The organism is Luteibacter sp. NPDC104163 (assembly GCF_055584245.1).
In genome coordinates, this window is the sequence record NZ_JBVJMK010000005.1 from 230,687 (window position 1) to 279,839 (window position 49,153).

Here is a 49,153-nt window from a genome sequence, read left to right on the forward strand (position 1 = left end):
CGGCTTGCCGGGCTCTGGAATTCAACGCGCGCCAGGCATCCGGATGACCGATCCGAGGGACCAGGGCATCGGCGCGGTGATGCGCAACACCCAACGCCTCTTCGGCATCACCAACAAACATTGTATCGATGTCGAAGCCTGGCAGCGGCTTAGCCCGCAGGAGCTTGTTGAGCGTCACGTCACCCCCGCCGACGTGCGCGCGGCTAATGAGAAGTACGCATGCAACCGACCGCTTGGGCTGTCGTTTTAACCACCGCCCTTACACCCTCCGAAGGATGAGATTCCGCCACGTTTTCTGCGAATGACGAAAATCTACGGCTTCGCCATCGACTGTGAAAAACAGGCCCGTCTCGTGTTCGATCCAAAGCCGGGTGCCGTTGATATAAAGGTGGCCGTTACGACGATCGACGGTCACGTCCATGGCCTCCTTGCCCCATTGGTCGATAACGTACGTGCCTTCGTAAGCGGACCAGTGCGCCGCATCGGGTCCCATGACTTCGCCTGCGCCGTCGTTGTAATCCACGCCGGCTTCCCCCTCGCTGCATTCCAGGTGCGCAGGCATCCCATCGGCCGCCGCGGTGTAGCGCCATTCGACCAATTCGCCCGTTGCGTCCGCCGTGTAGTAGGTGTCCGGCGAGGTGCTGATCAGTGGCCCCTTGATCTCGAGTGCTTCGGATTCAAACCGAAGCCCGTCGGGCTGCGACTCGATGGCGACCTGCAGGTTGCGACCCACATAGGTGCCGGCCAGCGACTTCCTGGCTGCCCCCGTCGGCTGGATGGCGCCGATATTCGCCGCCGTGAGCCTCGGCCGCGAGGGACCGAAGCGCTCAGCGAGCAGGCCATCCACGAGCTTCTTGCCGAAGCGGTAAGGCGCCGACACCGGCCGATTGAACATCGCTGCCCATGCGAGCTTTGCCTCGGGACAGTAGCTGAACACGCAGCCAAAGCCGAAGCCGCCGCCCTTGTGGCTGAGCACGCGCACCGGTGTGTCACCGTAGCGCAGCTCGTTCCGGATCACCCCCAGGCCGTAATCGCCACCCAGGCCGAAACCATGCATCTCATTCCACAAGGTCTCGTCGAGCAGGCCACCGCTTGCGCCGCGCCCGGCATCAAGGTGGAACGCGGCGTAGCTCGCCATGTCGCGCGCACTGATGTACACGCCGCCCGATGCGACGAGAGGCGTCACGAGCGGCACCGTCTCGTAACCCTTTTCGTGACCGACCGCCCGGTTGGCCCGTTGCGTGTAGACGCCGGCATCGGCGGTGGCATCCCGCATGCCCAGCGGCTCAAACAGTTTCTTGCGCAGCCATTCGGCGTAGCTCATGCCGGTGCGTTCCTGCAGGACGAATCCGGCCAGGTCATAGCCCAGGTTCGAATAGCGGTAACGGTTGCCGACGGGTGACCGAAGCCATGTGTCCGCGATGCTGTGGACGTGCTTCGTGAAACCCGCATCACCGGGTTCGTAGTTGTTGCCGACCGGCGCCTCATGGGTGAAGCCGGCACGGTGGCTGAGAAGGTAGCGTAGCGTGATCCGGTCTTCCGGCCGGGCTTCGAAGCGACTGTTCACCCGAAACCACGGCAGGTACCGGGTTATCGGAGTATCCAGGTCGAGCAAACCCGCCTGCACGGCCAGGAGCACGCCGACCGCCGTGAAGTTCTTCGATGTCGACTGGATACTGAAGATCGTTTCCTCGTCCACGGCGCGCGGCTGGTGCCCTCCCGTGGTGCCGAACCCCTCGACCCAGACGGTCTTGCCGTTCTCGATCAGGCATACCGAGGTGCCTTCGATCCCGTTGCTCGCCATCGCCTCGCGAATAGCCGTACGTTCGGCGGTGGCAAGCTTATCCAGGCCGGGTGTGGGACGGTCCGGCGCGGCAGATGCCGGGCCGAGCCTTCCCAGGCCAACCACGCCGACGGCGGCACCTGTAGCGGCGCGGGCGAGGAACGTGCGTCGGGTCGCGTCATGTGTCATCGGCGGTTCTCCTGGGTCTTTGCATGTTGTGTGCTGGCGGGGATGTCCCGCGAGTCAAGCACGAGGCTGAGCAGATCAACGGTGCCGGCCGTGCGCTGCAGATGTGGGATCCGCAAGCCACCGTGCCAGTCGATGGCGACGGTTCGCTGTACGTCTTGATAGGTGACCGTCAGGCTCAGTGGCGCACGAGTGATCGACGACGCGCGCAGCGCGTCATCCAGCGCCTCGAGTGACCATGCGCTGTCATTGACGCGGGTGATACGCCACGCGCTTGCCACCGACTGCGCTGCCATGGGTGAGCCTGAAGCGACGTCCTGGATCGTTCCGTCGGCGGAGATCCATGCGCCGAGCGTCGTCGAGTAGTTGAACACGCCGGATTCCTTCTGAACGCTGTCCGCGAAGGGATTTGTAGCGTTGTCGTAGACGACGGACCACCCCGCGTCAGTCAGCCCGGAAAGCGGCGCTGGCGCATCAACGCGATCAAGCCGTGCTTCAAGGAAGCCACGCCAGTCGATGTCGGCCACGTCATGCAATATGCGGATCACATCGTCTCGGGTGTAGGGCTTTACATTGCCGTCGACTTTGCGCCCGGCGAAGAACCGCCGGCAAAAATCGTCCAGCGATCGCGCTCCGTGCGTGGCGCGGCGAATCATGATGTCCGCCTCGAGCCACACGAGCATGCCTTCGTTGTAGTAGTCCGCGCCGCGTCGATCGGCCGTGCCCTCGTAGGGCGCATCGGCGAACGCAGGGATCGCTGCCGCCGTGTCAACCACGCTTCGCCAGCGCCGGCCTGGGCGCCCGTATTCAACCTGCCCCGCGATGTAGGCGAGGTAATCGAGCGTCTGTTCCTTCGAGACCAGGCCGCTGCGTACCGGCAGCACGATGTCGCCGTAGTACCGCGTCAAACCTTCGTAGACCCAGAGCAGGCTGTCGTCCATGGGCTTCTGCAAATTAGCCGTGGCCAACCCCGCCGGTCGGCGAAACTTTCCATTCCAGGCATGGAAGAACTCATGTGAGAGCACGGTCCATCGATACGAGCGCGATGCGTCCTGGAAGAAATCGGTCGATTCACGCACATCGGAGCTGTCCAGATGCTCCGTGCCATCGTGGCCCAGGACATCGCTCAGGCCAATGAGCCAGACATAATCATCGAGCTTTCGCGAGCCGAGGATCGCTGCCATTTCATCCATGACATGTCCGAGCGACGCCACGACGTCGGTCGGAACCGTCAGTGCCCCAGGGTCGTCGGAGGCGATCCACAGTGCCGCCTGACCGGCATGCGACGGCACCATGACGCGCCGGGTGTGCTCACCGGCAAGCACGGGCGCATCAACCAGGCGCGCGAGGGGTACGGTCGGCAACGTCAGCATGCCCTCGCTGGGGGCCGACGCCTTGAGCGCACCGTCGTAAGCCCAACCCTTTGGAAACTGGACACTCGCCTCGACTGAATACGACGCGGCCGCCGCGCTGGCCGGATACAGGAGCAACTGGCCGAACAGGATTGCAGCCAGATGCGGGGTGACGTTAGGCGACTTGCCGAAGCCCGTACCGAAGGACGACGAAGGCGACAGGTAGTCGACGTCAATCGTGACCTCGTGCGCCCCTTGCGGGACATCCACATGAAACACGAATGCGTCCATGGCATCGCGCCGCCATGGGAGCTCCTGGTCGCCCTGCCAGACGTGCAGGTCCAGCAGCTGCGTGATGGGACCGTTGGGCCGGTGCTCGCCAGGCACCCACTTCGGATAGGCCAAAGCGAGCGGTCCTGGCGACGCAGGCATGGCGATGTGTACGTGCTGCCGGCGCGTCAGGACATCACGCGCATCGATATGCAACTGCATGGGAGCCGTCGCCGCCATTAGCGGGGTGGCAGTAGCGGCCAGCGCACTGGCAAGCGGAAACGCGAGAGCTTGCAAGCCTTTGAAGCGCGGTGTGATTCGGGACCAGACAGACAAGATCGAGGCTCGGGACGTAGGCGGCACAGACGATACGCCCCCATCAGCTCGAAGCCTTGAATTTACTTGACCGCCCACCGGGCCGAAGCCAGAATTCCGTATGGCTTGCGACTGCATCGCACCGACGCTCCCGGGGAGGCTGCGTCACCCATCCCAAGAGAAATTGACCCGCCATCGACACGATTGCGGCTTCGCGGCCGTGGTGCTGCGCGGCAGCTATACGGAAGCCGGTGATCGCGGGCGGATTTGCGTGGCGCCCGGCGACGTCGTGTTTCACGGTGCGTACGAGTCCCACCTCAACGATGTCGCGTGTTCCGGTGCCGACGTACTTGTCGTGCCATGGCGAGGCGAGATCGTGTCCACCCTGGGACGGATCGACGATGTGGACGCGGTGGTCCGCGTCGCCGAGGCGGACATGGACGCCGCATCAGACCTCGTGGCCAAAACCGTCTCCCTGCTGGCGGTCGCACCCATCGACTGGCCGGACCGGCTGGCCGAGGCCATTCGAACGGATCTGGCCCTTAATCTCGAAGCATGGGCCGAAGCACACGGCCTGCGCCCCGAGACCTTGAGCCGTGGCTTCCGCCGCGCGTACGGTACGACAGCTGTTGCCTATCGCGCGCGCCTGCGGACGTTGCGCGCCATGGCTGCCTTGGGATCCGGCAAATCGCTCGCACGGATCGCCGCGGACTGTGGTTTCGCCGACCAGGCACACCTAACGCGCAGCTTCAGCGCGTTGACCGGAACGACCCCGGCGGCGTGGCGACGCCGTCCTTCAAGGGAAACCGCGTGACCTGAGGGGCAATACGATATTACGGTGCGTACCGCCCGGTCCCTGACAGCACCATCGCCGGCGTACTCCGAAGTTGCCGGATGAATCCTTCTACCGCAGGGTAACGTTCGTTCTTCCGGAACACGGCGACGATTCCCGTTGAAATGGCCTTCCCTGCCAGCCGTTTGAAGCGAACCCCGGGAATTGCGAACACACGGCTCAACACATTGGGAATTACGGCAACGCCGGTGCCCAGTGCCACTTCTGAGAGCACCGACGCCAGGCCGCCGGGGGAAGAATGCACCTGCGGCGAGAATCGCCCGCGGCGCGCCACTTCGTAGGTTCCCACCGGCTGCTCCGGCAGGATGAACCGTTCGTGCGCCAGGTCCCTCGCGGCTACCGGCCCCGGCGTCGCCACCAATGGGTGGATGGAAGGCAATGCAACGCAGAAAGCGTCCTCGAGCACGGTGTGCGTGGCGAGCTGCGAGCCGACCTGGACGGGACCGCGGATAAACCCCACGTCCAGATCGCCAGCCACGATCAGTGGCTCTATCTGCTCCATGGGGAATTCGCTCGCGACGAGCCGAACATCCGGGTATTTCTTGCGGAAGCGATCGAGCTGCGGCTGGAGCACCCCGGCGAATACGGCGGAACCCACATAGCCGATCGCCAGTTGCCCGATCTCGCCATGGCTGGCCTTCTGCCCAACGACAAGGGCCCGGTCAAACGCCTCGACGGCGGCCCGGGCGGCGGGCAGGAACGCCTCGCCCGCCGGCGTCAACGCGATGCCGCGGCGACTGCGGAGGAAAAGGGGCGTGCCCACCAGTCGTTCCATGTCCTGGATCTGCACGGTCAACGAGGGCGGTGAAATGCCCAATGCCTCGGCAGCGTGCGCGAACTGGCGATGCTCGGCGGCGGCCAGGAAATAGCGGAAGTGGCGCAATTCCATGGGACACCCATAGATTAGTCAGGAACTAACACAGATTACTCCACGGACCATCGTACCTAACGATCAAAGTGGCTGAAATAGTTTTAGCTGCAATCGAGGAAATGTCCGTGGCCCATGCTGGTACCCCTACCCAGGCGCGCATCGTCCTGCTGCTCGCATCGACGGGCTGCGCACTTACCGTCCTCGACACCAACGTGGTCGGCACGATCCTCCCCATGATCGGCGAACAGCTTCAGGCCGGCTTCTCAGGGATGGAATGGGTTATCACGTCGTATGTCCTCGCCTTCGCCTCATTGCTGCTACCGGCAGGCACCCTGGCGGATAAGTTCGGGCGCAAGCGCACCTTCCTGTTCGGCATCACGGTGTTCGGCATCGCCTCCATCGCGTGCGGTGCGGCGCCTACCATCAGCGCACTCATCGCGGCACGAGCCGTCCAGGGGATCGGCGCGGCCTGCCTTATCGCGCCCGCGCTGGCGATCATCGCCAACCGCTTCACCGACTACGAGGAACGCACCCATGCCTGGGCCTTCTGGGGCACGGCGATGGGGCTCACCATGACGCTCTCACCCCTGATCGGAGGGTGGATCGGCGTGACCTTCGGCTGGCGCATGGCGTTCTACCTCAACGCGCCGATCTGCCTGGCGCTGGTCGTGCTCGTACCTGCCAACGTCAATGAATCGCGGGATCCCACGCCCAGGCGCCTCGATCTCGCCGGCATCGCCCTCTTCGTCCTCGGCATGCTCGGCATCACCGCGGCGTTGATACAGGGTGCGAATACGGGCTGGGACGAACGTGGCGTGTTGGCCTGCGCCATCATGGGAGCCGTCTTCCTCGCCGCCTTCGTCGCGGTCGAGGCCATCCAGCAGCAGCCCATGCTCGATATCCGCCTGTTGAAAGTGCCGGCGTTGATGGGGGCGGTCGTCGTCATGCTTGCCTATGCCGCCTCCGCACAGGTGATGGCATCCCTGTTGCCGCTCTACCTCCAGGGCAGCACGGGTGCGTCACCGCTAGCCGCCGGCGCGATGATGCTGCCGTTTGCTCTCGCCATGCTGGTATTTCCCGTCGTCGGGAGGCGCCTTGCGCGTCGGTACGCCAGCTATCAGCTCCTGGCCGCGGGGCTGCTTCTTTCGGCACTCGGCAACGGATGGCTGGCCATGGTGGCGAGGAACACCTCTGGGACGGGCTGGCCGCTGTTCGCCGCGATGGCCGTCCTCGGCGCCGGGGGCGGGTTGCTGAACGGCGAGACCCAGAAAGCCGTAATGGTCCACGTGCCACCCGAACGCTCCGGTATGGCCTCCGGCATCAGTACGACCGCGCGGTTCAGTGGCATCCTCGTGGGCTTCTCGGTGCTCGGTGCCGCCATTGCGCAATCGGTCCGCGGGACGATCGATGCACAGCCACACCCGGGCCTCATGGTCACGGAATCAATGAAGGCAAGTGTCGTCGCAGGCGATTTCAAGGCACTCGCGGGGCTGCCACGCGAGTCCCTTACTACCCTTCGACTCGATTTTGCGCACGGCTTCTCCGCTGCGTTCATCACTGCCGCACTGGCAGCGGGTATGGCTACCGTCGTGGTCTGGCGCACCCGCCATCGATAGCGTCGGAATCTTGCAAGTCAGCGACGCACCGGCTGGGTAAGTTGATGCTGGCAAAACTGCAGCCCCTGACTACCGAGGATCATCCCTTGCGTAAACTCATCTATGCCCTGGCTGGCCTCGCCCTGGCCACGCCCATGGCTTACGCCGCTGAAGACTTCTCGGTCGGCCCGCAATACGACACGACGCACGTCTATGTCGCGCCTGCGGACGTCGATGCATTCGTCCGCAGCTTCGCTGCCACCTTCGGCGGCCAGTCGACGAAGCAGGCCATCGCGACCGTGACGCCCACGGCCTCGAGTACGTCGACACAGCTGGTCCGCACGCCATCGGGCGCCGTATCCGTCTTCGGGTTCCGAACACCGGTGCCCTACCCGTTTGGCGCCGAGCGCACTGGTTATCTCGTCACCAACGTGGACGAAGCCGTCGTCGCGGCCAATGCACATGGCGCAGCCACGCTGGTTGCTCCGTTCGATGATCCCATCGGCCGCGATGCTGTCATCACCTGGCCTGGCGGCGTGAACATGCAGTTCTATTCACACACCACGAAGCCCGATTACCCCGCGCTCGAACACGTTCCCGAGAATCGCATCTACCTGCCCGCGCAAAGCGCCGAGAAGTTCATCGAGGCATTCGTAGCTTTCGCGCATGGGAAAGTGGACTCGGACGTGAAAGCTCCCGGCACCGAAGTGGGCCAGAAGGAAGGTGACTATCGCAGGGTGCGCATTTCATCGCGGTTCGGAAAGGCCACCGTCATCGTGACGCAGGGCCACCTCAACTGGCCCTACGGCACGGAGCTGACCGGCTACGAGGTAAGCGACCTGGTGGCCACTCTCCAGCGCGCGCGTGACTCGGGCGCGAAAGTCGTGGTCGACGCGCACGCCGAGGGCGAGCGCAAAGCGGCCATGGTGCAGTTCCCCGGTGGACACGTGGTCGAGATCCATAGTCTGGCCCGCTGACGCTCAGGCCCCTCCCCATGGCTAACTGAGCTGCATCGGCCATGGGGCGCGCCTAGACGATTCTGGCTTCCGGAAAAACCCACTTTCCGGACAGAATCTCCTCGCGCGGACGATACAGCCGCACCATATAGTTCCACCCTGGAACGATGGGAATGCAGTTTCCCCGTGCCCCATCACACCCGCCGAAGCGGATGGTTACGCCGCCGTCGGGATCTTTTGCGGCCGTTAGATTGTTGTAGGCATAGATGCCCCGGTCATTCGGGGGAATGTACCCCTTCTCGTCATACACAATGACCGACCAGAAGGCATCGACCGGGACGTCCTTTACCCGGAGTTCGTACACCGTCTTCCCGTCATTCTGCCCGGGTGTGATATTGAGGTAGGTGGCATCCTGTGGAGGATTGGCGCCCCAGGCTGCCGCACCTCCGACGAGCCGCTGAACAGGGTCTACCTCACCACGCTTGCCAAAGCCCTTGCTCGTGTTGGGCATTGTCTTGGCAAGCATGAGCAACGCAGCGCGCACCGCGTCCTGGCTTTCATGGTCCCACTCAGGCACCTCGAAGCGTCCGGGGCCACCGGGCTGCCTGACCGACACGGCATCCTGGAGCGCATGCACCTTGCCAAGGTCGTCAGCGTCGCCGGGATCAAGCAGCGTACGCAACGCGACGAGAACGTAGCGCGTGCCTATCGCCTCCCGCGTGAATTCGTGGGGCAAGGTGTCGTAGAAGACGAAGGGGACGTATTGATCTTCGTCGAGAACCTCCATGGACATGAAGCGCCCCTTTGTATCAGGGAGCGTTACGGTCACCGGGCCTGCGTCGAGATCGAAAACCGCTGCCGAATAGACGGTATCCCGGTTCTCACGAATGATGTTCTGGTTCTCGATCGGGATCAGCTGGCGCCGGTGGCAAAACCTGCCGAATCCGCCGTCCTTGACGGCGATAGCGGAGAAATAGAGATCCGTCTCAGCGCGCATGAAGTTGTCAGGCGTAACGGTGATCGACATGGGGCATCCTCGCGTCAGCTTGGCGCAAGAATGCATACGACTCCATGCGGCGTCGTCAGAAAGGCCGCGGAGACCACCCACGCAAATCTACTTAGACAGACGCACTCAGCGAGAACGAAGCATGGCAAGAAGCACGGTAGCACCCGGCCCCGACGACGCCGGGTTCTGCCCAGTCACGAGCAGGCCATCGACCAGCACGTAGATCTTCCAGTCCTCCGTCTTCGAGAAGATGCCGCCGTTCTGCTTCAGCGAATCCTCGACCAGGAATGGCACTACGTGGGTGAGCTGCACGGCTTCTTCCTCGGTATTGGTGAAGCCCGTGACCTTCTTGCCCTTTACCAACCAATTGCCGTCTGGCCCTTTGACATGCCGCAAGACACCGGGCGCATGGCAGACGAACGCGATGTACTTGCCCGCGGCATAGAACGACTCAATCAGCTTGATCGAGTCCGCGTCCTCCGCCAGATCCCACATCGGGCCGTGGCCACCGGGATAGAACACCGCATCAAAGCCATCGTGCGACACCTCGGACAGCTTCACCGTCTTCGAAAGCCGGTCCTGGGCTTCCTTGTCCTTTTTGTAACGTGCGGTGAGTTCAGTCTGGAATTCCGGATCGTCGCTCTTGGGATCGAACGGCGGCAGGCCACCCTTGGGCGATGACAGCACCATCTCGACGCCGGCCTCCTGGAACACGTAATAAGGCGCCGCGAATTCCTCGAGCCAGAAGCCGGTCTTCTTGCCCGTGTTACCGAGTTGGTCGTGGGACGTGATCACCATCAGGATCTTCATGACTGCACCTCGTGGGTTAGCGGGAGGTGGCATGGATCGCGTCGCCACGGTGTCCGCAAATCAATGCGGCAAGCGTGGCGCCAGGTCGGTGTTATTTCTTGCCCCAACCCCGCAGGGATTGGGATTTCTTACCCAGCCACTAACTGCACTGCCGGGCAGAATTAATGAGACTGCGGCCCGAAGCCGCCTGGGGCGACTCCATCCGGATCAGGACAAGGGAACTCAGGCGGCCATCGTTGCGAACTTCGATCTGGGCAAGGATGCCCGGCGTGGATGCATCCACCACGTGCATCTCCCGGTCATCGCCCTTTGCCGCGGCGCTACTCTGCGGGTAAGTCTTCTGGATGACCGGCAGCAGGCATGCGACGAATGCATCGGGGCTGCGCGTCGTGCTGAAGCTTGTAAACGGCGAGGTGCGGGTCACGGGTTCCCCGGCGGAGGCGAGTGCGGGGCAACCCAGGCAAAGCAGTACGGCAACGATCAATGTGCGCACAGTGACTCTCCCTTGCGAATGAGCGGACGACCGCCACGCGTTCGGCGGCAGACCATTCTGCGCGCAAATGCCCGCGGCCACCAGCCGGGATGCGGAGCCACGTGACGGGGGACATAGGCCCTTAGGCCAATCGCGCCTCGTCCGGCCGGGCGCCAGAATAAGCCGCCTTCCGCCTGAGTGCGATCCATGCGCACCGTATTGATGTGTCACGCCGACGATGCCTTCGACCGCCAGGGCCTGGCGGCCTGGCTGGCGTCGTTCTCCGACCTTGCCGGCCTCGTCCTTATCGAGGAAACCGGCGAGCAGAAATGCGCCCGCATCCGTCGGGAATTCCAGCGCGTGGGGCCATGGCGCTTCCTGGACGTGCTGGCCATGCGCTTCTACTACCGCTTCCGGCTCGCGGCAGCCGACCAGGCATGGACCGAGGCCAGCCTGGCAGGCCTCCGGGCCCGCTTCGGCGACGTGTCCGGCGTACCCGAGCTCCGTGTCGCCAGCGCGAACGCCCCGGAAGTAGCCGCGTTCCTGAAAACCTGCGCCCCCGACGTGATGATCGCCCGCAGCAAGCAGCTCCTGGCGCGGAAGATCTATCGCATCCCCCGCCAGGGTTGCCTGGTCATGCACCCCGGCATCTGCCCGGAATACCGGAACGCCCACGGCTGCTTCTGGGCCATGGCCGAGCGCGATCTCGACCGCGTCGGTCTCACCCTGCTCCGCATCGATGCCGGCGTCGACACGGGGCCGGTCTATGGCTATTTCACCTATGCCTTCGACGAGGCGAACGAATCGCATGTGCGGGTGCAATACCGCATGGTCCTCGAAAACCTCGACGCGCTGGCCCAACGCATCCGCGACATCGCGGCCGGTACGGCTCGTCCCCTGGACGTGGCAGGCCGCCAAAGCGGCGTATGGGGCCAGCCATGGCTGAGCCGTTATCTGCGCTGGAAACGAGCCGCCCTCTCCAAACTACCCATTACAGCGGCCGCCGAATGAGCCTGGTTACCCTCATGTACCACGATGTCGTGTCGCCCGGCCGCTGGGACGATAGCGGCTTCACGGGTAGCGCAGCGGCTCATTACAAGCTCGAAACCGCGAACTATCTCGCCCACCTCGACGCCCTGCGCGCCACCGGAGCCCTGTTCGCCGAACCCGACGCTGTCGCATGCGGCAACTATCAAGGTTGCCTCCTGACCTATGACGATGGCGGCGCTAGCGCATCTGCTGCTGGAGAGGCCATGCGACAACGCGGCATTCGCGGCTGTTTTTTTATCACCACGGCTCGCATCGGCACACCCGGGTTCGTCAGCGCGGAAGACCTGCGCGCCCTGCACCGGGATGACCACCTGATCGGCAGCCACTCGCACACTCATCCGGCGAACATTTCCCAACTCAATGCATACGCGCTGCGCGAAGAATGGCGACGAAGCGTGGACACGCTCGAACAAATCCTCGGCGCGCCGGTGAGCACCGCTTCAGTGCCTGGCGGCTTCATGTCCACGCCCGTGCTGCGCGCCGCCGAAGCCGCGGGAATACGAACCTTGTTCACCTCGGAGCCCACCACGCGTGAGTGGCATAGCGGCATCTGTGTGGTACTGGGGCGCTATGCGCTGCTGCGTGACTCCGCCCCTGCCGTGGCCGTCGCGCTCGCCAGTGGAGAAGGTGCCGCTCGAATGAAGCAATGGGCAGCCTGGAACGTCAAGAAGCCGCTCAAGCGCTTCGCCGGCCCGATCTACCGTCTCGCCCGCGCACGTCTCCTGCACAAGCAAGTGTCGTCACAACGCGACACCCCCGGCACCTCCTGAGCTTTCGTCGGAGCCCGGCCTGTGGGCTATACAAATCGCGCCTAACTGCCGAAATTGCGCATCACCCTTCATCCCGCCCCGTGCGAATACTCGTGCGATGTTCTGAACTGCGAGCGGCAAATTCGCTCCCATCCTCATTTTTGTGTATAAGCCGAAACAGAAGATGGCGTTCACGGCAACGGAACCCGAGGGGTCGGGCCGCCGCTTGCGCTTTACGGAACCGCGTCCTGTCCTGGATAGGCGACATGGAGCCTTCGAACATAGCCAGCAGCAAAAAGCGCGAGCGGTCGGCTTTCCTTTTGCTCACCGTCGCGCTCTTCCCGATCCTGGCGGTCGCGCTGGTCGTCGTTTTCGGTTTCGTCGTCTGGTTCTGGCAGATGTTCGTCAGTGGGCCTCCCGGACCACCCGGAGGCTAACGTGAGCCGCCCTGACCTGGCACGCCGAGCACTGCTTCGAGGGCGCCCCCGCCCGGAGCCTGCCATTCGCCCGCCCTGGGCGCTGGCCGAAGCGGCATTCCTCGACGCCTGCACGCAATGTCGTGCCTGTGTCGACCAATGCCCCGAGGGCGTGCTTGCGCTCGCCGATGGCGGCTTTCCTGTCTTCGATCCGATGCTCGGGGCGTGCACCTTTTGCAGCGCATGTGCAGACGCCTGCGCGCCACGCGCGCTGGACAGCAACGCCGTGACACCGGCATGGCACTCGTACGCCCGAGTGAACGAAGACGAATGCCTGGCCACGCTCGGCGTCGTCTGTCGAAGCTGCGAGGACGCCTGTGGCGATCGCGCCATCCATGTTCGTCCGCACGGCGGAAGCGTTCCCACGCCAGGTGTCGACAACGACCGGTGTTCCGGGTGCGGTGCCTGCGTATCCATCTGTCCCAACCTGGCGATTAGGTTGCACCTGTCAACCGTATAGGTTCCAAGGAGCCGGCATGCCTAGTGAACTCCACATCTCCAGCCTGTTCATCCAGCATCGGATTGAGGCACTGTCGGGCCTTCGCAAATTCATCGAGGCACGTCCCGAACTCGAGCTCGCTCTCAACGAAGGTATCCGCAGCATAGTGCTCTGCGAGACCGACGACCAGCGCGCCCTGATGGACCACATCGACGCCATGCGAGGCATGGCGGGCGTGTTGAATGTATCGCTGATCTACCACCATGCTGAACCCCGCGACGCCCTGGAACAGCCGATCGCGGTGGTCCGAACAGAAGGCATGTCCGCATGAACACGCTGACGCGACGCGATTTCATCAAGCAGACCGCGCTGGCGACAGCGGCCACCGCGGCAGGACTTTCGCTTCCGGGTGCGGCCAGCAACGTCATCCTCGAGGGCGATCAGACCCAGTTGAAATGGGACAAGGCGCCGTGCCGTTTCTGCGGCACCGGATGTGGTGTGAATGTCGCCGTGAAGGATGGCCGCGTCGTCGCTACGCACGGCGATGTTCACGCCGAGGTCAACCGCGGCATCAATTGCATCAAAGGATACTTCCTGTCGAAGATCATGTACGGCAGCGATCGACTGACCCAACCGTTACTGCGCAAGCGAAATGGCGTCTATGCCAAGGACGGAGAGTTCGAGGCCGTATCGTGGGATGAAGCGTTCGACGTCATGGCGGCGCAGTTCAAGCAGGTGCTGAAAGACAAGGGACCGCAGGCGGTCGGCATGTTCGGCTCGGGGCAATGGACCGTCTTCGAAGGCTATGCGGCAAACAAGCTGATGAAGGCGGGCTTCCGCAGTAATCATCTCGATCCGAATGCGCGCCATTGCATGGCTTCGGCCGTCCAGGGATTCATGCGCACGTTTGGCATGGATGAGCCCATGGGCTGCTACAACGACATCGAGGCCGCCGACGCCTTCGTGCTTTGGGGCTCGAACATGGCGGAGATGCATCCCATCCTGTGGACGCGTGTCACCGACCGGCGGCTTTCCCATCCACACGTAAGGGTTGCGGTGCTATCGACCTTCGAGCACCGCAGTTTTGAGCTGGCAGATATTCCTATCGTCTTCCATCCGCAGACCGACTTGGTCATTCTCAACTACATCGCCAACCACATCATCCAGACCGGCAAGGTCAACAGGGATTTCGTCGACAAACACACTACGTTTAGGCAAGGCGTGGCCGACATCGGTTATGGCCTTCGCCCTGACAATCCATTGGAGGAAAACGCGAAACATGCGGCCGACCCCAATGCTTCCAAGCCCATCGACTTCCAACAATTCGCCGACTTCGTCAAGCCGTACACACTCGAGAAAGCGGTCGATATGACCGGCGTGGATGCGGGCTGGCTGGCAAAGCTAGCCGAACTCTATGCCGACCCATCGATCAAGGTGACCTCGTTCTGGACCATGGGTTTCAATCAGCACACCCGCGGCGTGTGGGCCAACAACATGGTCTACAACATCCATCTGTTGACCGGCAAGATTTCCACCCCCGGCAACAGCCCGTTCTCGTTGACCGGCCAACCTTCCGCTTGCGGCACGGCGCGTGAAGTAGGCACGTTCAGCAATCGGCTGCCGGCTGACATGGTCGTGACCAACCCCGGCCATCGCAAGCACGCCGAGGAAATCTGGAAAGTGCCCCCGGGCACGATCGTCGCCAAGCCCGGCTATCACGCCGTGGAGCAGAATCGCGCGTTACGCGACGGCAAGCTTAATGCGTACTGGGTCATGGCCAATAACAACATGCAGGCCGGCGCCAACATGTTACAGGAGACATACCCCGGGTACCGGCGTCCCGGAAACTTCATCGTGGTATCCGACGTCTATCCCACGGTGACTGCACAGGCCGCAGACCTCATTCTGCCTGCGGCGATGTGGGTCGAGAAGGAGGGAGCCTACGGCAACGCCGAACGGCGCACCCAATTCTGGCACCAGCTGGTCAAGGCGCCGGGCGAGGCCCGGTCAGACCTCTGGCAATTGATGGAATTTTCCAAGCGCTTCACCACGGATGAACTCTGGCCGGCAGACATCCTCGCGGCTAATCCGCAGTTCAAGGGAAAGACCTTGTTTGACGTGCTGTATCGCAACGGCAAGGTCGACCGGTTTCCCGTTTCTGATATCGAACAAGGATACCTGAACGACGAGGCCGCGGCGTTCGGCTTCTATCCCCAGAAGGGATTGTTCGAGGAATACGCCGAGTTCGGCCGCGGCCATGGGCATGACCTGGCTGATTTCGACGCGTATCACAAGGCGAGGGGCATTCGCTGGCCAGTGGTCAACGGCAAGGAAACCCTATGGCGCTACCGGGAAGGCACCGACCCATACGTCAAGGCGGGGACCGGATTCCAGTTTTATGGCAATCCCGACAATCGCGCGGTGATCTGGGCACTGCCGTACGAACCACCCCCGGAATCACCCGACGACGAGTTCGACATGTGGCTGGTGACCGGCCGCGTGCTTGAGCACTGGCACTCGGGCTCGATGACGATGCGCGTACCGGAACTCTACCGTGCGGTACCCGCCGCCATGGTCTTCATGCATCCTGACGACGCCGTGGCGCGTGGCCTCAAGCGCGGCGACGAGGTACGCGTAGTGTCGAGGCGCGGCGAGATGCTGTCGCGCGTGGAAACACGGGGGCGCAATCGCATGCCGCGCGGCGTGATCTTCGTCCCGTGGTTCGACGCGGGGCAGCTCATCAACAAAGTGACGCTCGACGCCACCGACCCGATCTCGAAGCAGACCGACTACAAAAAATGCGCCGTCAAGATCCTGGCCGCCCCGGAGGCGAGCCATGCATAGCAAGTTTCCGGTCTTCGTGGGGGCACTCGTGCTGGTCGTGATCGCGGCGACGACCTTCGTGGTGGGATTTAGCATCGGCAAGAAATCCGACCTGCAATCGGGTACGCCGGCACCGACGTTGGCCAATGCCAGGCCACTGCCACCGGTAACGATCGTGCCGGGCCCTGGCGGTCAACAGATCGATGCGATTCGTCGTGGCGCACCCATCGACCAGGAAATTGAGCCGCCAGCGATGGCAAAGGTGGAGAACACCGACGTCAAGCGCAATCGCGCATACCCGATGCAGCCGCCAACCATTCCGCACAGCATCGACAACTACCAGGTCGACCTGAATTCAAACCGCTGCCTGCTCTGCCATGCGCGTGCCAACGCAGATAAGTTCCAGGCGCCGCCGGTGAGTGTCACGCACTACATGGACCGCGACGACCAGTTCCTGGCGACGATCTCTCCGCGGCGCTATTTCTGCAACCAGTGCCATGTAGTGCAGACCGATGCCAGGCCGCTCGTGGCCAATAATTTCAAGGACATCGATACCGTACTGTCCAGTGAGCGCGAGAAGGCGAACTGACATGTGGCAACGTATCGCTGACTTGCCACTTGTTCGCTGGCTCCTCGCGATGTGGGGTGTGATGCGTCGGCCGAGCGTGCATTACAGCTTGGGTTTCCTCACCCTTGGCGGATTCATCGCCGGCATCATCTTCTGGGGAGCGTTCAACACGGGCCTGGAGGCGACCAACACCGAGGCCTTCTGTACAAGTTGCCATGAGATGCGTGACAACGTATTTGAAGAGCTAAAGACGACCATCCACTACACGAATCGCTCCGGCGTGCGCGCCACGTGCCCGGACTGCCATGTTCCCCACGCGTGGCCGGACAAAATCGCACGCAAGATGCAAGCCTCGAAGGAAGTGTGGGCGAAGGTCTTCGGCACGGTGGATACCCGCGAGAAATTCGTCGATCACCGGCTTGTCCTCGCTGAGCACGAATGGGCGCGCCTTAAGGCCAACGACTCGCTCGAATGCAGGAATTGCCACAGCTTCAACTCGATGGACCTGACTCGCCAGTCACCCCGCGCGGCTCAGATCCACAAGCGATGGCTCGGGACGGGGGAGAAGACCTGCATCGACTGCCATAAAGGCATCGCGCACCATCTGCCCAATATGAAGGACATACCTCAGGGATAGACGGCAGGTGCCCAGGACTCCGGTCGCGCCCGCGCAAGGCAGGTCGCGACCACGTGCGTCACCGGGCGCCGATGCGGTTCGCCATGCGCGCCACCCAGCGATACATGAAGAACACGATCAGCGCGAAAACGATGCCGCCGATCCACTGTGCCTTCTCACCGAAATCCGCACCGACCAGCGCCAGGGGCGCCTGCAGGTTGCTGAAGCCGAGCTTGTCGGCGAACGCCACGATCGCGGCAATCACCACGCCGACGATGCTCTCGCCCACGATCAGGCCCGAAGCCAGCAGCACGCCCAGCTGCTTGGTGCTCTCTGGCCGCGCGGCGCGATCGGCACGGCGGTCGAAGAACCACCCGACCACCGAGCCCACGACCACCATCAGCGTGCTCACGGTGGGCAGGTAGATGCCCAGGCCAACGGCCAGCGGCGGAATACGCGCGCTCTTGGTCGTGCGCGCAAGGATCTCGTCGATGGCGATGATGACAACGCCAATGGCAACGCCGATCTCGATCAGGCTCCAGTCGATGTTGCCGGTGATCACGCCCTGGGCGAGTGCCGAAATCAGGCCGGCCTGCGGTGCCGGCAGTGCGTGCGCACCCGCGCCCGCCACGCCGACGAAGCCGTAAGCCTTGTTGATCAGGTCCAGCACCGGCGGAATGACCGCCGCGCCCGCGACGACGCCGACGACCAGTGCGACCTGCTGACGCCACGGCGTCGCGTCCACCAGCTGGCCGGTCTTGAGATCCTGCAGGTTGTTATTGGCGATCGCCGCGACAGTAAACACCACCGCGGTGATGAACAGCGCGAACGCCACCAGCGCCTTGCCTTCCTCCACGCCGACATACGGCTTGACGAAGGCCACCAGCAACAACGCCGCGGCGATGACCACGAGGATGCCCACGCCGGAGAGCGGGCTGTTCGACGAGCCGATCAGGCCCGCCATATAGCCGCACACGGTCGACACGAAGAAGCCCATCAACACGACGAAGGCCACGCCACCGATGGCCAGCACGCCGAGGTGGTCGCCCAGGCCGGCCGTGTTGGCGAAGTAACCCAGCAACCAGGCGATCGGAACGAAACAGGCCAGGGTCACCAGGCCCACGATGCCGATGGGGATATCGCGCTCGGTGCGCGGCAGCGTGTGGGCATCGCCGGCCTTGCGCACCTTGTTGGCCGCCATGGCCGAGGTCAGGCCGGTAATCACCGGCTTGACCAGCTTGGCCAGCGTCCAGATCGCCGACACGCCAATCGCGCCCGCGCCGACGAAGCGCACCTTGTGGCTCCAGGTCGCATTGGCGAGATCGGCCACCGGCTGCGACACGTCGCCAAGCATGGAGAAGTGCGGCACGCCCCAGCCCCAGCCGATGATCGCGCCGACCAGCATGGCGATGCCCACCGATATGCCCACGAGGTGGCCAATGGCGAACAACGCGAAGGAAAGGCTGAAGTCGAAGCCGCTGACGCCGCCGCGGTCATTGACGCGGAAATAGCGGACGAAGTCGCTGGCGAACACCTGCGTGGCGACGACCACGGCAAACGCGGCCGACACGATCGAACCCCACAGCACGGCAAACAGGCCTGCCCGGCCCTCTTCGACGCTGCTGGCGTCGGCATCAGCGCCACTGCCCACCTTCAGCACTTCCGCGCAGGCGAGGCCTTCGGGATACGGCAGGTCCGAATTGGTGACCAGCGCACGGCGCAGCGGGATCGAATACATGACGCCCAGCACGCCACCCAGCGCGCACACGGCGAACGACGTCCAGAACGGGAAATCCGCCCACCAGCCGATCATGATCATGCCGGGCAGCACGAAGATGATCGAGGACAAGGTGCCCGCCGCCGAAGCGATGGTCTGCACCACGTTGTTTTCCTGGATGGTGGAATCCTTGAACCCGCGCAGCAGGGCCATGGAAATGACCGCCGCCGGGATAGAGGTGGCGAAGGTCAGGCCGGCCTTGAGGCCGAAGAACACGTTGGCGGCGGTGAACACCACGGTGATGATCACGCCCAGGATGAGGCCGCGGACGGTCAGCTCCTTGCGATTTTCGGTCTGAAGATTGCCGCTCACGAAAGGCTTCCGGTCATGTGATGATCCCCTGGGGTGCTCCCCGCCTCGGATGGCGGGCCAGGCCGTAGGGTTGCCGGATTCGGCGAGAATCGCAACGTGTCGATTTGCGCAGGGCTTGTTCGACGTCTGAATGTGGCACCTTCCGCCACCCTGGAGAGAACGCAATGAAGGCCAGCAATCGCCGTATCTTCCCCCACCGTGGCCGCGCACTGGCCATGCTCTGGATCGCCTCCCTCCTGGGCGGTTCCATCGCCACTCCCGCCCATGCGCAGGGCGCCGACCACATGGCGCCCATCGACGCCTACCTGATGGACCGCAACGCGGAAATCGCCCTGGCCCGCAGCGCCGCACCGGCGTCGATCGCGAAGGACGCCACCGTCCTGGTCCTCACCCGGACGGGCTACGAAACGGCGGTGAAGGGGACCAATGGCTTCGTCTGCTACGTGGGCCGGGGCTTCGGCGGGGCGCCCGACTGGCCGGAGCGCTGGGAGCCCAAAATCCGTGCCGCGGCCTGCGATAACCCGCCGGCGGTGCCCACGATGACCGCCCTCCTCAAGCTACGCACGGCGCTCACGCTGGCGGGCAAGACGGATGCGCAGGTCATGGACCGCATCAAGGCCGCCCTGAAGTCGAAGGAAATCCCGCCGCTGGGCGCCGGCGCCATGTGCTACATGATGTCGAAAGACGCGTACCTCTCCGCCCAGGGCGAACACAACATGGCCCACGTCATGTTCTACGCACCGTTCAAGGACGGTACGTACTGGGGCGCGAATCTCCCGGGCTCACCGGTGATGGGCGGCAATTACTGGTACCTGCTGCCCGGCCACGAGGCGGACATTGCCAGCCTGCCGCCGATCTCGGTCTTTCTCGTCGCGACGGGAACGTACTCCGACGGCAGTGCTGCAGCGCCGCATGCGATGTAAGCGCGGAGGTCCGGGTTGCCCCTGGCTGGCCCGGACCTCTGCCTGATGCCACCGGTTATTTCGCGGGCTTCCGGAACCGGAGCATGAACCGGTCCGTCTTTCCCTTCACGGACGGATCGAACACCTTCAGCGAATGATCGTCTGCCGCATTCGCGAGCAACGAAGATTCCTGGTCGAGGACGAAGCCGGCTTTCTCAACCTCCGCCTTGACCGTGGCGGGTTCGATACGGTGCAGGTCCTCGGTGTTCTTCAGGCCCTGCCCTTTCGCCGCGGCGTGGTCGACGATCACGTAATAACCACCCGGCTTCAGCAGCTTGAAGACCGCCTGATTGAAGCCATCGACGCTCGCGCCCTTCATGAAGCTATCGTGGAAGTCGTGGTAGTTCTCGAAGGTCCAGATCACATCGAACTTGTTGAACATGTCCGGTGGCGGCTGCTGGGCTAGCGGATCCGAAATGGCTTGCACGTTGCCATAGCCTGGCTCGGCCGCCATGGCCTTGGCGATCGCCAGCGGGTCGCTCTTGAACTCGGTGATCTCGGCGGGGACATAGGCGTAGACCTTGCCCTTGGCGCCGACGATCGGCGAGAACAGCCGGCTCCAGTAGCCGCCGCCCGGCCAGACATCCATGACCGTGTCGCCGGCCTTCACCTTCGAGAACGCCAGGAGCTCCGCCGGGTGCCTGACGGCATCCTGCTCGGTGTCCTTGGCCGGACGATGCGAATCGGCGACCGCTGCCGCGATGGCGGGGCTGGCGGCGGGTGGTGGTGCTGCCAGGGCAGCCGCGGAGGAAAGGACAACCGCGGCGATGGCCACGGCGAGGACGGTGGACTTCATGGCTGCCTTCCCTAGGGCACCGGGCCCTGTGACATGCGGAAGCCCGAGCCTAATCCGCCGGCGGCCCCGCCGCCATATGCCCCTCGTCCCGCCTAGTCGGTCACGCCAACGATCACCGAGGCGGCATCGAAGATCGCCAGTACCGGCATCCCTTCGGCCAGGCCGAGCGCTTCAGCGCTCTCCTTCGTGATGATCGCGGCGATCGTGCCGCCACCATCGAGCGCCACGGTGATTTCGGAATTCACCGCGCCCGGATGAACCTGCGCGACCTTGCCCGGGAGCTGGTTCGATGCGGAGACCCGGCCTTCGCCAGGTACGCCGAGGATCACCCAGCTCGCCTTGATCAGCGCGACCACGGGACGCCCCGTGGCGAGGGCGAGCGCGTCGGTGCTTTCGCGGGTGACCGTGGCGATGATCCGCGCGCCACCCGTCGTTGCGATCGTGATGATGTCGTTGACCGCGCCTTTCTGGACCTGTTCGACGGTTCCGGCGAGCTGGTTGCGTGCACTGGTTCGCATGGTGAGGCGCCTCAACAGGTGGATGTCATCGGTGGCGTCGCCGCCGAGCGATGCGAGCTGCTCGACGAAGATCCGGTGGGCCGATTCGATGCTTTGGAAGGATGCGATCAGGCGCTCGGCGCGAGCGGTCAGCGTCGCGCCGCCCCCGCCCTTGCCGCCCGTGGAACGCAGGACCAGCGGCTCGCCGGCGAGGTTGTTCATCGCCTCGACCGCATCCCAGGCGCCCTTGTAGCTCATGCCAACGGCCTTGGCGGCGGCGCTGATCGAGCCGGTCTGGCCGATCTGCACCAGCAGGGCGACGCGATCGGCGCCTCCCCAGCGCTTCGCACCATCGGATAACCAGAGGGAACCTTCGTACTGGAGCATCGTTTCACCGGCCGATCGAGTGCGGCCAGTCTAGCGCCCGGAAACGGCTGGCGGCCGCCCTGGAAAGCCGATTCATCCAAGTCGCTCGTAATATAGTGCGTTATATAGCGCCTACCGGACGACCGTCCGGACCGTGGACTCCCCGGGGGACAATATGCGCCGAGCACCGTTGGTCGCCAGCATCTGGCTATGCCTTGCCACGTGGACCGCCGCGGCCCAGGAGACACCCACGCCACCTGCCGACAAGGACCAGGCGACCACGCTGGACCACGTGACCGTTACCGCCCGCCAGCGCGAGGAAGACCTCCAGAAGGTGCCGATCGCCGTGTCGGTGGTGAACGGTGAATGGCTTGATCGCTCGTACACGGTCAACACGCAGCAGCTCAGCCTGCTGGTCCCAGCCCTGTATTACAACTCGGCCAATCCCCGGAACACGGCGTACACGATCCGCGGTCTTGGATCGAACACGCTCTCCGTCAGCGCGGCGAACGATGGCATCGAACCCGGCGTCGGTTTCTACATCGATGGCGTCTATCACGGCCGGCCCGCGACCGCCGCGTTCGACTTCACCGATATCGAGCGGATCGAGGTGCTGCGCGGACCGCAGGGCACGCTGTTCGGCAAGAACACCACGGCCGGCGCGATCAACATCACCAGCCGCGCGCCCACCTTCACCCCGGAAGGCAATGGCGAGCTGTCGTATGGGCAGAACGGGTATCTGCAGGCCAAGGGCACGATTTCCGGTCCCCTGACCGACACGCTGGCGGGTCGGTTTTCTGCGCAGTTCACCGAGCGCGATGGTGTCCTGTACAACGTTCGCACCGGCAAGGACGAAAACGAACTCAACAATTACGCCGTACGCGGGCAGTTGCTGTTCAAACCGGATGACAGCCTGAATATCCGGCTGATCGGCGACGTATCGAACCTCGATTCCGATTGCTGCACACAGAATTACCTCCGGGTCGGGCGCAGCCTGCGCGGCGCGGCGCGCCAGTTCCCGGGGCTTTCGGCAAATCTCCCCGCGCACGGCTTTCCCGCGTATTCACCGCCCAGCCGCGATGTCTACGACCGGCTGACGGACATCGACGCCCCCTTGCACATCGATACGCAGGATGGTGGTGTGTCACTCAATGCCGATTGGAACCTGGACGCGGTCACGCTCACCTCGATCAGCGCGTGGCGCTACTGGAAATGGGACGTCGCGAACGACCGTGATTACACCGGCATCCCCATCCAGACCGTGCAGCGGATTCCTTCGCGGCAGGATCAGTACAGCCAGGAGTTCCGCGTCGCATCGAACGGCGATGGCCCTTTCAGCTACGTCGGCGGCCTGTACTTCTACACGCAGGAAATCAATGGCAAGCCGATCAGCGTGTATGGCCCTGCAGCAGCCTACTGGCTCATCAGCACCACCTCGTTCCCCGGCATGCCGGATAACCTCGCCGACGGCTATGGCCAGTACGGTGACTCGCATTTCCGCATGAAGAGTTACGCGGCCTTTGGCGAGGTGAACTACAAGTTCACCGATCGGCTAATCGGTACCGTGGGCCTTCGTTACACCTATGAAGACAAGAATGGCGCATATTCGACGACCGTTTCGGGCGGTGCACCGACCACTCCGGGTAGCGTGCAGGATAATGCCAAGCTCTCACTGTTCCGGCCGCAGAGCTACCGGGCGTCGGATAACGGCGGCAATCCTTCTGGCCGCGTCAATCTTTCGTACCAGTTCACTGACAACATCATGGGCTACGGCAGTTTCGCCTATGGGTACAAATCGGGCGGCCTGAACATGTCGGGCCTTCCGCTGGATGCTTCGAACAACCCGGCGCTGGCAACGGCAGTCATCAAGGACGAAACCAATACAACGTGGGAAGCCGGCCTGAAGACGTCGTGGTGGGAGGGTCGCTCCACGCTGAACCTGGCGGCGTATCGCACCGAGGTACGCAATTACCAGGCGAACGTCACCTCCAGCGTCGAGACGGCGGCGCTCCGCACCTATCCCTCAAACATCCCGAAGGTGCGGGTCCAGGGTGTCGAGGGTGATTTCGCGGCGCTGCTGTTCAAGGGCTTCACGCTGCGGGCGTCGTTTGCCTATGCCAATGGCAAGTACACCGATTACCCGAAAGGGCCCTGCCCGCTGGAGTGGCAGAATCCGAACGCCGCTGGCGGTTGCCAGCCGCTCAATGCGCCGGCCAATCTCGCCATCAAGACATCCAACCCGCGCGGCAACCCGACCACGCCTGGCGCCTATGTGCTGACGGGGTTGCCGCTCGCCGGCCTGTCGAAGTGGGCCGGCTCCCTCGGCGCCGACTACGAGTGGCCTTTTGGCACGAGCGCCCTGCTCGCCCATGTCGACGTCAGCGCGCGTAGCGACTACAACAGCGACACCACGAATTCGATCTACACGCGGATCGCCGGCTACGCGGTGACGAATGCGAGCATCGGCTATCGCTTCGATGACCATTGGGAAGTCGACGTGTTCGCGCGGAACCTGTTCAACCGGGACTACATCACCGCGCTCACCATCCAGACCGGTAATTCAGGCCTGATCCTTGGCCAGCCGAGCGATCCAAGGATGGTGGGGGTTACGTTACGTGCGAGTTTCTGAGAACACCTGACGCGAGACATCAGAAGCGGTAGCTGACCTTCAGGGCCCCGGTCTTCGAATCGAAGTGGCTGGCGAATTCGCCGGTGTATTCCAGCCGCACATCCCATCGGTCTTCAAACCGCCAGTCCAGGCCGGCCGTCGTTTTCAACCGGCTTTGCGGCAGATCGCTCTTGACGTTGAACCACCCTGCCCCAGCGGCATCCTCCGCGAACTGCATGGAGGCGCCAAGGTTACCCTTGCTGTAGAACGAACCGCCCAAGCCGGCGTACAACTGAAGGGACGTGTCGTTATCGAACGCGAACTTGCTGCCGGCCTCAAGCATCGGCGACGCACTGAGGATATTGCTGCTCGAGCCGGCAACCCGCAGGTCCAGGCTTCCAGCACCACGCTCCGTGTAGCTCGCGGAGTCGAGATGGGTAGCGTGCAGATCGATATAGGGCTTAAGGTACGCGTGGTCAAAGGCGATCTGGTCGCTCACTCGCGAGTGGATACCCCAGTGGCTCACGTCGAACGAGCCGCGCGCGGTTCCACCCAGGGCGCCCAGCTGGACGCTGCGGCGCGAGTCATACGACATCCTCCCGCCGTCCACTCCCATGGACACGAGCCATGAACCCATCTGGTGCTTGCCGATGAGGCCCGCCGTCCAGCCGTTGCCGTTGACGGAACTGTGGACGCTGCGAGTGGCCAGGCTGCTGTTGTCGGCCGATGCCGACGCCCCGACGAACCAGTCGGTTGCGACCTCGCGCTGGCCACCCAACTGGTACGACTGTCCATTCTGGTGGTAGCCGACACTATTGCTACCGGAATCGCGATCGCCGCTGCCCGCGATTACCCGGCCCCAGAAGCAATCGTGCTCGTGCTGGAACTGCGCCCCATCGTCGAAGCGCGGGCAGCTGTTCATCCGCTCGACGAAGGCGTTACCGGCCACTACATGTGCCACGGCGGCGGCCTGGGCGCCTTCGCTCTGCATCTGCGAAAGCGCGTTGCCATAGGACGTCGGGTCGACAGATGCCGCGTTGAGCGCTGCGAGCGCCGTGGCGGACGATGCGGACAACGTGTCGTTCTGGAAGTTGGTCTGCAGGCTCTGCGCCAGGGCCTGCTGGTTGGATGAGAGGCCAGCGACCTGCGCCTGCTGCACGAGCCGTGGCGTCGGCGCAACTTCCAGCGAGAGCATGGGGTCGAGCAACCACGTGTAGTTGAACAGGTAGTTGGGTGTGTCGATGACGGTGAGCTGGCTGTTCGTCGTCAGGTCCATGACATTCCCGACAACGGGCATCGCCGCGTTGCTGAGGGTATCCGGCTTCACGAGGATGGTGCTCCCTGAAAGGTAAGCGGCCGTGGGAACGAGCGACGTTGCTTCGCGATTGAAGAAGTCGACCGCGACCTTGATCGTGCCGTTGTTGTGCAGGGTACCGTCGATCACGCTCGCCACCGGCGCATAGGCCGCGGCGCCATTCACGTCGATCATGCCGGTATTGTCGATGTCGCCGATCGAGCTGAAGTTCGAGGTACCCCAGTAGCCCGCATTTTCCATCGCACCGCCGCTGCCCAGGTCAAGGTTGCCCCGGATCTGACCCGAAGCACTATTCTGGACACCGGAATACGAATCCAGCGACGCGATGGCGTAGGTACCTGCGATGGACCCATTGGGATTGGAAACCCAGATCGAACCGGAGTTATAGACCAGTCCATCACCGTTGGTATTGCCACCGCGAAGCATGATGGCCGGAGCGGTGGCGTTACCCTCGATGACGCCGCCCAGCTCATTCATGATCACGACTTGCGCCTTCTGGCTCTGCCCCTGCGAATCGACATAGATCGCGCTTGAGCCGCTCCCCGAAGCCTGGACGAGCCCGCTGTTAGTGATGTTGATCGTACCCGCGCTCCCAGCGCCTCCCACGTAGCCCATGTACGCCTGCCCGCCCGACATGGCCCACAGCCCACCGCCGCCGCCGGCGCTCTGCGCGAAGATGGCATGCGCATTGGCGCCCGAGGTCACGATGGAGCCGCTGTTCTGGATGGTGATGTTGCCACCTGTCCCGAAGCGGGTGTTGCCTGCATCGCCATAGAATGAATGATCGAACAAACCCGTGGTCGTGGTCGTCGCAAGGTCACCGCCCAGGATGCCACCACCGCCGATGGTCTGGGCGAGGATGCCGTAAGCACCGTCGCCCGTCGTGCTGATCGAGCCGGCGAGAGTGAGGGCAAGATCGCCGCCGTTACCGGCCATCACCGGCTTGTTGAACGGACCGACGCCCGCCGCGAGGCTGATCCCGGCGACCCAACCGCCACCGCCGCCGATGCTTTGCGCGAGGACACCATGGGAATCACGCCCCGTCGTCGCCACGGTGGTATTCGCGGAGGTATTGACCGTGACGCTGCCACCGCTTCCGCACGCGTCGCTGTAATAGCCGCCCGTCATCGCGCACACGCTTAGTGGGGTATTGGTATTCCCGGACGCGTTGCTTCCCACCACCACCGTATTGAGGCTACCGGTCGGATCGGCGAGCGGATTGGTCACACCGGAGGAGGCGCCGTTCGTGTTCACCGCGCTGCCCGTGGTCTGCATGACCACCGCGTTGCCACCGGCACCGCCGATGCTCTGCGCCACGATACCAACCGCGTCGTTGCCCCAGGTATTGATCGTGGCGGCGGCGCCCGTCGAGGTGTTGTTGACCGTGATATTGCCGCCATCACCGGTCGAGCTGATCTGGCCGCCGAGGGTGATCTGGATCGGCTTGCTGCCGACGCCGTAGTTGCTCGCCGTGACGATGCTTTCGCCGCCGCCCGCGCCGACGCTTTGGGCGAAGATGCCGAAGCCGGCATCGCCGCTCGTCCCGATAACGCCGTTATTGGTCACCGTCACGTCGCCGCCGTTGCCGGTGTTGTCGGCATTGCCGCCGATCTTGCTGACCACGCCCTGGGTGTTGCCGGAGCTGTCCTTCAGCTTGTCCACGGCGGTCGCGCCGGCCTGGCCACCACCAGCACCCACGCTCTGTGCCAGGATGCCCGGCGATGCGGCACCGAACACCTGGATGATGCCTGTGTTCGTCGCGGTGACCTGGCCGCCGTCGCCCTTCGTCAGCGGGCCGCCGTCGCTGCCACCACTGCTGCCGCCGCCGAGGAACAGCGCGACGCTGGTCGTCGCGCCCGTGGCATCGGAAGGCGTCGCAATGGGATGCGCCGCCGCATAGGCGAGGTAATCCCGCGCCCACAGTTCCAGTGTGGTGTCATCGGTGTTCCATGCACCCGCCTGCCAGGCAAGGGCGCCACCGTACGTTCCGAGCAGGCCCGCGAGCACGGAGCTCTGGCCCAGGTAGTCGGAAAGCTGCCCGGCGGAGCCTGGCAAGCCCGCCGTGCTTCCCGAGCCTCCCTTGCCGCCACCGCCGCCGACGGACTGGGCATAGATACCCGCCGCATCGCCACCAGCCGTCACGATGATGCCGCTGTTCGTCGCGTTCACAGCGCCACCATTGCCGGGGCTGCCGACGCTGCTCGATACCGTCACGGTCTGGCTTAGCTTCCCGCTCGATCCTTTCGCGGTGCCACCCGTGCCGAGTCCGCCGCCGTTGCCGATGCTCTGCGCGAAGATGCCGTTACCGCTATCGCCGATGGTGAGGATGCGACCCTCATTGCTCGCGGTGACCGTGCCGCCGTCGGAGCCGTTGCCGCCCTTGCCGCCTAGCGACATGGTGTAGCTGCCGCTCCCGTTGCCGGTCTTGCCAAGCGTGTAGGTATCGTCCTTGCCGGTGCCACCCGTGCCGCCGCCACCGCCGACGCTCGAGGCCAGGATGCCGTTCGCACTGTCGCCGGCAGTCCAGATCAGCGCGCCCGCAGAGTTATCCGCCGTCACGTTGCCGGCCGTGCCGCCGCCGGCACCAGATCCACCGAGAGCCACGGTCACATCGATCGACGTGGCCTTGCCGATGAGCAGCGTGTCCGCACTGGAGTCACCGCCGTTGCCGCCGCCACCACTAACGCTCTGGGCAAGGATGCCGTGCGCCGCCGCGCCGCTCGTCATGATCAGTTGCTGGTTGTATGCGAAGACGTTGCCGCTCGCGGCACCATCGCCACCATTGCCACCGATCGCCGCGTTGATCTCGATATTGGGAACATCGGGCGCGAGGAACTGCAATGCATCGCTCTTCGTCATGCCGCCGTTGCCGCCACCCCCGGCCACGCTCTGTGCAAGCATGCCCCATGCATCACTGCCCGAGGTAAGGATCTGCCCGGCGTTGGTCGCATAGACGTCACCGGATGTGCCACCTTTGCCACCGGTGCCGCCCACCGAAACGTTGACGTTCACCAGCGAGCTAGCCGACATGGCCGTCGCCGAACCACCATCGCCACCGCCGCCACCGACGGCCTGCGCGACGAGTCCCTTCGCGTGATTGCCGCCCGTCAAGGCGATGCCGCTGTTATACGCCGTGACCTGCGTGGTTCCTGGCGTGCCCGCGTCACCGCCGGTGCCACCAGCACCACCTACCGCGTACGTAAACACGCCGGCGTCGCTGTTCTGTGCCGAGCCGCCGGTGCCGCCACCGCCGCCGATGCTTTGTGCCACCAGCGCGCTCGCATGCGTACCACCCGTGATGATGACCTGGCCGGGTTCAGCCGGCGAGCCGTCGACGCGCACCGGATAGCCGTTGTACAGCGTCACTACGCCACCGGAACCGCCCGTTTCGCCATTACCGCCGATGCTTACGCCGGCGAACACCGAGCCACCCTGCACGGAGCCACCCGCACCGCCACCGCCACCGATGCTCTGGGCCGCTACGCCGATCGAGTCATCACCGAACGTGCTCAGCACCGAGTTCGGCACCGTGCCGACGCGCTCCCACAGACCCACATCAACTTCACCGCCATTGCCGCCCGCGCCGCCGCTGCCGCCATGCTGCGAGAACATGCCGCCGGCTGTCGATCCGTTGCCACCGGCGCCGCCAATGCTTTGAGCGAGGACGCCCGCGGCCGCGTAGCCCTTCGTCGCGATGTCGGTGCTGGATACCGCCACCTGCACGAGGCCACCATCGCCAGCCGCGCCGCCCGGGCCGGCCTTGCCGGCCGTGCCGTCACCCGTACCACCGTTTCCGCCGACACCACCGGCGCTGAGCGCCTGGATGCCTGCCGCCATCAAGGCGGCCTGCGCGACGTTCCCGTCCGCGTCGACCGGAATGACCGCGCCACTCGCGGCGGATGCCGCGCCCATGGCTGAAATATGCGATACCACCGTACTGTTGTATTCGCCAATGATCAGGTTGACGAACCCACCCTCGCCGCCCGTACCCCCAGGGCCACCCTTGCCTTCGGCGGTGTAGGAGTTGGCACCCGTGCCATCGCCGCCTTGCCCGCCCTGGCTCGCCGCGACAATCGCGGAGCCCTGCGAAAGCACATCACCGGCGTAGAGGTAATAGGTGACGTTGCCGCCCGATCCGCCCGCCGAGCCGGCCGGTCCGGTCTGGTCAAAGGCACCCTGGCGGATGTTCGTGGGCTGACCACCTGCGCCACCGGTGGACGTGAGCCACACTGCCGTCGCGCCGGGCACGCTGCCGTTCCACCCGTTGCTGCTCAGCACCGAGCCGTATTGATTGAAGGTGACCGCCTGGCCATTGCCGCCCGCACCCGGTTGGCCGGGTGTCGCATCTTCCTCGCTCAGTCCACCGGGCGCCCCGCCGGCGCCGCCCGTGCTGTAGAGCCACACCGCGGGGGCAGTGCCGGTGCTGTTGACGCCACTACCAGCATCAAGCGTGAGGGTGACATTGCTTGCCGCGCCGCCGGTGCCACCATTGCCACTCGTGTCAGTGCCATCGACACCCGTGCCGCCGGCTCCACCTACCGTGCCGATCTCGATCGATGGCGCGACCTGGCCGTTGGTCAGTTCGATATCGACCGCATCGGGCGTCACGCCCGTCCCGCTACTCTGATCGGGCGCCGCGGCACCCGTCTGCACCTTGTTGACTGCAGGAAGCGTTGGCGCGGGGAGGCTCGACTGCGCAGAAGCGGTGCCATCGGCAAAGGCCGCCGCGACGAGGCAGAACGTCAGCGCGCGGGCCAGGGGACGGCGCGGAGGAAGTACGGTCGGGAGCGAGCGTGGGGCCATGACGCGACCTGCTGAGTGTGTGCGAGAGGCGCCATCCTGAGACGACGCGCTCCAGCACACTTCTCATATCGGTCGACGCTTTCCTGATTCGCCCGATCTGGTTCAACGAAAGTGGTGCACGAAACCGATCCGAAATCCGCCAGGCAGCAAACTCAGTACGAAGGGCGAGTCGCTGCGCTTCGCGCTCCAGATACCAATGCCGACGCCTAGGGCGGCACCGGCGAGTACGTCGGTCTGCCAGTGGCCGCGCACCTTCACGCGTGCCACGGCGTCATAGGCGGGCAGCAGCGCCAGTGCGTATATCGCAGGGTGTTCCTCGCCGTAGTTGACGATGAATGGCGTCACGGCTGCCGAGATGAGGGTCACTTCGCCGCTCGGGAAGCTGTGGTTCCCGGAACCCTTGAACCAACGATCCGGGTCGTCGGTCTTCGAGGGGCGTTCGCGGCGGAAGGCAAACTTCATGGCCGTGGATGCCGCCGCGCCAACCACCATGGAATCGACGGACCGCCAGAACGTGTCGCCAGTACGGTCCTGATCACCGAATGCCAGCGCGCCGCCCGCGACGGTGAGGATCGTTCCATAGCGCAGGATGTTCTGGTTCGAGATCTTCCAGATACCGCTGTTCTGCTTATGCACGCGGTGATCGATGCCGAGCGGCCCGCCGCCGGCGTGGGCCTGCAGCGGACAAAGCAACGCCATCGCCAGCGCACCACCCAGGATTAAACGTCGCATACGGCCTCCCCGCTGCCCGCGACCATGGCGGGCAGTCCTCGCTGCGATTAGACGCCCACCAGCTTAGTGCAAGCTGATGGGCGCGTTTCGCGAGCGAGGGCTACTACGGTCCCTAGCCGCCCAGCGCCGGATCGGACACGGAATCCCGGCCGGTTTCGATGTGACCGGCGAACCGCCGGGAGAACAGCTCATCCGTGTCGCAGGTGGCCGTCAGGTCATACCAGTGATCGCAGCCGCCGATATCGAAATGGCTTTCGACGCGCTGCCCGGGGAGCAGCCAGTAGCGGCGCGGCGGCGTGCGCAGGTAGTCGTTGGCTTCGATGGTGATCGCGCAGGGGCGGCCGCCACCGTTGCTCAGCACGAGGTGCAGTTCGCCGGAGCGGCGCCCCTGCGTCAGGGAGACCTCGGGCAAAGCGATCCGTCGGCGGTCGGCACCCGCATCGGGCTGCTTGCCGCTGAACTGGCGCATGAAGCCATTCGGCCCGATCACGGTCAGGTCATAGGCATCGCCACTGTTCGAGCTGGTCCAGTAGTCGGAAAGCGACTTCCCGGCCTCGACCGTATACGTCCACGGGCCATCGCCACGCAGGGTCGAATTCACATTGAAGCAGGCGCCCATGCCCCCGGAATTGTTGAAGTTCAGTACATATCCGCCCTGTTCCTGATCGACCTTGCCGGTCACCTCGAGCGCATAGGCGAGCGCCCGGGCCGGCCGCTGACCACGCTCCTGACGGGGCAGCTTCTGCTGGGTGGGCGGTGTCGGGCTGAGGTCCGAATGGTCGCCACGATCCGGCTCGTACGAGCCCGTCGCCGGCAGGCGCGGCATGCGGCCATCGTGCCCGTCGAAGTCGAAAGCGCGGGTCAGGTCGCCGCACACGGCGCGACGCCACGCCGAGATGTTCGGCTCGTGCACGCCAAAGCGCTGTTCCAGGAAGCGCAGGATCGACGTGTGGTCGAAGGTTTCGGAGCAGACGTAGCCACCTTTGCTCCACGGCGAGATCACCAGCATCGGCACGCGCACGCCCAGGCCATACACGCCCGCGTTGAATCCATTGCCACCCGGATACACCTCGCCATCGACGCTCACGGTCGACAGGCCGCGATCGCGCGAAGCTGGCGGATACGCGGGCAGCAGGTGATCGAAGAAGCCGTCATTCTCGTCATACGTCACGAACAACGCCGTCTTGCTCCAGACCTCCGGATTGGACGTAAGCGCATCGAGCACACGATCCACGTACCAGGCGCCGTAATTCGCCGGCCAGCTCGGGTGTTCCGTATAGGCTTCCGGCGCGGCGATCCACGAGACCTGCGGCAGGCAATCGGCCAGCACATCGTTCTGCAGGATTTCGAACAGGTTCTGCCCGTTGAGCGTGTCGGTGCCAGTGCGCGCCTTGTCGTACAGCGGGTTGCCCGGCTCGGCCGTGCGGTACTGGTTGAAGTAGAGCAGCGAGTTGTCGCCGTAGTTGCCGATGTACGGGTTGGAACCCCAGCCCCAGCCGCCCGCGGCGTCGAGGCCCGTGCCGATGTCCTGGTAGATCTTCCACGACACGCCCGCCGCTTCAAGGCGCTCCGGGTAGGTCGTCCAGCCGTAGCCCAGCTCGGCGTTCGAGAGCACGGGGCCACCGCCCTGCCCGTCGTTGCCGACGTAGCCGGTCCACATGTAGTAACGGTTCGGATCGGTCGATGACAGGATCGAGCAGTGGTACGCGTCGCAGACGGTGAACGCATCGGCCAGCGCGTAGTGGAACGGGATGTCTTCGCGGGTGAGGTAGGCCATGGTGGTCGTGCCCTTCGCGGGCACCCACTGGTCGTACTTGCCAGCATTAAAAGCCGCCTGCGTATCGTTCCAGCCGTGCGGCAGGTCTTCGAGGAACTGCAGGCCCAGGTTGTCCGCCTGCGGGCGGAACGGCAGCAGGTAGTCGTCGCTGCCTGCCGTGACAGGCTGGTGCCAGACGGAGCGGCCGCTCGGCAACGTAATCGTCCGCGTATCGCCGAACCCGCGCACGCCGCGCATGCTGCCAAAGTAATGATCGAACGACCGGTTCTCCTGCATCAGGATCACCACGTGCTCGATGTCTTTCAGCGTACCCGTGCGCCGCGCCGCCGGCACGGCGAGGGCCTTCTGGATGGACGGCGGCAGCACCGACGCCGTGACTGCGGCGCCCGCGGCGCCAAGGGAAAGTTTCAGGAAATGCCGCCGGTCCTCGGAGGTCATGTATGTCCGCCTGCGCTAGGTTTTCCCCACTGCGCGGGCGATTGTCATGGCGGGTTGTGACAGTTTTTGCACCATTGGGGCGGCCGGCATCGCGGGCGCACCAAAGCGCCATGCGCGTCACATTTCAACGAGATCAGATGACGGCGGCCACCGCGACAGGCGGCGCCGCCGGAAGTGAAATGGTCAACGCGAACCGGCCCCGATCGCCATCGACATCGATCCGGCCGCCGGCTTGTTCGACGAGGGTCTTGACCCACCACAGGCCAACCCCGGTATGCGTTGTCGGGGAGCCCGAGACGAACGGCCGAACGACTTGCTCGGCAGTCACCAGCTCCAGGCCCGGACCGTCATCGGTGATCTCGAGGACCACTTCGCGGCCCTCATCGCGGGCATTCACGATGAACGTGCCGGCACCGGAAGCCGCGGCGTTATCGATGAGCCGGCCAAGCAACAATTCGAGCGCGGTGCCCGATATCCATGGACGCACATCAACGCCGCCAGGCCGGAGGTTGCCGCCCTGGGCCACGAAGTTCTCCCCTGCCCGCGCGAGCGCGACGCCAAGCATGGCCGTCGGCGTAGGCAGCATGGCGACTTCCATGTCCTGCAGCGCGCGGAAGATATCCTGGATCATGCGCGCATGGCGTTCGCATTCATCGGTGATGCGGCTTGCAAGGCGGCGCACCTCGTCGGGCTTCCCATGCTGCGCATACATCTCCACCAGCTCTGCGGTGGCCATGATCGCGCCCAGCGGGCTCCCGAGCGCGTGCCGTGCTTCACGGTAGAACGCGTGGACCGGGGTTGTCGGTGCCGGATGTTCCGCCAGATTCATTGCAAGGCCCCGGACCCGTGCCGTACACGGTACTCGGCAAGGCGGTTATAGATGGTGCGAACGCTGATGCCCAACACCCGCGCGGCACGCGCGCGATCGCCATCACAGGCGGCGATGGCGCCCATGATCGCGTCGTGTTCGATATCCGCAAGCCGGCGGATGCCATGCGGGGCGCCTGACGCGAGTGAGCCCGGAAGATCAAGGCGTAATTCGTCAACACAACACACGTAGGCGCGCTGTACCACCTGGCGCAGCTCGCGGACGTTGCCCGGCCACGCATACCCAGCCACCTGCTCGAAGGCATGGGCCGCGAAGCGCCTGGCAGTTCCGGCGCGTTCGTTGAGCTCAGCGAGCATGCGCGACGACAACAGTGGAATATCCGACGGCCGTTCGCGCAGCGCCGGCAGCCTGGCTTCATAGCCGGCAAGGCGGAAATAAAGATCGGCGCGCAAATGCCCTGATGCAATCGCCTCGCGTGGAACGCGGTTGGTGGCGCTCACGATGCGCACGTCGGCGACCTTACCCTCCGTTGCGCCCAGCGGAATGACTTCGCGCGATTCGAGGAAGCGCAGCAGCGCCGCCTGGACAGGCGCGGGCATGTCGGCCAGCTCGTCGATGAACAGGGTGCCACCTTCCGCCGCGCGGACCAACCCGTGGCGGCTCTCGTGCGCACCGGTGAAGCTCCCGCGTACATGGCCGAAAAGCTGGCTCGCGAGAAGGTCGGGGGCCAGCGCCGCCGCATTGATCGCAACGAACCGCCCGCGCCGGCCGCTGGCGTCATGGATGTGCCGCGCCGCGAGTTCCTTGCCCGTGCCACTTTCGCCGTGCAGGAGGACAGGCAGATCCAGCGTGGCGACGGTATTCAGCTCCCGGCGCACCGCGCGCATGACGAGCGACTGGCCGAGCAAGGTTTCAGCCTGGCCAGGCACGGCGCGGATGTCGTTGCTCGCGCGGATGTTCAGCGCGGCGCGCAGCGATGCCGAGGTGAATGGCTTGCCGAGGCAGATGGTCCCGGGAAGTACCTGGGCCAGCGATGCAGCGAGCGCCTGGTCACCGCTCATCACGATTTTCTTGTCGACCCTGGCGAAGTCCCGCTCGTGCAGAAGATCCAGGCCACAACCGTCGGGGAGGCCGATATCGATCAACGCGCCATCGAAAGAACGTTCGCTGACGGCAGCGCGGGCCTCGGCGCAGGTGCGCGCGGGGACGGCTTCCACCCCCGACGCCATGAGCAACTCGCACGCCGCCCTGGCGAACGAGGCGTCGTCTTCGAGTACGAGCATGGCGCCTGGTAGCTTCATTGTCCCTCCCACTGGGCTCGAGCATAGGGCACGGCTTGCTAGAAGTCTGTGCACGGGCCGTGCCGCTGGCGGCATTTCCGGCTGCAAGTCTTGCAGTCAATACGAGGCCGGGCCGCAAAAGTGTGAAATTCGGTCGATGGCAAACGATGCAGCCGTGGGGTGCAGGCCGTGCAGTCGCGCCATGCGAATACCGCGCCACGGCGCCGTTTTGCGGGTGGCATGGTCCATGCTCACTCAGGGCATGCCGAAGACACCGCCGCCCCAGGCCCCAGTAACCCTTTACATCCCCCACGGGCACGAGGGTCCGTTCGCCTGGCGCGTCCTGCAGGATTCGAATCGCGTGGGCGCCTTCATGACCCAGGACGAAGCCGTGCGCTTCGCGTTACGGCTGGCGGGAAGCATCCACCACTACCACGGCGTCGCCGTCCATCTCCGCCTCGAGGACGAGAAAGGCACATGGGAGGCCATGACGGCGTTTTCGAGCGAAGAGCCGCGTGACGGCGCCGCCATCGCGAACGCGACCAGCCGCGCCAGGCGAAGCCCTGATCCATAGGGCTCATCGGGCCCGGAACCGGCCTGGCGCCTGCCCCCGGCGATCCCCTTTTGGCCGAAGCTGAGCGACAATGTTGGCTCTGTCGAGCAAGGCCAACCTTGATGTCCCAGCCCCCGCCGCGCGATCCCGAAGCCGACCCGATGCTGACGCCCAGTCACCTCGACTTTCCGGTCGTGGGCATCGGCACGTCCGCGGGCGGCCTTGGCGCGCTGGTCAAGTTTTTCGAGGCCATGCCGGCGAACCCGGGCATGGCGTTCGTCATCGTGATGCACCTGTCGCCCAAGCACGACAGCATGGCCGACCAGATCCTGCAGCGCTCCACCTCCATGCCGGTGACCCAGGTCACGGAGGCCGTGCCGCTGCGGAGGAACGAGGTTTACGTGATCTCGCCGCGCAAGGCGCTGTCGATGAACGACGGCTACCTGCGGCTGACGGATCTGGCACGGGGCCAGGGCAAGCACGTCGCCATCGATTATTTCTTCCGCACGCTGGCCGAGGTACATCGCGAACGAGCGATTGCCGTGGTGCTGACCGGTACCGGCGCGGACGGCTCGGTGGGCATCGCGCGGATCAAGGAGCGCGGGGGCGTCACCATCGTCCAGCATCCCGACGATGCGGAATACGACCAGATGCCGCGTTCGGCGATAGCCACCGGTTCCGCCGATATCGTATTGCCCCTGTCCGATATTCCCGACCGGCTGTTCGCGCTCGGCCGCGACTCTACGCGTATATCGATTCCGCGCGTGGATCCGCGGGACACCGAGGGGAGCGATACACCGGATCTCTCGGAATCGGCGGTCAATGAAGAAGCGCTGCGCGACATCATGCTGATCCTGCGCACGAAGACCGGCCACGATTTCCGCTCGTACAAGCGTGCCACGGTTCTGCGCCGGATCGAGCGGCGGATGCAGATCAATGGGCTGACGACGCTTGCCGCGTATCGCTCGTACCTGCAGGAGCATTCGCATGAGCGCCCCGCGCTGCTGAAGGACATGCTCATCAGCGTCACCAATTTCTTCCGCGACCGCGAGGCCTTCGAGGCGCTGGAGCGCGATGTTATCCCGCACCTGATCGACCCTGCGGATGGGGACCAGCAGCTGCGCGCGTGGTGCGCCGGCTGCGCGACGGGCGAAGAGGCCTATTCCATCGCGATGCTTCTGGCCGAAGCAGCGGCGCCGAAGGACCTCCCGGTCCAGGTGTTCGCTACGGACATCGACGACGATGCCATCGTGTTTGCCCGGCACGGCAGCTACCCGGCTTCGGTCATCACCGATATCACGCCGTCACGCGTCGCCCGCTTCCTGGTACGCGACGAGAACCTGTACAAGCTGACCAAGCCGCTGCGCGAGCGGGTGATGTTCGCGCGGCATAACGTGCTGCAGGATCCGCCATTCTCCAAGCTCAACCTGATCACCTGCCGCAACCTGCTCATCTATCTCAACCGTGATGTGCAGGCGCATGTGCTTGAGATGTTCCACTTCGCCCTTAAGCCGGGCGGCTACCTTTTCCTCGGCAGTTCGGAATCCGCTGAGGTGGCGTCGAAGTACTTCTCGCCGGTGGACAAGAAGAACCGGATCTACCGCGCCACCCGCATCCCCCGCTCTGGCCTCTACCTGCAGGCACCGTCCCGGCAGTTGCCGGTGCAGCCCAACCTCGGCCTGGCGGCGGCGGAAGCCAGCCAGGACCGCGGTACGAGGGCCCTGGGCGACATCCACCGCAAAGCGCTCGAGGAACAGCTTCCCCCCAGCATCCTGGTCGACCACGACGGGCATATCGCCCACATGTCTCCGACCGCTGGCGAGTTCCTGCGCATCTCGGGTGGGGCGCCGTCGTATCAGATCACCGGGCTGATCGTGCCTGAGCTGCGCCTGGAACTGCGCGCATCGCTGTACCGCGCCGCACAGAACGATCGCCCCGTGCGCTCGCGTGCCGTGCCGTGGTCGCGCCAGGGCGAGCCGATGACTGTCAGCGTCGAGGTCAGGCCGGTTCACGTGGCCGGGGCTAACCATGGCCTCACGCTCGTCATCTTCCACGAAGGCCCTGCCGAAAAAGGCGCCCCCGACAGTGGCGACCAGGAGCAGCCGCCGCTGCTCCTGCAGCTCGAGGAGGAGCTGCGCCGCGCGAAGGAACAGCTCCAGATCACGATCGAGGAGTCGGAGACCTCGAGCGAGGAGCTGAAGGCCTCGAATGAAGAATTGCAGTCGATCAACGAGGAGCTCCGCTCGGCGACGGAGGAGCTCGAGACCAGCAAGGAAGAGCTCCAGTCGATCAACGAAGAGCTGATCACGGTAAATCACGAACTGAAGCTCAAGGTGGACGAGACGGCCAAGGTCAACGACGACCTGCATAACCTCGTCGCATCCACGGACATCGCCACGGTGTTCGTTGACCGCGACATGTGCATCAAGCGCTTCACCCCGCGCGCGGCGGATATCTTCCGCCTGATCTCCGCCGATGTCGGCCGCTCGCTGCTCGACCTGAACCACAGCCTGCACTACCCGGACCTGGCTTCCGATGCTGCACAGGCCTTCCAGGCGCTGCGCAGCATCGAGCGCGAGGTGGGCGGACAGGATGGCCGCTGGTACATCGTGCGCATCCTGCCGTATCGCACCGCCGAGGATCGCATCGAGGGTGCCGTACTCACCTTCATCGATATCACCCGCCGCCGCGCGGCCGAAGAAGCCGCGCGCAGCAGCGAGGAACGCATGCGGCTGATCGCCGACAGTGCGACCGACTATGCGTTCATCAACACCGACGCCGAGGGCATCATCACGCTCTGGAGCCGGGGCGCCGAGCGGATCTACCACCACTCCGCCGCCGACGCGATCGGCCAGCATGCGGATCTGATCTTCACGCCCGAGGACCGCGTCCACGGTGTATACCGCCGTGAGATGGAGATCGCCCTTGCCGAGGGCCGTGCTACCAGTGACCGCTGGCACGTGCGCTCGGATGGCCAGCGCATCTTCTGCAGCGGCATCACCGTGTCGCTGAACCAGGGTGGATTCCACGGCTTCGCCAACATCTCGCGCGACACGACCGCGAGCAAGCAGCGGGAACGCGAGCGCGAAGACCTGCTCACGGCGGAGAAAGCCTCGCGCGAACAGGCGCAGAACGCGGTCGAGCTGAAAGACCAGTTCCTCGCCGTGATGTCGCACGAGCTGAAGCATCCGCTCAACCTGATCCTCATGAACGCCGAGCTCATCGCACGCTCGTCGAGCACGAAGAAGGACACGGCGACCCGCTCAGCAGCGGAATCGATCCGGCGCACGGTCGAGGGCCAGGCGCAGATCATCGACGACCTGCTCGATCTGTCCCGCCTCAACACGGGCAAGCTCACCCTCGCCCTCACCGCCGTCAACCTCTCCGAATGCATCCGCCGCATCGCCGACGGCATGGAAGAACAGCTCGCACGCCGGCACATGAGCCTTGAGCTCCAGTTGCCAGAAGGTGACCTTGTCATCTCGGCCGACGCAACGCGCATCGACCAGGTGATCTGGAACCTCATGAGCAACGCGGTGAAGTTCGGCCGCGACGGCGGCCGTATCCGTATCGCGCTCGAGGTGGGGGACACCGAGGCGACGCTGGAGGTGGAGGACGATGGCACCGGCATGCCGCCGGAACTGGTGAACCGTGCATTCAACATGTTCGAGCAGGGCCATAATCGTCGATCGCCTGCGGCCGGGCTCGGCATTGGCCTCGCACTCGTGCGCGATCTCGTGCAGTTGCACGGTGGTTCGGTCGACGCGCGGTCGGAAGGCCTCGGCAAGGGTGCGACCTTCACGGTCCGCCTGCCTCTCGGTCCCACCACGCTTGCCCTCGACGAGCCGGGCGGGCGCAAGGCAAGCCGGCGCTCCGTCTTGCACGATCGGCGCGTGCTCATCGTCGATGATTCCCTTGAACTGCTGGGGCCTTTCTCCGAGTTGCTCGGCATGGAAGGCGCCACCGTCACGACGGCAAGCACGGGCAAGGAAGCGCTGGAACACCTTGCCCAAGGCATCTTCGACACCTTGCTTTCCGACATCGGCATGCCCGACATGGACGGGTACGAACTGATCGGCAAGGTGCGCGCGATGCCGAACCACAACGGTCTGATCGCGGTAGCCCTGACCGGCTTCGGCCGCCAGGTCGACCAGCGCAAGGCGCTGGAAGCCGGCTTTGATGCGCATCTTGGCAAGCCGGTATCCCTGGCGACCTTGACCAGCACCCTCGCAGGTTTGATCGAGGCGCGGTCCGGGCCTGCGTAGACCAGGCATAAAAATAGGTCCCGGACGCTGGTGTACCGGGACCTGCCTGCCCGTTAAAAGGCGGGGGAAGCCGTCTGCAGGCCGGCGCACTATGGGGTGCGATGGTGGTGTGCGATGTGATCCGCCGCGAGGTCGCTCTTCACACTGCTGAACGGCTGGGCGAGCCCCGGCCCGCTGGATGCCCGGTCGTGGGAGCGCGCTTACGCGCGATGGGGTTTGCCGCAAGACCCATCGCGCGCAAGCGCGCTCCCACAACGGCTGTTACGGCGCGGCGGAGGTCACGCGCCACACCGTATTGCCCACGTCGTCCGCGATCAGCAGCGCACCGTCCTTGTCGAAGGTCACGCCGACCGGCGCGCCGAACAGCTGCTTTTCATCCTTCGAGTAGAAGCCGCTGACCAGCGTCTCGGGCTTGCCGACGGGCTTGCCATCCTGGAAGGCGACGAACACGACGGCGTAGCCGCTGAGCGGCGAGCGATCCCAACTGCCGTGCTCACCGACGAAGGCGCCGACCTGGTACTTCGCGGGCAGCGCATTTTTTTGCGAAAGCGTCAGGCCCAATGCAGCTACGTGGGAGCCCAACGCATAGTCCGGCGGGATGGCCTTCGCCACCATGTCCGGCCGCTGCGGCATCACCCGCGTGTCGACGTGCTGGCCGTAGTAGCTGTAGGGCCAGCCGTAGAACGCGCCCTCGGTCACGCTGGTCATGTAATCGGGCACGAGGTCCGCGCCGATTTCATCGCGCTCGTTGGCGATGGCCCAGAGCTTGTTCGTGGTCGGATCCCACGCGAGCCCGGTGGGGTTACGAATGCCCGAGGCGTAGATGCGGCTGCCGCGGCTGGCCACGTCCACCTCGAGCACGTTCGCCCGGCGGTATTCGATTTCCTGGCCGTTCTCGGTGATGTTGCTGTTCGAGCCCACGCCCACGTAGAGCTTGGTGCCATCGGCGTTAGCCTGGAGTGCCTTGGTCCAGTGGTGGTTGACGGTGGAAGGCAGGTCGGTGAACTCCACGCCGGGTGCCGTGATCTCGGTCTGGCCATCGGTATACGGGAAGGTCACGATCGCATCGGTGTTCGCCACGTAGAGCGTGCTACCGATCAACTGCACGCCGAACGGGGAATGCAGGCCCTTGATGAAGACATGCTTCTCCCACTCGCCGGAGCCGCCCTTGCGCAGGAGCGTGATCTGGTTGCCGCCCTTGGCACCCTTGCCCGACTTGTTCTTCACCATGCCGGCGATCAACTGCTTGGGCGTGGTGACGGCCTCCTCGCCGGGGCCGTTGGACTCGACGACAAGCACGTCGCCATTCGGCAGGGTCAGCAATTGCCGCGGATGCTTCAGGTCACCGGCGATCTTTTCGATCTTCAGGCCGGGGGCGACGGTGGGCATCGCACCGTCCTTCCACCCGGCGAAATCGGGCACCTGCATCGGCGGCACCAGGAAGTTCTGCGCCTTGGGCATGGACGGGTTGCCGCCGGACTGGTCGGCCGCGCTTTGCGAGGCCTTTTCAGCACAGCCGCCGAGCATGGCCATGCAGGCCAGGGCGAGAGCGCCACGGTAGAGATGCTTAGACATGGTTGTATCCCCGGTCCGTGGAGTAGCGCACGGCGATGATGACGTGGCCGATGGCGATGAGCAGCACCGTGAGCACGGAGAGCCACATCCCCGCCGGCATGATCGCGTAGGCATCGCGGCTGTGGACGAAGGCGTTGAGGATCGCCGCGACGATCGCGACGAAGTTCAGCCAGAAATCGACGTGGTCCGCACCCGTGCTGAAACGGCGCGAGGTGATCCAGACCTGGGCCAGGTTGACCAGGCGCGGGATGATCGCGAGCAGCAGGCCGAGGGTAATCAGCCAGGCCGCGGCCTTGACCCAGAGGATGGTGCCGGTCTTCGCGTAGATGATGTCGAAGATCATCGCGGCGACGAAGAAGCCGAACGGGATGGGATTGAGGAGGCCGTAGATGGCATTGGCCACGGCGGAACGGCGTGGTGCGGCTGGGTAGCTCATGGGTTTAGTGCCCCTGGGAAGTCCAGCGGATAGTAGGCCCGCCCTACGTCTAGGCCTTGTATGGATCCCCCGGCGCATGTGCGAGCGCGCGCAAGCACGCTCCCACACGTGTACGCTTGGCGGCTACTTTCGAGCCCCGGGCACCCCATGGCACTCAAATCCACGGTCTTCAAGGCGGACCTCCAGGTCAGCGACATGGACCGCCACTACTACCAGGGCCACGCCCTGACCATCGCCCAGCACCCCTCGGAGACCGATGAGCGGATGATGGTCCGCGTCCTGGCCTTCGCCTTGAACGCCGACGAATCGCTGGTGTTCGGCAAGGGCATCAGCTCCGACGACGAGCCGGACCTGTGGCGCAAGGAACTCACGGGCGAGGTCGACCTGTGGATCGAGCTGGGCCAGCCGGATGAGCAGCGCATCCGCCGCGCGGCCGGGCGCGCCAACCGGGTGATCATTTACACCTACAGCGGCCGTGGCGCCGAGGTGTGGTGGAAGAAGATGTCATCGGCGGTGGCACGGACGAAGAACGTCACGGTCATCGATGTGGCACCGGCCACGGTCGATGCCCTGGCGGCGCTCACCGAGCGCACGATGCAATTGCAGTTCATGGTCCAGGACGGCCACGCGCAGGTCATCAGCGGCGAAACGGTGATCCCGATCGAACTGACGACGCTGGCGTGAGTGCTTCGCCGTAGCGTATTTGTGGGAGCGCGCTTGCGCGCGATGGACTTGCGGGAGAGCATCGCTCGCAAGCTCACTCCCACAAGATCTCTTAAGTCGCCCGGTTCAGCGCGTGCGAGCCGGTCAGGATCATGCGCAGCATCTGCGAGATCTCTTCGATCAATTCCGGATCGCGTTCGGGCGGCTGGTCCATCGCGATGGCGCCCATGGCGAACACCAGTCGGGTGATCGCGCGGGCGACCAGCTGGGGCTGGTAGAGGGTCGCCCCATCTGCCGCGGCCAGGCGAATCAGGTCGACGCGGAGCTCGTCCTCGAAGTAGGCGAGCTCCCGCTCGACCGCGTGCTTGAAGTCATCCGAGCCGACGGCGCCCTCGCGTAGCAGGACGTGGAGCAGCTTGTCGTCCGCGCGCAGCTGCTCCATGAAGGTCTCGACCGAGACCCGGATGACGCTCCGCTCGGTCGACGTCGCCCGCTCGCGTGCCTGGCCAATGATCGTGCGCAGCGAGCTACCCGCCAGGTCGATCAGGGCCACGGACAGCTCCCCCATGTCGCGGAACTGGCGGTAGAAGCTGTTCGGCGCGATTCCCGCCTCGCGGGCCACCTCGCGCAGGCTCACCGTCGACAGGCTGCGGTTCGGCCCGATGATTTTCAGGGTCGCGGCCAGCAGGTCTTCGCGCGAAATCGCACCCTTTCGGGCGGGAGGCGCGTCGGCGGTCGGCAGGAGAAGGCTGGATGACATGGCGGGGCCCGTTCGTTCGAGGAGAAATGATACCTCGGTCAAGAAATATACATGTGTATACACATTCGTATATGTGTTCGTATAGTATGGGCCCATGAACGCTGCCCTCCCCGCCCCCAAACCCCGCTGGCCGCTGCGCCTGGCCCGGCGCGCGGTCTCCCCGGCCCTGTTCGACTTCTGGGCCACCCGGGTCAACCGGCTCTGGACCCTGGAACAGCCGTTGGCGCGCCTTGTCTCAAGGACCGCCGCGAGCCGTGACGCGGTGACCCTGGTCTTCCGCCCGAACGGCCACTGGGCCGGGATGCGCGCCGGCCAGCACGTGAATATCGGCGTGACCATCGCTGGGCGCCGGCTTGTGCGCAGCTACAGCCCCACCTCGCTCGCCGATGGCACGCTGGCCATCACCGTCAAGGCCATCGACGGCGGACTGGTCAGCACGTACCTGGCGCGCGACGCACGGGTGGGCGAGATCATCAGCCTCGATCCGGCCTTCGGCGCGATGACCCTCGCGGCCGCTGGCGAAGACCTGCTGCTCCTGGCCGCCGGCAGTGGCATTACGCCCATGCGAGCGCTGCTGCGCGACCTTGCGGACCGTGGCATGCCGCGGAACGTGGATCTCTTCTACTGGGCACGCCAGCAGGACGAGCTTTGTTTCGTCGATGAGCTGGACGCGCTTGCAGCGGCCCATCCGCGCCTGCGCGTGCATTTCCTGCTGACCCGAGAAGGCACCACGCCTGCCGCGCGTGTCGACCAGACGTCGTTCGGGGCGGTGTCGGCGCTCGACCAGCGCCGCGTCCTCGCCTGCGGCCCGGGCGGCTTCGTCGAGGCGGCGCGTGTGCGTCTCGCTGGCCAGGTCGCCAGCTTTGAGGCCGAGGCGTTCAGTCTCCCAGCGGCCATCGGAATGGAAGAAGCAGGCGAAGTGGACGTGCACCTTGCCCGCAGCGGCCGCACCTTGAAGCTTTCCCGCAACCAGTCCCTGCTCGAGGGCCTGGAAGCCCAGGGCGTCCGCCCGGCGCATGGCTGCCGCATGGGCATCTGCAACAGCTGCGCGTGCGAACGCCAGACCGGCACCACCCGCCACCTTCTCACCGGTGACCGCAGCAGCGAACCGTCGACGCAGCTTCGCCTTTGCGTCAGCGCGCCGACCACCGACCTGATCCTGGATCTTTGAGACCGACATGAGCCGTACTCGCAACCGCACCCTCTCCGCTGTCGAGCTCGATGCGTTCGGCGCCGAACTCGATGCACTGCGCGCACGCGTCCAGGCCGATATTGGCCCGAGTGACGCGCGTTATATCCGTCGCGTCGTCGCAGGCGTGCGCTGGACCGGCGTCCTGGGCCGCGCACTGCTGTTCCTCGGCGCTTTCGTCCATACCGTGCTCGTGCCCGCGTGGATCCTCGGCACCCTGCTGCTTGGCCTGTCCAAGATCCTCGAGAACATGGAGCTCGGCCACAACGTCATCCACGGCCAGTACGACTGGATGAACGACCCGAAGCTCAACGGCAAGACCTACGAGTGGGACATTGTCGCCACGTCGCGGGCCTGGCGGAAGACGCACAACTTCCAGCACCACACGTACACCAACGTGCGCGGCATGGACGACGACATCGGCTACGGCCTGCTGCGCATCTTCCCTGAGCAGCGCTGGCGCCCGTTCTACCTGATGCAGCCGGCGATCGCAGTGGTCTTTGCCTTGTTGTTCCAGTGGGGCGTGGCGATCCAGGACCTGCGCGTCGGCCGCTTGTTCGCTGGCAAGATGAAGTTCCGCGACCTGCGCCGGGCGTTCCGCCCCGTCGGTCGCAAGATGGGCAAGCAGCTGCTGAAGGATTACGTGGTGTTCCCGCTGCTCGCCGGCCCGTTCTTCCTGCCGGTGCTGCTCGGCAACCTGGTCGCCAACGGCCTCCGCAACGTGTGGACTTACGTGATCATCTTCTGCGGCCACTTCACCGCGGATGCCGAAGTGTTCCCGAAGGAAGTGCTGCGTAACGAAACCCGCGGTCACTGGTACCTGCGTCAGCTGCGCGGTTCTTCCAACATCAGCGGCGGCAAGGTGATCGACGTGCTGTCGGGCAACCTGAGCCACCAGATCGAGCACCACTTCTATCCGGACCTCCCGGCCAATCGCTACGCGGCCATGGCCGTCGAAGTGCGCGAGATCTGCGCTCGCTATGGCCAGCACTACAACACCGGCTCCCTGCCGCGCCAGTTCGGCCAGGTCGTCTGGCGCATCCTGCGCCACGCGCTGCCCAGCCGTCCGCGCGCCGTGCGCATCCGCAAGGAAGTGCCGGCGACCTGATCGCGCGACACATCGGCACACCCTGATCGCCCGCACGAGTCATCGCGCGGGCGATTTGCTTCGCGGCGCTGCTTTTCGAGAAATCCCTCACGGTGGTGTCGCTCGTCATACGCAAGGGCGCGCGCGAGGCGTGAACAGCCGCCAACACGCGCGGAAGTCAGAAAACGCCTACGCAATGGGGCGGGCACCGCCAAGAGTGCGATGCCATACCATCTTCCAACCCACCACTCATTGTGTCGAAGACTCTCATGGCGGCAAGATCGCAAGAACTTCAAACCACGCTGTCGCGTCGTCATCTGCCGGCAGCGCGTCACGCGGTACATATCCAGGAAGATCGCACGCAAATGCAAACGCGCATGACCAAGTTGGAAAACGACGTACATCACCTTCGCGACGACGTCGATGTCATCAAGGGCGACGTACGGGAAATCAAATCCCGGGTCGGGTCGCTCGAGTGCACGGTAACCAGGCTCGAGCAGAAGATCGACAGCTCGGTCGAGAGGCTCGACGCCAAGATCGATAGCGCGGTCGAAAGGCTCGACACCAAAATCGACGGGGCTGTAGCCCGGCTCGATGCCAAGATCGATGGCACGACCTCGCTCATCATGGAAAAACTCAACGGCATCTCGCAGGCGCTCACGCGTTACCCGACCAAATTGCAGGTCGCCCTTTGGGCCGGCGGCACCCTGACCGCCCTGCTCGGCATCGCCGTGGGCTTCGTCGGCATCCTGCTGCGGCTGAACGGCCAGCCGCTGATGGCCGAAGCGGCTGACACGCTCAGGGGGCACTGAGCCGCTGAACATCAGCCGCGGGTTCCGTACGGTGCGGCGATCGTCGCATCAGTTTCCTGGCACGCCCGTGTTATCGGCGTCGAGGCGTGCGCGGATCCGCGCACCCGCGGCGTCGAGCATCTGTCCTATTTCCTTCCAGGTCAGCGTTTCCTTCTTTGCCTTGTCGGAGACCAGCGGATCAACGGATACGGCTATCTGCTTCCCGGATGGGTCAAGCAACTCCGCTTCGATGGTCGCCGAACCCAGGTTGACGTTAGGTCCGGCGGTGGCGGCATCCTTGACCGCACCGGCCACGAAGCCGATCGGCGTGTAGCCCAGGATCCCGCGCTTTTTCTTTTGCGCTTCGACCTGGGTAATGGCGATGCGCAAGCGGAGCACATCGGGGCCTGCCGCGTCGACCACCGGGTAGGCGGGTTCAAGATGCTTCACAATGGCGGATCGAAAGTTCTTCGTGACCGCGGCGAGCTCGTCGGGATCGATGCCCTGATAGCTCGAGTCCTTCGCGTACCAGACGAGGATCGGATCCAGCTCCACCTTGGTAAAGCCTTTGAGCGATGCCCCTGGCGCGATGTAGATAGACGCTCCCGGGTGTTTCGGGTCCGGCTGGAGGGTTGGATAGCTCTCGAGGAAGCCGCTGGGCGGCGGATCCGCCGCTATGCATGGGAACGAAACAAGCGCGAGCAGCGCCGATAACGCAAACACGGACGGGCGCATGGCAGCGCTCCTCGTAGGCAGGTGGCGCTACGTTAGTCCGATGTATCGCGTGGGCATTCCGTAATCCCGAGCGCCCGAAGTCCGTAGTAATACCTATGGCACCGAGTGCAAAGCCGTATAGCCAGATCCCGGCCAGGGCCATCACTCGTCGCGGACAAGATCACCCAGATCAAGCGTATCGATGGCCACCGGCCCTGTCAGGCTGACCTGCGGCCTCACCGCGTCGCGTACCACGTCGCCAAGGATGATCCTCGATGCCGTGGCCTCGCCATCGGCTGGATAAAAAATGCCGTTTGCGCCACTGGGGCAGTTGGTGAGTTCGCCGACGAGGACTTGTTCGCCGTTCGAGTAAAGGTCCACGCGGATAAGCGAGAAGCCGCGGCTGAGCCGGGCCGCGGTGTCGAGCATCGCGGAGAGGTTATCCGGCCGGGCGACATCGATGGTTCCCCGCTCATAAACCAGGCCGAAATGCAGTGGCTGCCAGTCAAGGTCGAAGAAACGCCGGCAATGGCGCACGTGGCGATTCGCATCGACCTGGATCAGCCGAGGCGATCCATCCACGCAGAAGATCTTGTAGTCGATGAGGTCGTCCGCATCGAAGACCAGCGGCTCGACGATCACCTTGGGTTGCAGGTACCGATAATTTGGCTCGCGCGAACGTCGGTAATAGTTGAGCTGGAACCAGCGGCGGATACGCGCGAGATCCAGCGGCTCGCCGTCACGCCGGACGATGACTTCGCCACTCGCGTGCGTGGGCTTGATCACGCAACGTTCGGGGAAGACGTCGTCGCTCACCTCGCTGACATGCCGCAGGATTCGAGTGGTCGGGACGTTGAACGTGTCGCCCAGCGTGTCCCGCACGTAGACCTTCAGCAGCTCCTTATCCGTGACGAAGACGCGCAACGGATCCTGCAACTCCCCGGAAGCCTTCAGACGGTAAATGACATCGTTGACCAGCTGGCTTTCGCGCCGCGGCAGGCGCCTGTGCTGACGGAGGAAGCTGGCGAAATGCACGGTGGCGTCGATAAACGACCAGCTCGGCAGTCGCTGGACCAGGCTGCGTTTCGTGAACTTCGCTGACATCCCTGCACCCTCCCTGCCCGCCATCCGGGCGAGGCGGCGCAGACAGGTCGGGCCTGCGCGCCACCACGCATTTTCGGCAACCATAGCCGAATCCGGCAAGAAACGTGATGAATGACACAATCACGTTGCTGAACAGTCGAGGTTTACGGTGTGACGCACGTCCGTATCGGACGAAGTCTCCTGTGGGAGCGGGGGGGGGCGCGCGGGGGGGGGGGGGCCCCCCCAACCCCCCCCCCCCCCCCCCCCCCCCAAAAAAAAAACCCCCCCCCCCACCCCAACCCCCCCCCCAAACCCCCCCCACAAAAAACCAAAAAAAAACCACCACCCCCACACC

Annotated in this window: 39 protein-coding genes; 20 read left to right on the plus strand and 19 right to left on the minus strand. The window is 64.6% G+C overall.

Going from position 1 to position 49,153, the window contains the following annotated elements:
• The first annotated feature begins 43 nt into the window (after positions 1–43).
• Positions 44–250, plus strand: a complete 207-nt coding sequence (locus tag ACZ6YI_RS08745; RefSeq protein ID WP_465778297.1) for a hypothetical protein — start codon at positions 44–46, stop codon at positions 248–250.
• A 9-nt stretch (positions 251–259) separates the two neighbouring features.
• Here the strand turns inward: ACZ6YI_RS08745 and ACZ6YI_RS08750 are convergent, their stop codons facing one another.
• A complete protein-coding gene (locus tag ACZ6YI_RS08750; protein WP_465778298.1) occupies positions 260–1,972 on the minus strand; it encodes a serine hydrolase domain-containing protein in 1,713 nt (570 codons plus the stop codon).
• Positions 1,969–4,044, minus strand: coding sequence for a M61 family metallopeptidase (locus ACZ6YI_RS08755; protein ID WP_465778299.1), 2,076 nt, complete (start codon positions 4,042–4,044; stop codon positions 1,969–1,971). The genes ACZ6YI_RS08750 and ACZ6YI_RS08755 overlap by 4 nt, the downstream gene beginning before the upstream one ends.
• 46 nt (positions 4,045–4,090) lie before the next feature.
• Between ACZ6YI_RS08755 and ACZ6YI_RS08760 the strand changes: the two genes are divergently transcribed.
• Positions 4,091–4,720, plus strand: coding sequence for a helix-turn-helix domain-containing protein (locus tag ACZ6YI_RS08760; protein ID WP_465778300.1), 630 nt, complete (start codon positions 4,091–4,093; stop codon positions 4,718–4,720).
• Between the two features lie 19 nt (positions 4,721–4,739).
• Here ACZ6YI_RS08760 and ACZ6YI_RS08765 read toward each other — a convergent pair whose 3' ends face one another.
• The gene (locus ACZ6YI_RS08765; RefSeq protein WP_465778301.1) at positions 4,740–5,648 is read right to left on the minus strand and encodes a LysR family transcriptional regulator; all 909 of its coding nucleotides are present in this window, start codon (positions 5,646–5,648) and stop codon (positions 4,740–4,742) included.
• Between the two features lie 107 nt (positions 5,649–5,755).
• On the opposite strand from ACZ6YI_RS08765, the gene ACZ6YI_RS08770 reads away from it, so the two are divergent.
• Both ACZ6YI_RS08770 and ACZ6YI_RS08775 read left to right on the plus strand, forming a co-directional pair.
• Positions 5,756–7,246, plus strand: coding sequence for an MFS transporter (locus ACZ6YI_RS08770; RefSeq protein WP_465778302.1), 1,491 nt, complete (start codon positions 5,756–5,758; stop codon positions 7,244–7,246).
• A gap of 86 nt (positions 7,247–7,332) precedes the next feature.
• The gene (locus ACZ6YI_RS08775) at positions 7,333–8,202 is read left to right on the plus strand and encodes a glyoxalase (protein ID WP_465778303.1); all 870 of its coding nucleotides are present in this window, start codon (positions 7,333–7,335) and stop codon (positions 8,200–8,202) included.
• 52 nt (positions 8,203–8,254) lie between these two features.
• Here the strand turns inward: ACZ6YI_RS08775 and ACZ6YI_RS08780 are convergent, their stop codons facing one another.
• The 3 genes from ACZ6YI_RS08780 to ACZ6YI_RS08790 all read right to left on the minus strand — a co-directional run bounded on the left by ACZ6YI_RS08780 (position 8,255) and on the right by ACZ6YI_RS08790 (position 10,490).
• On the minus strand, positions 8,255–9,208 hold the full coding sequence (locus ACZ6YI_RS08780; RefSeq protein ID WP_465778304.1) for a DUF1254 domain-containing protein: 954 nt from the start codon (positions 9,206–9,208) through the stop codon (positions 8,255–8,257).
• Positions 9,209–9,313: 105 nt separating this feature from the next.
• On the minus strand, positions 9,314–9,997 hold the full coding sequence (locus tag ACZ6YI_RS08785; protein WP_465778305.1) for a type 1 glutamine amidotransferase domain-containing protein: 684 nt from the start codon (positions 9,995–9,997) through the stop codon (positions 9,314–9,316).
• 139 nt (positions 9,998–10,136) lie between these two features.
• A complete protein-coding gene (locus ACZ6YI_RS08790) occupies positions 10,137–10,490 on the minus strand; it encodes a hypothetical protein (RefSeq protein ID WP_465778306.1) in 354 nt (117 codons plus the stop codon).
• Positions 10,491–10,676: 186 nt separating this feature from the next.
• Between ACZ6YI_RS08790 and ACZ6YI_RS08795 the strand changes: the two genes are divergently transcribed.
• From ACZ6YI_RS08795 to ACZ6YI_RS08830, 8 genes are all read left to right on the plus strand, one after another.
• Entirely contained in the window at positions 10,677–11,480 is an 804-nt protein-coding gene (locus ACZ6YI_RS08795) for a formyltransferase family protein (protein WP_465778307.1), read from the plus strand.
• Positions 11,477–12,289 carry a polysaccharide deacetylase family protein gene (locus ACZ6YI_RS08800; protein WP_465778308.1) on the plus strand — a complete coding sequence of 271 codons (813 nt, stop codon included), beginning with the start codon at positions 11,477–11,479 and terminating at the stop codon, positions 12,287–12,289. The genes ACZ6YI_RS08795 and ACZ6YI_RS08800 overlap by 4 nt, the downstream gene beginning before the upstream one ends.
• A 245-nt stretch (positions 12,290–12,534) precedes the next feature.
• Complete coding sequence (locus ACZ6YI_RS08805) at positions 12,535–12,705, plus strand: nitrate reductase (protein WP_465778309.1); 171 nt, start codon at positions 12,535–12,537, stop codon at positions 12,703–12,705.
• A gap of 1 nt (position 12,706) precedes the next feature.
• Positions 12,707–13,204, plus strand: coding sequence for a ferredoxin-type protein NapF (locus tag ACZ6YI_RS08810; protein WP_465778310.1), 498 nt, complete (start codon positions 12,707–12,709; stop codon positions 13,202–13,204).
• A gap of 16 nt (positions 13,205–13,220) precedes the next feature.
• Positions 13,221–13,514 (plus strand): chaperone NapD, encoded by a 294-nt coding sequence (locus ACZ6YI_RS08815; protein ID WP_465778311.1) that lies wholly within the window; start codon positions 13,221–13,223, stop codon positions 13,512–13,514.
• Entirely contained in the window at positions 13,511–16,027 is a 2,517-nt protein-coding gene (napA, locus tag ACZ6YI_RS08820) for a periplasmic nitrate reductase subunit alpha (protein WP_465778312.1), read from the plus strand. Before ACZ6YI_RS08815 ends, napA begins: the two co-directional genes overlap by 4 nt.
• Entirely contained in the window at positions 16,020–16,595 is a 576-nt protein-coding gene (locus ACZ6YI_RS08825; RefSeq protein WP_465778313.1) for a nitrate reductase cytochrome c-type subunit, read from the plus strand. Before napA ends, ACZ6YI_RS08825 begins: the two co-directional genes overlap by 8 nt.
• A 1-nt stretch (position 16,596) precedes the next feature.
• Positions 16,597–17,211 (plus strand): cytochrome c3 family protein, encoded by a 615-nt coding sequence (locus ACZ6YI_RS08830; protein WP_465778314.1) that lies wholly within the window; start codon positions 16,597–16,599, stop codon positions 17,209–17,211.
• Positions 17,212–17,269: 58 nt separating this feature from the next.
• Here the strand turns inward: ACZ6YI_RS08830 and ACZ6YI_RS08835 are convergent, their stop codons facing one another.
• Positions 17,270–19,279, minus strand: coding sequence for an OPT family oligopeptide transporter (locus ACZ6YI_RS08835; protein WP_465778315.1), 2,010 nt, complete (start codon positions 19,277–19,279; stop codon positions 17,270–17,272).
• 164 nt (positions 19,280–19,443) lie between these two features.
• On the opposite strand from ACZ6YI_RS08835, the gene ACZ6YI_RS08840 reads away from it, so the two are divergent.
• Positions 19,444–20,202, plus strand: a complete 759-nt coding sequence (locus ACZ6YI_RS08840; RefSeq protein ID WP_465778316.1) for a hypothetical protein — start codon at positions 19,444–19,446, stop codon at positions 20,200–20,202.
• Positions 20,203–20,257: 55 nt separating this feature from the next.
• Here ACZ6YI_RS08840 and ACZ6YI_RS08845 read toward each other — a convergent pair whose 3' ends face one another.
• Positions 20,258–21,037 carry a class I SAM-dependent methyltransferase gene (locus tag ACZ6YI_RS08845; protein ID WP_465778317.1) on the minus strand — a complete coding sequence of 260 codons (780 nt, stop codon included), beginning with the start codon at positions 21,035–21,037 and terminating at the stop codon, positions 20,258–20,260.
• 92 nt (positions 21,038–21,129) lie between these two features.
• A complete protein-coding gene (locus tag ACZ6YI_RS08850; RefSeq protein ID WP_465778318.1) occupies positions 21,130–21,921 on the minus strand; it encodes a TOBE domain-containing protein in 792 nt (263 codons plus the stop codon).
• A gap of 154 nt (positions 21,922–22,075) precedes the next feature.
• Between ACZ6YI_RS08850 and ACZ6YI_RS08855 the strand changes: the two genes are divergently transcribed.
• Complete coding sequence (locus ACZ6YI_RS08855) at positions 22,076–24,529, plus strand: TonB-dependent receptor (protein ID WP_465778319.1); 2,454 nt, start codon at positions 22,076–22,078, stop codon at positions 24,527–24,529.
• Between the two features lie 19 nt (positions 24,530–24,548).
• Here the strand turns inward: ACZ6YI_RS08855 and ACZ6YI_RS08860 are convergent, their stop codons facing one another.
• From ACZ6YI_RS08860 to ACZ6YI_RS08880, 5 genes are all read right to left on the minus strand, one after another.
• Positions 24,549–30,626 carry a hypothetical protein gene (locus ACZ6YI_RS08860; RefSeq protein WP_465778320.1) on the minus strand — a complete coding sequence of 2,026 codons (6,078 nt, stop codon included), beginning with the start codon at positions 30,624–30,626 and terminating at the stop codon, positions 24,549–24,551.
• A gap of 102 nt (positions 30,627–30,728) precedes the next feature.
• Entirely contained in the window at positions 30,729–31,358 is a 630-nt protein-coding gene (locus ACZ6YI_RS08865) for a phosphatase PAP2 family protein (RefSeq protein ID WP_465778321.1), read from the minus strand.
• 112 nt (positions 31,359–31,470) lie between these two features.
• Positions 31,471–33,573 (minus strand): phosphocholine-specific phospholipase C, encoded by a 2,103-nt coding sequence (locus ACZ6YI_RS08870; RefSeq protein WP_465778322.1) that lies wholly within the window; start codon positions 33,571–33,573, stop codon positions 31,471–31,473.
• Positions 33,574–33,706: 133 nt separating this feature from the next.
• A complete protein-coding gene (locus ACZ6YI_RS08875; protein WP_465778323.1) occupies positions 33,707–34,402 on the minus strand; it encodes a sensor histidine kinase in 696 nt (231 codons plus the stop codon).
• On the minus strand, positions 34,399–35,703 hold the full coding sequence (locus tag ACZ6YI_RS08880) for a sigma-54-dependent transcriptional regulator (protein ID WP_465778324.1): 1,305 nt from the start codon (positions 35,701–35,703) through the stop codon (positions 34,399–34,401). Before ACZ6YI_RS08880 ends, ACZ6YI_RS08875 begins: the two co-directional genes overlap by 4 nt.
• A gap of 226 nt (positions 35,704–35,929) precedes the next feature.
• Here ACZ6YI_RS08880 and ACZ6YI_RS08885 point away from each other — a divergent pair, with 226 nt between their 5' ends.
• Positions 35,930–36,256 carry a hypothetical protein gene (locus tag ACZ6YI_RS08885; protein ID WP_465778325.1) on the plus strand — a complete coding sequence of 109 codons (327 nt, stop codon included), beginning with the start codon at positions 35,930–35,932 and terminating at the stop codon, positions 36,254–36,256.
• Positions 36,257–36,357: 101 nt separating this feature from the next.
• A complete protein-coding gene (locus ACZ6YI_RS08890; RefSeq protein WP_465778326.1) occupies positions 36,358–40,500 on the plus strand; it encodes a chemotaxis protein CheB in 4,143 nt (1,380 codons plus the stop codon).
• Positions 40,501–40,761: 261 nt separating this feature from the next.
• Here ACZ6YI_RS08890 and ACZ6YI_RS08895 read toward each other — a convergent pair whose 3' ends face one another.
• Entirely contained in the window at positions 40,762–42,075 is a 1,314-nt protein-coding gene (locus ACZ6YI_RS08895; RefSeq protein ID WP_465778327.1) for a PQQ-dependent sugar dehydrogenase, read from the minus strand.
• The gene (locus tag ACZ6YI_RS08900) at positions 42,068–42,511 is read right to left on the minus strand and encodes a DUF2231 domain-containing protein (RefSeq protein WP_465778328.1); all 444 of its coding nucleotides are present in this window, start codon (positions 42,509–42,511) and stop codon (positions 42,068–42,070) included. Before ACZ6YI_RS08900 ends, ACZ6YI_RS08895 begins: the two co-directional genes overlap by 8 nt.
• Before the next feature lie 147 nt (positions 42,512–42,658).
• On the opposite strand from ACZ6YI_RS08900, the gene ACZ6YI_RS08905 reads away from it, so the two are divergent.
• Positions 42,659–43,195 carry a YaeQ family protein gene (locus ACZ6YI_RS08905; protein WP_465778329.1) on the plus strand — a complete coding sequence of 179 codons (537 nt, stop codon included), beginning with the start codon at positions 42,659–42,661 and terminating at the stop codon, positions 43,193–43,195.
• A gap of 91 nt (positions 43,196–43,286) precedes the next feature.
• Here the strand turns inward: ACZ6YI_RS08905 and fabR are convergent, their stop codons facing one another.
• The gene (gene fabR, locus ACZ6YI_RS08910) at positions 43,287–43,934 is read right to left on the minus strand and encodes an HTH-type transcriptional repressor FabR (protein WP_465778330.1); all 648 of its coding nucleotides are present in this window, start codon (positions 43,932–43,934) and stop codon (positions 43,287–43,289) included.
• A gap of 94 nt (positions 43,935–44,028) precedes the next feature.
• Here fabR and ACZ6YI_RS08915 point away from each other — a divergent pair, with 94 nt between their 5' ends.
• The 3 genes from ACZ6YI_RS08915 to ACZ6YI_RS08925 all read left to right on the plus strand — a co-directional run bounded on the left by ACZ6YI_RS08915 (position 44,029) and on the right by ACZ6YI_RS08925 (position 47,022).
• Entirely contained in the window at positions 44,029–45,105 is a 1,077-nt protein-coding gene (locus ACZ6YI_RS08915) for a ferredoxin reductase (RefSeq protein ID WP_465778331.1), read from the plus strand.
• 7 nt (positions 45,106–45,112) lie between these two features.
• Positions 45,113–46,231 (plus strand): fatty acid desaturase family protein, encoded by a 1,119-nt coding sequence (locus tag ACZ6YI_RS08920; protein ID WP_440327500.1) that lies wholly within the window; start codon positions 45,113–45,115, stop codon positions 46,229–46,231.
• A 356-nt stretch (positions 46,232–46,587) separates the two neighbouring features.
• Complete coding sequence (locus ACZ6YI_RS08925) at positions 46,588–47,022, plus strand: hypothetical protein (RefSeq protein ID WP_465778332.1); 435 nt, start codon at positions 46,588–46,590, stop codon at positions 47,020–47,022.
• Between the two features lie 48 nt (positions 47,023–47,070).
• On the opposite strand, the gene ACZ6YI_RS08930 is transcribed toward ACZ6YI_RS08925, so the two are convergent.
• Both ACZ6YI_RS08930 and ACZ6YI_RS08935 read right to left on the minus strand, forming a co-directional pair.
• Positions 47,071–47,736 (minus strand): DUF3313 domain-containing protein, encoded by a 666-nt coding sequence (locus ACZ6YI_RS08930; RefSeq protein ID WP_465778333.1) that lies wholly within the window; start codon positions 47,734–47,736, stop codon positions 47,071–47,073.
• Between the two features lie 141 nt (positions 47,737–47,877).
• On the minus strand, positions 47,878–48,819 hold the full coding sequence (locus ACZ6YI_RS08935; protein ID WP_465778334.1) for an ATP-grasp fold amidoligase family protein: 942 nt from the start codon (positions 48,817–48,819) through the stop codon (positions 47,878–47,880).
• Between the last annotated feature and the right edge of the window lie 334 nt (positions 48,820–49,153).

Coding starts and splice junctions, on each gene's coding strand:
- ACZ6YI_RS08845 (WP_465778317.1), bottom strand. CDS start 21,037: ATGAAGTCCACCGTCCTCGCCGTGGCCATCGCCGCGGTTGTCCTTTCC.
- ACZ6YI_RS08860 (WP_465778320.1), bottom strand. CDS start 30,626: ATGGCCCCACGCTCGCTCCCGACCGTACTTCCTCCGCGCCGTCCCCTG.
- ACZ6YI_RS08800 (WP_465778308.1), top strand. CDS start 11,477: ATGAGCCTGGTTACCCTCATGTACCACGATGTCGTGTCGCCCGGCCGC.
- ACZ6YI_RS08920 (WP_440327500.1), top strand. CDS start 45,113: ATGAGCCGTACTCGCAACCGCACCCTCTCCGCTGTCGAGCTCGATGCG.
- ACZ6YI_RS08905 (WP_465778329.1), top strand. CDS start 42,659: ATGGCACTCAAATCCACGGTCTTCAAGGCGGACCTCCAGGTCAGCGAC.
- ACZ6YI_RS08795 (WP_465778307.1), top strand. CDS start 10,677: ATGCGCACCGTATTGATGTGTCACGCCGACGATGCCTTCGACCGCCAG.
- ACZ6YI_RS08930 (WP_465778333.1), bottom strand. CDS start 47,736: ATGCGCCCGTCCGTGTTTGCGTTATCGGCGCTGCTCGCGCTTGTTTCG.
- ACZ6YI_RS08840 (WP_465778316.1), top strand. CDS start 19,444: ATGAAGGCCAGCAATCGCCGTATCTTCCCCCACCGTGGCCGCGCACTG.
- ACZ6YI_RS08865 (WP_465778321.1), bottom strand. CDS start 31,358: ATGCGACGTTTAATCCTGGGTGGTGCGCTGGCGATGGCGTTGCTTTGT.
- ACZ6YI_RS08805 (WP_465778309.1), top strand. CDS start 12,535: ATGGAGCCTTCGAACATAGCCAGCAGCAAAAAGCGCGAGCGGTCGGCT.
- ACZ6YI_RS08750 (WP_465778298.1), bottom strand. CDS start 1,972: ATGACACATGACGCGACCCGACGCACGTTCCTCGCCCGCGCCGCTACA.
- ACZ6YI_RS08755 (WP_465778299.1), bottom strand. CDS start 4,044: ATGCAGTCGCAAGCCATACGGAATTCTGGCTTCGGCCCGGTGGGCGGT.
- ACZ6YI_RS08925 (WP_465778332.1), top strand. CDS start 46,588: ATGACCAAGTTGGAAAACGACGTACATCACCTTCGCGACGACGTCGAT.
- ACZ6YI_RS08900 (WP_465778328.1), bottom strand. CDS start 42,511: ATGAGCTACCCAGCCGCACCACGCCGTTCCGCCGTGGCCAATGCCATC.
- ACZ6YI_RS08745 (WP_465778297.1), top strand. CDS start 44: ATGACCGATCCGAGGGACCAGGGCATCGGCGCGGTGATGCGCAACACC.
- ACZ6YI_RS08825 (WP_465778313.1), top strand. CDS start 16,020: ATGCATAGCAAGTTTCCGGTCTTCGTGGGGGCACTCGTGCTGGTCGTG.
- ACZ6YI_RS08785 (WP_465778305.1), bottom strand. CDS start 9,997: ATGAAGATCCTGATGGTGATCACGTCCCACGACCAACTCGGTAACACG.
- ACZ6YI_RS08850 (WP_465778318.1), bottom strand. CDS start 21,921: ATGCTCCAGTACGAAGGTTCCCTCTGGTTATCCGATGGTGCGAAGCGC.
- ACZ6YI_RS08855 (WP_465778319.1), top strand. CDS start 22,076: ATGCGCCGAGCACCGTTGGTCGCCAGCATCTGGCTATGCCTTGCCACG.
- ACZ6YI_RS08780 (WP_465778304.1), bottom strand. CDS start 9,208: ATGTCGATCACCGTTACGCCTGACAACTTCATGCGCGCTGAGACGGAT.
- napA (WP_465778312.1), top strand. CDS start 13,511: ATGAACACGCTGACGCGACGCGATTTCATCAAGCAGACCGCGCTGGCG.
- ACZ6YI_RS08890 (WP_465778326.1), top strand. CDS start 36,358: ATGTCCCAGCCCCCGCCGCGCGATCCCGAAGCCGACCCGATGCTGACG.
- ACZ6YI_RS08880 (WP_465778324.1), bottom strand. CDS start 35,703: ATGAAGCTACCAGGCGCCATGCTCGTACTCGAAGACGACGCCTCGTTC.
- ACZ6YI_RS08830 (WP_465778314.1), top strand. CDS start 16,597: ATGTGGCAACGTATCGCTGACTTGCCACTTGTTCGCTGGCTCCTCGCG.
- ACZ6YI_RS08815 (WP_465778311.1), top strand. CDS start 13,221: ATGCCTAGTGAACTCCACATCTCCAGCCTGTTCATCCAGCATCGGATT.
- ACZ6YI_RS08915 (WP_465778331.1), top strand. CDS start 44,029: ATGAACGCTGCCCTCCCCGCCCCCAAACCCCGCTGGCCGCTGCGCCTG.
- ACZ6YI_RS08935 (WP_465778334.1), bottom strand. CDS start 48,819: ATGTCAGCGAAGTTCACGAAACGCAGCCTGGTCCAGCGACTGCCGAGC.
- ACZ6YI_RS08895 (WP_465778327.1), bottom strand. CDS start 42,075: ATGTCTAAGCATCTCTACCGTGGCGCTCTCGCCCTGGCCTGCATGGCC.
- ACZ6YI_RS08870 (WP_465778322.1), bottom strand. CDS start 33,573: ATGACCTCCGAGGACCGGCGGCATTTCCTGAAACTTTCCCTTGGCGCC.
- fabR (WP_465778330.1), bottom strand. CDS start 43,934: ATGTCATCCAGCCTTCTCCTGCCGACCGCCGACGCGCCTCCCGCCCGA.
- ACZ6YI_RS08875 (WP_465778323.1), bottom strand. CDS start 34,402: ATGAATCTGGCGGAACATCCGGCACCGACAACCCCGGTCCACGCGTTC.
- ACZ6YI_RS08885 (WP_465778325.1), top strand. CDS start 35,930: ATGCTCACTCAGGGCATGCCGAAGACACCGCCGCCCCAGGCCCCAGTA.
- ACZ6YI_RS08765 (WP_465778301.1), bottom strand. CDS start 5,648: ATGGAATTGCGCCACTTCCGCTATTTCCTGGCCGCCGCCGAGCATCGC.